Raw genomic sequence first — 57,671 nt, forward strand, 5'->3', positions numbered from 1 at the left:
ATCACGAAGCCCTTCTTCGGCTTCTTGATGCCGTCGAGGGCGCCGCCGGGCAGTTTCAGCTCCTCCAGAATGGTGATCTTGCTGCCGGGCAGCTGTCCGTCGCGGATGAGGAAGGCCGCTCCGGACAGCGAGGCGAGGCCGGACCCGACGAACCAGGCCGTCTTCTGGTCCACCCCAGCGGGTTTGCGGGGCCGTGCGAAGGCTTCGTAGTTGCCATTGCTGTAGTACATATGACTCCTATTCCTGAAGCGGATTCGAACCGGTTGCCGAGCAGCGGTTTACGCGGAGTACTTGTAAAAACCCTCACCACTGGAGATTCCGAGCTTGCCCTTGTCGATGTAGTTGTCCTTCAACCACTTCGCGAGCTGCGCGGCGCCCGGCTCGGTGCTGTTGACGAGAATGTTGTACGGCGTGGTCAGCCCGATGACATCGAGAATCTGGAACGGGCCCAGCGGCGCGCCGGTGGCAATGCGCCAGGTCTTGTCGACGGCCTCCGGTTCGGCGTAACCGCCTGCGCTGAGGGACATTCCGGCATTGAGCAGCGGTACCAGCAGCGAATTGAGAACGTAGCCGGCCTTCTCCTTGTGCAGCTCGATCGGCACCATGCCGATGGCGGAGGCGAAGTCGACCACCGCCTGATACACCTTGGGATCGGTCTCCGGTGTGCCCATGACCTCGGCGGTATTGAACTGCCAGACCTGATTCGCGAAGTGCAGCGCCAGGAAGCGATCCGGGCGGCCGGTGAATTCGGCCATATCACTGGGCAGCAGGGTGGAGGAGTTGGTGGCGAAAATGGTTCGCTCCGGGGCGAATTGGCTCAGCTTGGTATAAGTGTCCTGTTTGATGCTGAGCACCTCGGGCACCGCCTCGATCACCAGGTCGGCATCCGCGACCGCCTGTTCCAGATCGGACCTGAGGGTTATGCCCGCCGCCGCCTTCTCGGCCTTGCCGTCGCCGCCCCCGGCCACCTGGGTCTTGTAGATCTCCGAGAGTTTGACGAACCGTTCGCGGGCGGCGTCGAGGGCCTTGTCGTTGATGTCGTAGGCCGTGACTTCGAATCCGCTGAATGCTGTCTGGAAGGCGATCTGCGAACCCAGGACCCCCGTTCCCAGCACCGTCACCTTGCGGATATCGATGGTCAATGTGTTCTCCTCTCCAGGGCGTCGTCGGACGCGGCCGGGAGGGCAGCGAAGAATCCGGCGACTATTTGGCAGATTTGGGCTCGCAGATCCGCGAGCGGGTCGTACTCCGCATGCGCGCCGGTCGCCGGCCGCGCCAGCGCCAGGTGCAGCACGGCGAAGACGCTGCGGCCCGCCAATCGCGAATGTTCTTCCAGCAGTTCGGAATCGATTCCACGAGCGCGGGCGGCGCCGGTGAGCCGCTCGGCCACCATGGCCTCCAACCGTGCGACCAGGGCCAGGCCCTCGGCCCGGTACTTCTCGGCGGGTGAGCCGAACAGCAGCTCGCGCTGATAGGCGACAGTGTTCTCGGCATTGCGCCCGGCGGCCCGGACGGTCGGGCTGATGATCTCGATGACCGCTTCCGCCGGCTCGGTGTAGTCGCGCAGCCGGCGGTCCGCGAGATCGAGGGCGGCCTGGAAATCGGCGTTGTAGACCATCAGCAGCAGCTCGCCCTTGGAGGAGGCATAGCGGAAGAGTGTCCCGGCGGCGATATCCGCACGGTCGGAGATCTGCTGCGTGGTGACCTGCGCGAACCCGTGTTCGGCAAACAGTGCGGCGGCGGCCTCGAAGATGCGTTCCTGCTTGTCGAGCATGCCCCGGACGCGGCGGCCGACCGGTGTCGCATGCTCTGGCGCAGTCATTCGAGACCTCCGGATTGCCTTCAGTAAATGAGCGAACTCATTTCCGAGCGTACCTCTGGCTATCGAAAGCGCAAGCAGCGATCACCGGTCGTGCGTGAACAGCGGTGTGATCAGTAACGCAGTACCGCGATGGAGGCGGGCGCGACCGAACTCTTGAACAGTCCGGTGAGCTCCTCGGGTTCGAGCATGTAGACCGAACCCTTGTTCTCCAATGTCTTCACCGTTGCGTACTCGGTCAGGTCGATCACCGATGTGCCAGGCTCCGAATGGGTTTCGACGGCATCGGCCATTTCGTCGAAGCGGCCCCACTCCACCGCACCCGCGGTCAGCAGCAGTGCCTCGACCCGGCCCTGGAAGGCCGCCCGCACCACCTCGCCGATGGTGACGGCCACCTTGGTGGGGCCGTCCGCGAGCAATTGCGCGGCCCGTTCGAGGGCGGCGCGCTGCCCGGCCTCGAAGTGCGGCCGCACCACGTCATAGGTGGTGGCGTGCAGCTTGCCGTTGACGAGCGCCGCGGGATTGGTATCGACCGTGCCGACGAGCAACGGGCCCAAGGTGGTTCGCTTCTTGAACTGCCCGGTGAGCTCCGGATCCGCGACCACCACGAGGGGAATCGCACGATCGGCCAGTCGGCGATCGACCGCGGAGGCCACCTTGCCGACCCATTCGTCGAGGGCGGTTTTGCGCCAGTCGGCCGGGGTTTCGCCATAGACCTGCGTGCTCGTGGTGGCTTTGCCGCCGATGTGCGGGCGGGCGGCGGGGCTGGCCAGCACGCGGTTCTGATTGTCGTCGTCGAGATTGTCGGTCGGCCCGACCGGCAGCAGGGCATCGTGCTCCTGCGTCAATGCGAATTTGGAGCCGCCGTAGAAGGCCGCGCCGTCGGCGGTGATGGTGAGCACCGCGTATTCGCCGTCGGCGGCCAGCAGTGGCAGCAGTGGCTTCACGTAGAAGCCCGGTTCGATGTGTACCTGTTCGGCGAAGGTCAGCGGCACCGTGAAGTGATACGACGAGCCGTCGGCTCCGAGGAAGAGCGCCAGCCCCTGATCTTGATACCGCCAGAATCGCTCATCCTCGATGAGTGCGTGCCCCGGAGCCAGCAAACTTTCCGCTTCGGATTTACTGACACCCGCCGCGAGTAACCGGCTGTGCGCATCGGTGAGCAGATTGCGGAGCCGAATCGGGTCCTGCCGCGTTTCCGGGCCGCTGTTGTGCGTGGGCAGATAGATCGAGACGCCACGCCCCGGCGCGGCGGAAATGAGCGTCGACAGGTCGGACTGTTTGAACATCGGCCGTCCTTCAAGTAGAGGTTGGTTGGTCGATTTTCATGCAGGTCCCGATCAGCCTACGCCCCGTTCTCAGCCCGGGGGCCGGTGCTGGGACCAGGGCGCGACGCGCTCGACGGCCGCCGCCAGGCGCAGCACGGCGGCATCGCCGAGGTGTCTGCCGATGATCTGCAAACCCACCGGCAGACCGTTTTCGGTCCATCCGGCGGGGATGCTGGCGGCGGGCTGGCCGGTCAGATTGGCGGGGTAGTTGAAGCCGATCCAGGCGGAGTCGGAGACCGGGCGGCCGTCGATCTCGCTCGGGCCGTGACTGCCGATCGGGAAGGCCGGGACGGCGGAGGTCGGAGTGACCAGCACGTCGATACGGCTCATCAGCCTGGCCATTGCATTAACCAAAGATTTGCGAATAATGTTCGCATCGGTGAAATGCTGTGCGGTCCAGTCTTCGCGCATCCACGCCACCAGATGCGGGGACATGTGCTCGCCGTGCTCGTCGATCATGCGCCGCATTCCGGTGAGATCGGTTTCGGCGACGATCAGGGCGGAGAAGGCCGCGGCCGGATCCGGCCAGCCCGGGACGACCGTTTCGACGTGGCAGCCGAGTTGTTGCTCGAGCACCTCGTGCACGGCCCGGTCGACTACGGCGCGCACCTGCGGATCGACCGCCAGATACCCGAGATCCGGGCTGTATCCGACGCGCAATCCGGCGACGGCCCCATCCCTTTCACCCGTGCGGGCCGCGCCGATCCAGTCGATATCCCCGCACGGAATGGAGTGCCGATCACGCGGATCGGGTCCGGCGAGCACCGACAGCAGCAGCGCCGCATCGCCCACGGTCCGGGTGAGGGGACCGATGTGTTCCAAACTCTCCCAACCGGATACGCCGGGCAGCCGTTCGTCCCGGCAGCCCGGATAGACCGGCACCCGGCCCATGGAGGGCTTGAAGCCGACCAGTCCGCAGAGCGCCGCCGGTATCCGCACCGAGCATCCGCCGTCGCTGCCCAGGGCCACCGGGACGATCCCGGCCGCGACCGCCGCCGCCGAGCCGGCGCTGGAACCGCCGGGTGTGAGCGCGGGATTCCATGGATTTCGGGTGATCGGGAACAGATTGTTCTGTCCCGTTGCGCTGTAACCGAATTCAGAGGTATTGGTCTTGCCCACGCAGAGCGCGCCCGCCGCCAGACTGCGCTCGACCACGATATCGTCCTCCTCCGGCACGAAGTCGCGATAGACCCAGGAGCCCGAGGTGGTCCGCACGCCCGCCGTGGACAACAGATCCTTGATGCCCATCGGCACTCCGGCCAGCGGTCCCGGCGCTTCCCCTCGCGCCAGGGCATCGCCCAGCCGAATCGCCTGTGCGCGAGCCAGATCCGGCGTCGGTGTGCAGAAGGCGTGCAGGGTCGGTTCGACCTCCCGCATCCGATCCAGGCCGGCGTCAAGGATTTCTACCGGGGACACCTCACGTCGGCCGATACGGGCAACGATCTCGGTGGCGGGCAGGTAGCAGAGTTCGTTGCGCTCGGAGGTTCGCATCCGCAGTCCCGCTCAGGCCGCGGCGATTTCGACGGCCGGTTCCGCGGACGCGGCCGGAACCGTCCGGGCGAAGGTCAGCCCCGCCTGCACCAGCGCGGCGACCACGAACCCGACCACGGCATCCACCGACCCCGGCAGCTGATAGTGCGCCACGGCGGCGGCCAGCGCGCCGATCGCCCACGCCGCGAACGCGATCGGCTGCACCCCCGCGACCACGAGCGGCCGCACCCGCTTCGACAGCAGCTGCCCCACGATCAATACCGCACCGATCGGCGGCACGATCACGCCCAGCAGCTGCAGCCAGTTCACAATGTGGCTCCAGATGCCGGTCAGCGCCACGAACGAACCCACCGCGCCGAGCAGTACCGCGAGCGTCCGCATACGCAGCGGCGTGAGTCCCGACCAGCCCACCGCCCCGTTGTAGAGGCAGTGTGCGGCAACCGAACCCAGATTCGCCAGTACGAAAAGCACTGCCAGCCCGGTCAGTAACCCGCCGTGCCCGGTGAGCAGGCCGAGGAAGGCGCCGCCGTTCGAGGCCGGATCGTCGGCGCCGCCGATGGCCACCACCAGTCCGCCGATCAGGAAGGCGATGGTGTTCGCGAAGGGGAACGCCGAGGCGGCCGCCACCAGGCCCGAGCGGCCGTCCTTGGCCCAGCGCGTGAAATCCGCTGTCATGGTTCCGGAGTCGGCGAATCCCGCGATCACGATGCCCACGCAGGCCCAGAACCCGAGCCCATTGCCCTGACCCGAGTACGAGAGTGCGTGCGACAGCGACTGTCCGCCCTTGTCGAGGCCGAAATACAGTGCCACCCCGGCCATTACCAGGAAGAGCGGCATCCCGATCATCCCGATCACCGAGAGCGCCCGGATGCCCAGCGCGGTGATCACAATGTAGATCACCGCACCCAGCAGCCCGCCCCACAGCGGATTCCAGCCGAACACGCTCTGCAGGGTCGTGCCGGTCAATCCGACCTGATAGGAGAACCAGCCGATCACCACGGTGGCCAGGAAGCCGACGACCACCGCGCGTCCGCGCCGCCCGAATGCGGCCTCGGCCTGCAGCGAGAAGTTCCGCCCGCTATTGCCCGCGATCCAGCTCAGCGTGCCCACGTAGCCGAACAGCAGCAGGTTGCCCAGCAGGATTGCCCAGAACCCCCGCATCATGCCCTGGTTGTATACGATGAGCCCGCCGAAAACCGCATTGCCCAGGCACATCGGAAATCCGGCCCATACCGCGGACACCGAGAGCAGGCTGCGCCTTGCGGCCGCGGGAACCGGCTCGTGCTCGTATTCTCCCGTCGGAGATTCGCTGATCGACTTGTCCGGAGCGCTCATGGTGCAGTCCCTCGCTAGCGTGAAACACAACATGTTTTGTATACGATCCACGTGTTGCGTTTACCTGCACCAACTTTGACGGGCATGTAACAAACCGCCCCCTTCGAGGAAGGAGGCGGTTCGGTGAGCGGTATCGATCAGTCGTTGGCGGGGGAGGGCGCCGCCGGTGCGGCGAGGAAGTCCCGCAGGTGTGCGGTGAAGGCCGCGGGTGTTTCGACATTGGGGCTGTGGCCTGCGGTGTCGATGAGTTCGAAGCGGGCGCCGGCGGCGGTGTAGCGATCGCGGGTGACGGCCCAGTCGTACATGCCGTCGAGGCGGCCGTGAATGACGAGGGTGGGCAGTGCGAGGCGGCGGATCTGGCGGTCCAGGGGATTGGCCGCCAAGTCCTTCCGTCGATCGGTGCTCACCGCGCGATACGCGCGCCAGGACATGGCCTGATGGTCCAGGAACATCTGGTGGACCGACGGTGTGGCCCGGGTCAGATCGAACTTCGGCGCGAAGCCGGCACGAAGGGCCTGGCGGACAATGGGTTCGGGTGCGAAGCGTTGCAAGACGCGAGCGATGGGCCCGAGGGTGAGCAGCGGCGTGGCGGCCGGGACGTTCAGATAGCTCAGATCCGGGGCCTGATCGAGTACCACGATCTCGCTGATGCGCGGGGAGCGGGCGGCCACGGCCAGGGCGGCGTCCGCACCCCAGGAGTGGCCGACCACCGCGACATTCGCGACGCCCAGTTCGGTGAGCAGCGCGGCCAGCATGCTGCCCTGTCCCTCCTGGTCGAAGCCGTAATCGCCGCCGGTGCAGCCGAATCCGAGCAGGTCCACGCGAATGACCCGATACGTGTCGGCGAGCAGCGGGGTAACCCCGTCCCACCAGTGCACCGACCCCTCGAAGCCGTGCAGCAGCAGCACGGGTTTGCCGTCGGCAGGTCCGTCCTGGCGGACGTGGATGGGACGGCCCTGCACGGTGATGAGTTCACCGATCCGGGCGCGTGACTTCAGTGCAGTTGACGCCATCGTCTTCACCACCGGCTTTCTGTCATACGGTCGAGGGAGATCCTCTCATTTCGGACGGGCTATTCGGTGCCTCCCAGCACGTTTGCCGACCGCCGCGTTGCGGCCTGCGCTCGGCGAGCTGTTCGGCCGGGTGCAGGACCACCGGCTGATCGATGAGGAAGCGGCCGAGCCGCTCGACATCCGGCTATGTCAGGGATTCTCGGCGCCGGTCGGGCAGCACGGGCGGGTGGATCGCGGCCGCGATGGCGAGCAGGGTGACGGCGACTATGACATCGGCCCAGTAGTGGTTGCCGGTGCCGACCACGACCAGGGTGGTGATGAGCGGGTGCAGGAGCAGCAGCCAGCGCCAGGGGGTGCGGGTGGCGGCGATGAGGCCCATGGCCAGCAGTAGCGCCCAGCCGACATGTAGTGACGGCATGGCGGCGTACTGATTGGAGAGGGTGTCGGTATCGGGTGGGCCGTAGACGGATTGGCCGTATTTCGCGGCCAGGTCCACAAATCCGTCGCCGGGCAGCATGCGCGGCGGTGCGAGCGGAACGAGCATGTGCAGGGCCAGCGCCGCGCCGGTCACGACCACCATGAGGTTGCGGGTGACGCGGTAGTACATGGGGCGGAAGGTCCACAGCCACAGCAGTGCGCCGACCGCCACCGCGAAATGTGCGGTGGCGTAATAGAAATTGGCCGGGACCGCGAGGAACCCGTGATGCACAAAAATCGCCTGCACCGCCGTTTCGTGCGGCATCTGCAGGCGATGTTCCCAGTTCAGCAGGCTTCGGGCATTGGCGAGTGCGTGATCCTGCTCATCGGCGGCCATCATGCGGCCGATGCGATAGGTCAGATATCCGACGGTGATCACCGCCAGTTGCACCACGGCTTCGCGTCCGCGTCCGTGCACGGCCGCGCGGGTGCGGTCGAGGACGCCGGTTCCCGCATGTGAAACACCCACTGGTGCATCGAGATCCAGTGCCACCATCGGCACGGCCTCCTTCCGATTCGAGCGGGTGGCCCCGCTACGTTAACCGGAGTAACACCCTCCGGTTAACGTAGCACCACCCGCTCGTTATCAGAAGCGGGGATCCGCACCGATCCCCGAGCGGCTACCCGACCGCCGCCGTTTCGGGCAGCTGATCGGCCATGGCGACCGTCTCGGCGAGCAGATCCGCCGTCGAGACCAGTTGCTGCCACGTGTGTTCCGAGGTCATGAAGAAGCGCAGGCGCTCCTTGCCGACCGGGACCGCCGGGGCCGAAATGGCTCCGGCGTACACCCCGCGCTGCAGCAGTACGCCGGAGACGAACCCGGCCCGAATCTCGCCCGGCACGATCACCGGGAAGATCGGCGTGCCCTGCGACTCGCCCAGGTTGAGTCCGCGCTCCCGCAGCAGCGCATCGAAGAGCCGGGTGTTGTCCCACAGCCGGGCGACCCGCTGCGGTTCCGCCTCCAGCACTTCCAGACCCGCGAGCGCCGCGGCAATGGTCGACGGCGCCGGACCGCCGGTGAGCATCGCCACCCCCGGGGCGGCGGCCTTCATGGCGCCGATGAGATCGGCATCGGCGGCGATGAAGCCGCCGCAGCTGCCCAGCGCCTTGGACAGTGTGCCCATCCAGATATCGACATCCGCGCCGGCCATGCCGTAGTACTCGCGAATCCCGTGGCCGCGCTCGCCGAACACTCCGAAGGAATGGGCCTCGTCCACCATGACCGCGCAGTCGAATTCCCGTGCCACGGCCGCCAATTCGGCGACCCTGCCCACGGTGCCGTCCATGCTGTAGTGGCCCTCGAGCACCACCAGCGCCCGATCGAAGCCGCCGCGCGACATGCGCAGCACCGCGCGCAGCGATTCGGGGTCGTTGTGCCGGAAGTTGATTCGGCGGCAACCGGCCCACTGCGTGCCGGAGACCACGCTGCCGTGAATCAGCGAATCGCAGATGGCCACATCGCCCTCACCGAGCAGGAAGCCGATGACGCCCGCATTGGTGAGGTACCCGCTGGTCGTGACCATGGCATCGCCGACATCGTAGATACCGGCCAGCCGCTGCTCCAGCTCGCCGTAGAGCGGGATCTCCCCGGCCACGATCCGGCTGGCCGAGGCCGAGGCGCCGTACTGGTCCAGGGCATCCTTGGCGGCCTGGATCACCTGCGGATGGTGCGAGAGCCCCAGGTAGTTGTAGGCGCTGAAGTTGACCAGATCGCGGTCATCGGCGTGAATCACCGTGTCGTTCGGCCCGGTTCGGGCCAGGAACAGCGGATTCACCAGCCCCGACTGCGCGCTGATGGCGGTGATGGCCGCCTGTTTGGCCACCGTCGCCGCCACCTCCGGATGGTCGGCGAACTGGCGGCCGGGACCGCGCACCGGACGTGCCGGGGCGCTGGCTGCGGGCCGGGGTGCAGGGTTCTGGATGGTGGCGGTACCGCCACCGGTTCCATTGCCCGCCAATAGTTTCCGTGCTAGATCGCGTGCTGATTCAGTCATACCGTCACCTCCGCCGCTGTGGGCGCCGCGTCGCTGGGTGCGCCGATAAGGATTTCGGCAGCCCGAGTTCCCGCCTGCTGGAGCGTGAAGGTACGCCCCAGTTTCAGCGAGATCAGGTCGATGCCGAGGGTCTTGCCCACCAGTGCGCCGAATTCGACCGCCATGAGCGAATCGAGGCCGAGTTCCGGCACCGGCACGGTCAGATCGATGGAGTCCGCGTCGACCCCCATGACCACCGCCAATTGTTCGGCGAGCATGTGCGCCACCACATCTCCGCGCTTCTGCTCATCGAGCGCGCGCAGTGCGGTGACCAATTGTGATGCGGCCGAATCGTCTTCGGCCGCCGCCGCGATCTGTGCTTCCACCCGGCCGGTCATGGCGAAGAACGGCGCGGTGGCCGAGACCTTGCTCCAGTCCACCGGAATCATGGCGACCTGGTGGTGCAGGCCGAGTTCCAGTGCGCGCTCCAGGAATTCGGTGCCCTCGTCCATATCGACGGAGTCGAATCCGGTATTGCGCAGGTACCGCGCCAGATTCTCCTCGGCCTCGGCCATACCGCCGCCGGACATATGACCCCAGCCGACGGCCAGCACCTTGCCGCCGCCGCGGGCGACCACATCGGCGACGGACTGCAGCGCGAGATTGGCCGCGGTGTACGAGTACTGGCCGACACCACCGAAAATCGCACTGCCGGAAGAGAACAGCACAAACAGGTCCAGTTCGGCCCCGGCCAGCGCGATACCGTTGCGCAGCGCTCGGGCGCCCTCGATCTTGGGCCGGTATACCGAGGCGAGGCTGCCGCGATCCATGACGGTAATGCGCTTGTCGTCCACGACACCCGCGGTGTGGAACACGCCCCGCAGCGGATGCTCGGGGGAGTGGGCGCGGCCGATGACCGCGGCCATGGCCTCGGTATCGGTGACGTCCGCGCGCTCGGTGGTCACCTGCACGCCCTGGTGCTCCCACGCCGCGAGCTGATCGCGGCTCGCATCGGTGGTCGCGCCGCTGCGTCCCAGCAGGGTCAGATGCCGTGCACCGAGCCCGACCAGCCAGCGCCCGATCGCCAGCCCGAACGCACCGAAACCACCGGTGATCAGGTACTGCGCCTCGGGATCGACGGTGACCTTCGGGATCTGCGGACGCACCAGCGGCGCTTCGGAATCCAGGCTGACGGCGATCCGCCCGATCTGGGTGGAGCGCGCGACATCCTCGAAGGCCCGGACCACATCATCGGTGTCGTACAGCGTGAACGGCAGTCGCTTGTACTTCCCCGAGGCCAGTGACGCCTCGACCCGCTTCATCCGCTCCACCGACTCGACCCGGCGCAGCGCGAACATGCGGTCCAGATCGAAGGAGTGGTAGGAGATGTTCTTGTCGAAGAAGCGCAGATCCAGCACGCCGCCGCCGTAGATATCGGCCTTGCCGATCTCCACGATGCGCCCGAACTCGGCCACCGCCTGGAAGTTCCGGCGCAGGATCTCACCGGGCGCGGTGCTGATCACGATATCCGCGCCAGTGCCGTCGGTGAGTGCGAGCACATCCTCGGCGAAATTCAGCGAACGGGAATCGAGTACATGATCGGCGCCCTGTTCGAGGACGTACGCGCGCCGCTCCTCGGTACTGGCGGTGCCGATGACAATCGCATTGTGCAGCTTGGCGATCTGCACCGCCGCCGAGCCGACACCGCCGGCCGCGCCGTGCACCAGTACCACCTCACCGGCCTGCAGATGCGAGAGCCCCAGCAGTGCGTGCTCCGCGGTCGCGAAGGCCGTATCGCTGGTGCAGTATCCGGGCTGATGCTCCTCGGGCACCTGGGTGACGAGGCCGCGATCGGTGGTGTGGAAGCGGCCGAACATGCCCTTGGAGGACATGATGACCTTGTCGCCGACCGCGAGATCGGTGACGTCCGAACCGATTCGGACGATGACGCCGTCACCCTCCATACCCGGAACGAGGCCGAAGGCGGTGCCCGCCAACTCCTCCTCACCGAGTACGCCGAGCACCTTCAGGGGATCCTTGAAGTTGAGGCCGATGGCTCGCAGCCGGACCTCCACATCGTTCGGTCCCGGCGCCCGCCGGTCGCAGCGTCGCCAGCCGAGGCGGGACAGCACCCGCGACTTCGGCAGTTCCAGGGTGAAATTGGCCTCCGGATCCGTCAGCGGCACCGGCTCGTCCAGGCCGTCGATCCGGCCCTGCAGTGAGGCGTCGACCACGGTGACCCAGCGCAAGCCGTTGCGCAGGAACACCTCATCGGAGTGGTCGTAGGTGAAGGCGCCCGGAATGGTCAGCTCCGCCGCGAGTTCCTTTGTCGTGACCTCGGATTCGATGTCGACCAGTCGCCAGCGCAGCCGCGGCTGCTCGTTCAGCAGCACCCGGCGGGCGCCCAGCAGCGCGGCATGCGCCGGATCGGGTGCGGTCTCCTCGTGCGGATGTGCGAAGGCGTGCTCGGTGATGAGGGTGACGTGCATGGAACCGTCGCCCATGATCGGCACCTCCACCCCGCGCTGTGTGACCCAGTCCTCGAAGAATGCCTCGAAGGCGACGGCCACCCGGCGCAGTGTCCACAGATTGTCGAGGTCGTCGTATTCGGTTCCGGCGACCAGCACGACATGCAGGCGCTCCACGCCCTCGTGCGTGATCGCGGCCTCGAGACGTTCGCGGACAAGGGTTTCCAGATCCTCGCGGCTGGGCTCGCCCAGTACGAGGGTTTCGCCCCGGCCCAGTGCGGCGATCTCCGCGGCACGTGCGCTCGGCTGGGTCCCCAGATCGAACACGACCGTGAACGCCGCCTCGGCGCCGGGCAGCCCACTGCGGTCCACCGGCTCGCGCATTTCCCAGCGGTCTTCGTAGAAGAAGTCCGTCATCCGCTGCAGCGCAGCACGACCCGGTGCGATGGAGCCGAAACGCATACCGATGATCTGCAGCACGACCCGCTGCTCGGCATCGAGCAGATCGATATCGGCGACCGGTGCGGCGCTGGTGTCGAGCCGCGCCACCACCGTGACCTGATCGGGAATGATCCCGAAGGCCCGGACCTCGTCCACACCGACCGGGACCATGGCCCCGTCCTCCGTGCCGCCGGTCCCGGCGAGCAGGGCGGCCACGCTCTGCAGCGCCGCATCGACCACGGCCGGATGCGCCAGGTGACCGGAATCGGTGGCTATGGTGCCGTCGAGAGTGGCCAGGACCGTTGATCCGGAGACCCGAATCGAGGTGGTGCGCTGGAAGGCCGGGCCGTATTGCAGTCCGCGCGCGGCCAATCCGGCATAGAACGCGGCCGGGTCGACGTCGTGCATCTCCTCGATATCCGGCAGGGTCACCGCGGGCGGTTCGAAAATGCCCTCGACCAGCCTGCCGGTCGCATTGGTGGTCCACAGCGCATCGGCCTTGGCGCGCGAGCGAATCGTGAAGCGCCGGGTCGTCTCCTCCACGTGCAGCTCGAGTGTCGGAGCCGTGCCGTCGTCGATGATCAGCGGCGCCAGGAAGCGCACCTGCTCGACCGCGACCCGGGTGGATTCGGTGCGCAGCGCCGCCGCGCTCAGCGCCGCATCCAAATACGCGGCACCGGGCAGGATTCGGGCTCCGCCGACCACGTGGTCCGCGAGCCAGGGGTAGGCCCCGACGCTGAGCTGAATGCGCCATGAGGTGGTCGTATTGTTCAGGTCCGGATCACCGAGCATCGTGTACACGCCGGGGGTTCCGTGCTGCAGCTGTTGGAAGGCCGGCAGTTCATGGCGCAGGTGGGTGCGCTGCCAGGGGTAGCGAGGCAGCTCGATGTGCGGGGTGACGAGGTCCCCGAACAGCGCGCCGATATCCAGTACACCCGCGCTGTAGAGCCCGGCGATGGTCTGCCGGATGCTCTCGGCATCGGCCTGCTTGCGATCCAGGGTGGCCACCGTGGTGCCGGTTTCATCGGCGCCGATGAGGATTTCGCGAATATTGGCGCCCAGCACCGGATGCGGGCCGACCTCCAGGAATACCCGGCTGCCGGTGCCGACGAGCGCGGTGATCGCATCGGCGAAGCGCACGGGCTGCCGCACATTCGAGCACCAGTATTCGGCGTCCCAGTCACCCGCGGTGACCGTCTGCCCGGTGACCGTGGACAGCAGCGGCAGCTTCGGGTCCGACAGCTTCACATCGGCCAGCACGGTGCGCAATTCGTCGAGAATCGGCTCCATGAGGTAGCTGTGGTACGGCACCTCGACATGTAGTCGGCGCGCGAAAATGCCCTGCTCGGTGAGGCTTTCGGCAATCGCGTCGAGGCGCTCCGCCGCACCCGCGAGCGTGACGGCGCTCGGGCTGTTGACGGCCGCGATATCGACCAGCGCATCGCCGTCGATCAATTCCTGTGCGGCGGCGCGGGGCAGGCCCACCGCGAGCATGCCGCCGGAACCCGCTGTGGTGGCCTGCAATCGGGCGCGGTGGTAGCTGACCAGCAGCGCGTCGTGCAGCGAGAGCATGCCGGTGACATAGGCCGCGGACACCTCGCCCACGCTGTGCCCGACCACCGCGGCCGGGCGGATGCCCAGCTCCTCGAGCATGGCGAACAGCGCCACCTGTACCAGGAAGTTGGCGGGCTGGGCGATCGCGGTGGTGGTGACCCGCGACTCCTCCTCGGGCCGCCGCAATTCCTCGATGATGGACCAGCCGGAGATCTCCTGGAACTCCGCGTCGATGCGCGCCGCCTCGGCGGCGAAAGTGCCGCCCGCCGCGAGCAATTCGCGCCCCATGCCCCACCACTGCGGGCCCATGCCGGTGAAGACGAAGACCGGTTCGGCGACCTTGCGCGGGATCACCTTGGTCGCGGCGCGGCCGCTGCCATTGGCGAATTCGATGAGTGCGTGCACCAGTTCGGTGTCGTCGGCGAAGGTCAGCCCGGTGCGGAACTGGTGGTGCTGGCGGCGCGTCCACGCCGCTTCGGCCAGCAGGCCCGGGTCCGCGCCGTCGGCGATCAGCTCGGCGAAGCCGCGGGCCAGATCACGCGCGGCCTGATCGGTGCGCGCCGAGAGCGGCAGCACGCCGAAGTGCCTGGGCTGCCGCACCGCCTCGGCGGTGGGCAGGTATTCCTGCAGGATGGCGTGCGCATTGGTGCCGCCGTAGCCGAAACCATTGACCGCGACGGTCATTCGCTCGATCTCGGGGCCGACCGCTTCCGCGTCCAGCTGTAGTTTGATGCCCAGCTCGTCGAACGGAATATCGGGGTTGGGCGTCTCGAGCCAGCCCTGCGGTGCGATGGTGCGCTTGGAAATGGCCAGCGCGGACTTGATGATGCTGGCAATGCCCGAGGCGGCTTCGGTATGGCCGAGCTGCCCCTTCACCGAACCGACGCCGACCGGCTCGGTGCGGCCCTCGACCTGACCGTAAGCCCGTCCGATGGCCCGCAATTCGAGCGGATCGCCGACCGGGGTGCCGGTGCCGTGCGCCTCCACATAGGTGACCTCGTGCGGTGCGATGCCCGCCCGCTCGGACACCTTCCTGGCCAGCGCCTCCTGCAGATCGGCATTGGGCACGGTGATCGCGGTGGTGCGGCCGTCCTGATTGGAGCCGGTCGCCTTGATGACCGCGTATACCCGATCCCCGTCGCGCTCAGCGTCTTCCAGCTTCTTGAGCACGACCATGCCGGAGCCCTCACCGCGCCCGTAACCGTCCGCCGCCGCGTCGAAGGGTTTGCTGCGGCCGTCGGTCGCGAGGAAGCCGCCCTTGCACATGGTGACGAAGGCTTCCGGCTGCAGCAGCATGGTGACGCCACCCGCCATGGCGACCGAACAGTCCCCGTTCTGCAGCGCCTGACAGGCGAGGTGCAGTGCGACCAGCGAGGACGAGCACGCCGTGTCCACCGTCAGCGCGGGGCCGACCAGATTGAGCGCGAACGCGATTCGGTTCGACAGCATGGTGTACGACGCACCCGCCGCGGTGTGCATATCCACGTACGGCAGCGCCTCGGTGGTATTGGAGACCGCGAGTTGATCGAGGGTGAACGCACCGATGTAGACGCCGATCGACGTCCCGGCAATGTGGCCCGCGATGCCCGCATCATCGAGCGCCTCCCAGGCGACCTCCAGAATGAGCCGCTGCTGCGGATCCATGGCTGCCGCCTCACGCGGCGAGATCCCGAAGAAGTCGGGATCGAAAGCCCAAGGGTCGCCGGTCATGAAGGCGCCCCGCTTGGTGTACATGCGACCGGGCGTACGCCGGTCCGGGTCGTAGTAGCGGCGGTAGTCCCAGCGCGTGGCCGGAATGTCGACGACGCCGTCGCCCTTGTTGATGATGAAGTCCCAGAAGGATTCCGGTGAATCGATACCACCCGCGTATCGGCACCCGATTCCGACAATGGCAATGTCAGACACTACGACTCCTCGGCAAAAGATTGATGTGGTGATTCCCCCCGAGAAGGGCTTCGCGGGTCCGGCGCGCTCAGGGCGTCGCTGGAACCGGCTGCCGCAGCATGAAATTCATCGCCGGTCCGGTACTCCCGATACGGACCTGGCGATCGACGTTGTAGCCGAATGCGTTGTAGTACGCGATATTGCCGTCCTTGCAAATCCCGCCGACGGTCTCCGACCGCTCATCGGCCAGGGCGTCGAGCCAATTGACCAGCGAGCGGCCCACTCCGGCGCGCTGCAGCGCCGGATCCGCGCCGAGATACACCATGAAGTGGTGCCCCTCGGTGGGTCTGACCTCGGCAATGGCCTCGTCCACATGCATGCCCCGGGTGGTCCCCGCACCCATGGCCCACAGCAGCATCGGCCCCGAAATCGCTTCCCGCCAGAGCGATTTCCGATATCCCGCCGGATACCAGAGCAGTGCGCCCACGACCTTGCCGTCGACCGTGGCGACCGCTGCGCCGTCGGCGGGCAGGAAGCGGTACCGGATCATGATGCGCAACATGCGCGGTGATCTGCGGTGCCGATCCGTTTCGTCGGGGAAGACGTACTCCTCGATCGGGTCATCGGTCGCGAACGCCCTGCAGATGATTCGCGCGATGTCGTCGATGTCGTGCTCGGTGGCTCGGCGGATTACCGGTACAACCGACTGATCCAAGACTATCCCTCTACCTTGTGCTACCCGATGCCCGGCCACGCTGACGGTCATTCCTGCATGCCCATACCCAGGGCGGTAGCACTTAGGCTACTGACCAGTAGGTTACATTGGCTAGTCCGAGCTGTGGCTGATACAAGTTGTGGCATAGAACAATTCGCTGAACCATTGCCAATGTGTCGCAGATCGCTTAAGGTGCGGCGCTTAAATCAACTGTCGCACAATGCAATTGACCCAGACAGCTTTCCCGGAATTCTTGTCATCGCAACAGAATGTGCGATCAGAGCAAAGGCTGGGCGGTGGTGTAGGCAAGCAGGGTTGCACCGAGTCCCGCGATCACGCTGACGCTGACATTCAGTGCGGCATAGAGATACGCCCGCTGTTCGGCCAGCCGGACCGTCTCGTAACTGAAGGTGCTGTAGGTCGTCAGCGCACCGCAGAAGCCGGTGCCGATGAGCGCGAAGACCGGTGATGACACCGCGGCCCCCGTGATTCCGCCGAGCACCAGGCAGCCGATCAGATTGACCGTGAAGGTGCCCCACGGGAAAAGACTGTCGTGCCGAGTCTGGACCGCACGATCGGTGAGATAGCGCAGGGGCGCACCGGCCATCGCGCCGAGCACCACGAGTAGAGCGGTCACCGGGCGACCTCCTGCCCGCGACGCAGTGCGGCCGCGTGCACACCGCGGGTGAGGCGCATGGCAGCCAGCGCTGCCAGTAGCGCACACAGCAGAGTGGCCGCCAGGTAGGTGAAGGCGAGCGCGACCGTGCCCGGCTGTATCAGGGCTCGCGTCTCATTGGCATAGGTCGAGAAGGTGGTGAAACCGCCGAGAATGCCCACGCCCAGGAATGGGCGGGTCAGCGGATGGGCCTTGCGAATATCGGTGATCACCACCATGAGCACGCCGATCAGGAAGCAGCCGGCCACATTGGTGACGAAGGTGGCCCACGGAAACCCGCCGGCGTGGGTCGGCCACACCTGCGCCAGCCCGTACCTGGCCAGTGCTCCGAGCGCGCCGCCCGCCGCGATCACGGCCAGCACCAGGCCGTGTGTCGCGGAGAGTTCCTGCCGCTGCCCTGAGGTGTGGAGATCGACATCCGAATCGATTGGTGAGAAAGGAGTTCCGTCCTTCTCGTTCCGCTCACTGGTCACACATATCTCCTACCTCAGCCACCCGCAGGTGTTTCATGGGTAGGGACTGTTGGCGGCCAGTGCGCCGCGGTTGTTCCGAATCGCCGGATCCATTCCGAATCGATCGGAGCGGCGAGCCCCACCGCCGCATCGTTGACCAGGATAGCCAACCGCTGTCCGATCGCGCGGATGGAGGCCCGGGGAGATGCGGGCGACTCGCATCACAGTCCTTGACTGAAAAATTGGTCAGGACTAGGTTCGGGTGTCGAAGGAGGTGCTGTGATGCGACGACGCCAGTTCGTGCGGACAAGCGTGGTGACCATGGGCGGACTGCTGGCCGCCGCCTGCGACGGGCCGATCTCGTCCTGGTTCGGGGATTCCCCGACCACTGCCGAGGACGGCCGTTCCTGGGTGATGCCCGACGAGGGTGAGCCGCACAAGCGCACCTGGATGGCGTTCGGGGCCAGTGAAAGGATCTGGGGCGCAAAGCTTTTGCCGCAGGTGCGGGCGGACCTGGCCACCATTGCCACGACCATCGCCCGCTTCGAGCCGGTGTCGATGCTGGTGCGCCCGGGTGAGCTGGATCTGGCGCGGGGCATGGTCGGCCCGAATGTCGAGCTGATCGCGACCGAGATCGACGATCTGTGGATGCGCGATACCGGTCCGGTGTTCGTCAAGGGCAATGGCACCAGGGCCGGGGTGGACTTCAATTTCAACGGGTGGGGCGGCAAGCAGGAACATCGGAAGGATGCCAAGGTCGCGACGTTCGTCACCGGCCGCGCCGGGGTCGAAACCGTGCACACCGAGCTGGTGCTCGAAGGCGGCGGTCTCGAGGTCGACGGGGAGGGCACCGCGCTCATCACCGAATCGTGCGTGCTCAACAACAATCGCAATCGCGGCTGGAAGAAGTCCGATGTCGAGGCCGAGTTGGACCACCTGCTGGGCATCAAGAAGGTGGTCTGGCTGCCGGGCATTGCCGGGCACGACATCACCGACGGTCATACCGATTTCTATGCCCGGTTCGCCGGGCCGGGTGTCGTTGTCGCGGGCCTGGATACCGATCCGGATTCCTTCGACTACGACGTCACTCGCCGCCATCTCGACATTCTGCATTCGGCCACCGATGCGGCGGGTCGCTCGCTGCGGGTCGAAACTCTCGAAGCGCCTACGGAACTGCGGGCTCGCGGGGCCGGCGACGACTTCGCGGCGGGGTACATCAATTTCTATGTGTGCAATGGTGCGGTGATCGCCCCCGAATTCGGGGATGCGGACACCGATTCGGCTGCCGAGGCGACGCTGACGAGGTTGTTCCCGGATCGGCAGGTTGTGCAGATCAATATCGATGGCATTGCGGAGGGCGGTGGCGGCATTCACTGCACCACCCAGCAGGAACCTGCCGACTAGTGGTGCTCGGGCGTCGACTGGTGCTCAGGCGTCGCGCGTCGGGTCCGCTACCGAGCAGGAGTGGCGAGCAGCCGGGTGGCGCGCAGAGCCAGATAGAGCTCTGCGGTCTGCTTGGGATCGGTGTAATCGCGCCCGGTGAGTTCCTGGATGCGGCGCAGTCGATGGTGAATGGTGTTGCGGTGGTAGTGCAGGCGGGTCGCGACGGCGGTGCTGGAACCATTGCATTCGAACCACATGTCCAGGGTGTCGAGCAGGGTGGCTCGTTCCTGCGGATCGGGCAGATCCAGGATGGGCCCCAGAATGTGCTGGGCCAGTTCCTGTCCGGCATTCGGCGCGTGCGCGATGAACAGCGGAATGGCCGTATCGCCGTAGGTGGTGACCGCGACGGTGCCGGGTTCGGCGCAGTGGCAGGCCAATTCGGCTTCGCGGAGCGCGGCGACGGCCTCGGCGGGCGTCGTGAAGGGGCGGCTCAGCCCGATGCGACCGGTGGCGGACGCACGCAGCACGGTGGGCAGCGCCGCGACCGAGCGGGCGGCGGTGAGGCTGAGCAGGCCGATCTGGGTGTCCAGCTCGGTGAGCCAGATGGAATTGATATACCTTGCGGCCAAATGTGTTTCGATGCCCTCGAGGGCGGAGACACCGCGGGTCGCGAGCTCGGCGCTGACCACCACGAAGGTTCCGGACTGCGGAAGTTGCAGGTGGCGCGCGACTTCCCAGAGTGCGTTGCTGTCGATATTGCCGTCCAGCAGGGAGCGCAGCATCAGCCGCCGCTCCTCGCGATCGCGGCGTGCCCGGTCGGCGACATGCCCGCTGTAGGCTTCGGCGGCCGCGCTCGAGTACTCGTCGATGATCTTCCACACCTCGGAGGCCAGGTGCGGCAACGATTCTCGCGACCCTTCGCCCACTTCGTCGAGTAGTCGATCCCAGATGAGTCGCCCGCACAGCCGATAGGCGTGCAGCAGCGCGGCCAGCGGCACGCCCTGTTCGGCCTTGAGCCGTCCGGCCGCCGCGGCGGCGGTCAGCGAGACGTGCCCGGATCCGGCCAGCTGGGTGAGTACGGAGGCGACATTGTCACGCACCGAATTCGTGAGTTGGGCGTCGGTGAGCTGGGTGGCTTCGGCGTAGGCGTGATCCCCGGCGCGAATGTGCACCACCAGGTCGGCGGTGAGCTCCTCCAGCCGGGCGAGCAGGCGCTGCGCGAGCACAGTCGAATGGTCAAGTTCAGGGCGAATCGCGACCGACATGGACTGATTTTAGTTGCCGGGTGGTCGATTCGGGTTGTGCTCGAGCACAGTCGCACACCCGGCTATTGGAAACTCGCGCCCATGGTGGCGGGCGGTCCCGGAGCGGCACCATCGAATTCGGTAGTGACCCAGGCCACAGTGTCGCCGGGGGCATCGGAGCGAGGAAAGAAGTTCGAGCATGTACGACTACGTTGTCGTCGGCGCCGGATCCGCCGGGTCGGTGCTGGCCGCGAGATTGTCCGAGAACCCCGATGTCACCGTGGCGCTGATCGAGGCGGGCGGCGCCGACACCGCCGACGAGATCCATATTCCCGCCGCCTTCGGCGCGCTGTTCAAGAGCCGCTGGGACTGGGATCTGGATACCGAACCGGAGCCGGGACTGCTCGGCCGGCGTGCGTATCTGCCGCGCGGCAAGATGCTCGGCGGCTCCAGCTCGATGAACGCCATGATCTACATTCGCGGCAATCGGGTCGACTACGACGAGTGGGCCGCGGGCGGTGCGCAGGGCTGGGGGTACCAGGATGTGCTGCCGTATTTCCAAGTGGCCGAGGACAATGAGCGCGGCAAGGACGCCTATCACGGTGTCGGCGGACCGCTGACGGTGGCGGAGGGGCGTTCGCTCAATCCGCTCGGCGACGCTTTCCTGGAGGCCGCCGAGCAGGCGGGGTATCAGCGCAATGACGATTTCAACGGCGCCACTCAGCTGGGTGTCGGGCGCTACCAGGTGACGCAGCGGAACGGCATGCGGTGCAGCGCCGCCGTGGCCTATCTGCATCCCGCCGCCACCCGTCCCAATCTCACGATCATCACGGATGCGCTGGCGCACAAGGTGATTCTCGACGGCGGCCGGGCGGTCGGCGTGCAGATCAGCCGTGGTGCGGAGCTCGAGGAGGTTCGCGCCGAACGTGAGGTGGTGCTGGCGGCCGGCGCGTACGGGACACCTCAGCTGTTGCTGCTGTCGGGTGTCGGACCCGCGGATCAATTGCTGCCCTTGCAGATCGAGGTGCAGCACGAGCTTCCGGTGGGCGAGGGGTTGCAGGACCATCTCATGGTCATGCTGAACTACCTCACCGAGCAGGAATCGCTGATGACCGCGCTGACGCCGGAGAATCTGGCGCTGCTGCAGAGTGAGGGGCGGGGGCCGCTGACCTCCAATGTCGGTGAGGCGGGCGGATTCTTCGAAACCAGAACCGGTCTCGCGGGCCCGGATGTGCAGTTCCATCAGGCGCCGGTGCTGTTCTACGAGGAGGGTCTCGGGGCGGCGGTCGCGCACGGGTTCGCCGTCGGCTCCTGTGTGCTGAAGCCGACCAGTCGCGGCCGGGTGACGCTGCGTTCGGCCGCGCCGGATACCGCACCGCGCATTCTGCACAACTACCTCGCCACCGAGGCGGATCGGGCCAGCCTGCTGGCGGGGCTGCGGATCGGTCTCGATATCGCGAGCCAACCGGCGCTGCAGGCCGTGTGCACCGGGGATTTCACTGTGCCGGAGGGTGATTCGGATGCGGAGCTGCTGAACTACGCCCAGCGCACCGCGCAGACGCTCTACCACCCGACCTCCTCGTGCGCCATCGGGTCGGTGGTGGACAGTCGGCTGCGGGTGCTCGGCATCGACGGCCTGCGGATCGCCGACGCCTCGGTCATGCCCAGCGTGACCCGGGGCAATACCAATGCGCCCACCATCATGATCGCGGAGAAGGCCGCCGCGATGATCCTCGAAGACGCCGATTCGACTGTAGGAGTGCAGGAATGAGTGCAACAGCGGACACCATCGAAGCGGCGGTCAAGGCACTGCGCACGGGTGAGGACGAATGGGCCCGCACGCCGCTGTCCGGACGCCGTGCGCTGCTCGATCAGATCCACGCGCTGACCGAGGCGAATGCCGAGGAGTGGGTGCGGATCGCGGCGGGCATCAAGGGGCTGCCCGCCGATTCGCCGCTGCTCGGCGAGGAATGGGTGAGCGGGCCGTATCCGCTGCTGACCGCCACCACCGCACTGGCGGGCAGCCTGGCCGCGCTGGAGGCGGGCCGCAGTCCGGTCGGCGGGTACACCATCACCGATGCGCCCGAAAACCGTTCGGCGATCAAGGTATTGCCGCACGGTATCTTCGACTGGCTGCTGCTCAACGGCTTCACCGCGGAGGTGTGGACCAAGCCCGGTGTGGATGCTGGTACCGTGCGTGCCAAAGCCGGACTGGCACAGCGTGATCCGCAGCAGACCCATGGCATCGGCGTGGTGCTGGGCGCGGGCAATATCTTCTCTATCGCGCCGCTGGATGTGCTGTATCAGCTGTTCGCCTACAACCGGGTGGCGGTGCTGAAGCTGAATCCGGTGACCGATCCGCTGCTGCCGGTCCTCGAGAAGATCTTCGCCCCGGCCATCGAGCGTGGTTTCGTGCGCATACTGACCGGGGGAGCGGAGGTCGGGAAGGAGCTGGTCGACCATCCCGATATCGCCGCCGTGCACATGACAGGCAGCTCGATCACGCACGACGCCATCGTGTTCGGCACCGGGGCGGAGGGTGCGCGGCGTAAGGCCGCCGGCACTCCGCTCATCGACAAGCCGATCACCAGTGAACTCGGCGGCATCTCGCCGACCATTGTGGTGCCGGGCAAGTGGTCGAAGGCCGATCTGAAGTTCCAGGCCGAGCATCTGGCCACGCAGCGACTGCACAATAACGGCTACAACTGTGTGGCCTCGCAGGTCGCGGTCATCAGTTCGGACTGGGAACAGAAGGCCGAATTCCTGGCCGCGGTCCGAGAAGCGTTCCAGCGGGCCCCTGTTCGCACCGACTATTACCCGGGCTCGGCAGCCAGGGTGAGCGCGGCGCGCACCGCGTACCCCGATGCGGAGGCCGTCGGCGGCGATGGCGCGCGAACCCTGATCTTCGGCCTGCAAGCCGATGAGGCGGAGGACGCGCTGCGCGTCGAGTACTTCGCACCGGTCTTCGGTGTCATCGAATTGCCCGGCGCCGGACGCGATTTCCTGCGGCAGGCAGTGCGGGCCGCCAATGAGAAGTTCGAGGGCACGCTCGGCGCGAACATCATCGCCCACCCCGCCACCATCAAGTCGCTCGGCGCGGAATTCGACTCGGCGGTCACCGATCTGCGGTACGGCACGATCGGCATCAATGCCTGGACGGCGGTCGGCTACCTCACCGCGCTGGCCAGCTGGGGCGCTTTCCCGGGGCACACGCTCGACAATGTGCAGAGCGGAATCGGCGTGGTGCACAACGCCTTACTGATCGACGATCCGGAACGCACCGTTGTCCGCGGCCCGTTCCGCCCGTCCCCGCGATCGCTCGTGAACGGTGAACTGTCGCTCGCCCCGGTGCCGCCGTGGTTTGTCACCAACCGCACGGGCGTCACCACCGGTCGCCGCCTGACGTACTTCGCGGCCAGCCCGAGCTGGGCCAAGATCCCGGGCATCTTCGCCTCGGCGCTACGCGGCTGAGGACCTGAACGGAGCGGCATGCGGGTTGGTACCGCCGCCGGCCCGCTCCACTTCGCCCGCAGCCTCCGGACTGACCGGTCGGCTGTATACGCTCGGAGGGCGAGGCGAAGGAGTGATCATGCCGAATGACAATGCCGACCTGGTGATTCGTGCGGGAGCAGTGCACACGCTGGTTCCGGGTCAACCCGTGCAGCGGGCGATCGCGATCATGGGCGACCGGATCGTGGCGGTCTCCCCGGACCCGCACGGACTCGGCGACTGGATCGGCCCCGAGACCGTGGTGATCGACAGGCCCGAGGCGACAGTGCTGCCGACCTTCGACGACACCCACACCCACCTGATCATCGCCGGCAACAGCGCCCACGATGTGCCCGTCCACCTGGCAAACGATATTCCGCAGCTGCTCGGCATGATTCGGGAGCGCGCCCAGCAGACCCCGCCCGGTCAGTGGATTCGCACCACCGCCAACTGGCAGGAGATCAATCTGCCGGAGCGGCGCTTCCCCACCGCCGATGAGCTGGACACGGCCACCGATAAGCACCCGGTGTTCCTCATGCGCGGCGGTCACAATGTCGTGGTCAACAATCTCGCGCTGCAGCTGGCCGGAATCACGGCGGAGACCCCCGATCCGGCGGGCGGTCACCTCGGACGTGCCGCCGACGGCCGTCTCACCGGACTGGTGCAGGACAATGCCATTCCACTGGTAGCGCGACTGCTCCCCGCGGCCACCGCCGAACAGCGGGTCGAGGGCCTGCGCGCGGCCAGCCTCGACTACGCCGCCAAAGGCATCGGCCTGGTGCGTGATGCCATGGTTCCGGTAGACGATCTGGCCATCCTGCGCACGGCCATGGAGACGGGCAACCTCAATGTGCGAGTCCGGGCCATGGCCTCGGCCCTGGGCTTTTCGACCGTCGAAAGCGTCGACGAACTCCTGGACCGGCTCGAGCCGTGGCGCGACCGCTCCGACCCGTGGCTGTCGGTATGGGGTGTGAAATTCGGCCTCGACGGCGGTATCGAAGCCGGAGCCACCCGCGAGCCCTACGCCTGCGACCACAGCTTCTTCGGCTACCTGACCTGGGAGCCCGAGGTCCTCATCGCCGCCATGGACCGAGTTCTCCAGCGGGGCTGGAAGATCGGCACACACGCCTACGGCGACCGCGCCATAGAAACCCTGCTGGATGTGTACACCGAACTGCAGCGCCGCTACCCGGATCTGCCCACCGGATCACTCGTCATGGAACACGGTGGCCTGGCCGACACCGAACTACGCTCGCGCGCAGTACAAATGGGAATCACCGTAACCATCCAACAGCCACTCCTGCACGACGTCGCCCGCATCGAAGACACCTACTGGGGCCCAGAACGAGTCAACGCCCTCTTCCCCGCCCGTGGCTGGCTGGACCAGGGAGCCCTGGTCACAGGAGGATCGGACTACCCCGTAGGCCGCTACGGCGCCATGCGCTCGGTCTGGGGCATGGTCACCCGCCAAACGGTAACCGGAATACGAGGCCCGGAACACGCCATCACCACCGCCGAAGCCATCGCCCTCCACACCACCAACCCCGTTGCCTTCCTGGCTGATTCGGATTCCCGAGGCTCCCTAACCCCAGGCCGCCTAGCCGACCTGACGATCTGGAACCTAGACCCCACCACCGCCACCCCAGAGCAACTACAAGACCTGAACCCCACCCACACCATCATCGGCGGCCGCCTGATCCACCAGCCAACCTGACCCTGCCCGCCCATCCCTCTCGATCCACCAAAGTCCAACCAAGTCTTCGTCTTTCGTGTCTTGTTCTCGAGAACGCAACCACAGCCGGTCGCCCCCGCCGGTACCGCACAGCCCCTCCCAACTCCGGAAGGTCAACCGGGTACCCCTCCCCAAGTGCCCAGCACGGCCATCTCGGGCTTTGCCCGCACCCTCCTGCTGATCAACCCTGTCCGGGAAGCAAGAAACCCAGGTGCACCGACCGTTTCGGCATAGAGACCGTCTGCTGCCGGGGGATGGAGGATTCGAGGCCGAGACGGTCGGTGCACCTGGGTTGTTTCCATCGAAGGGTGGTGTTGGATCCCTGGGTGCGGGCAAAGCCCGAGATGGCCGTGCTGGTGGCGTCGGGTGGGGTACCCGATCTACCTTCCGCAGTTGGGAGGGAACCTGCGGTACCAGCCGGAAGGCTGGTTGTGGTCCGGTTTCAGAGACAAACCCGAAAAGACAAAGACCAGAAAGACCAAGGGCGCCTGGAGACAAGGGATCGAAGACCAAGAACATGAAAAGCCCAGGCTGGCGGCGCTCGTGGTGCTCGGGGGATCGGCGCTGATGGTGGTGGCGGGGTAGTGCGAGGTTTCGGGGGATCGGTGGGCGATGGCACGGGGGTGCAGGGTGATTCGGCCCGACTGTCGCATCGGCATGATCAGCCTGATGGTGTTTGTGGTGTGAAGCCTGCTGCGCGGGTGGGGTTCCGGGTCCCGGGTGGACTCATGGGCAGCGAGCTACGCCTGCTGCTGCTTGTCCATCCGGTGCGGGTTCCGCTGCGCTCGTTCACGTCGGCGGTCGGCGGGTGTGGAAACAATGGTTGGGCAGTATCTTTCGCATCGCTGGTGTGCGCTGCTGCGGTCTGCGGGCGTCAAGTCGGTGGGTGTCAGTGGGGAGAGTGAGGATCGGCCTGGGCTGCCGCTGTTGTCGCCGGTTCCGGTTCTGGATGATTGGGGTCGGCGGCCGTGAAACCTTGGTGGGCAACGCTTTGTCGTAGCACCGTCAGGATCGACTTGACGATGTCTGCGCCGGTGGCCAGGCTTTCAAAGAGCGCTGACAGGGTTCCGCTATTCGCGGGTGGGATGGGTTGTGGGCATCGCGTCCCCGGCTGCCGTCCCGGCCTACTGCTGCTGCCTGCCGCTCCGCTCGGCACGGGTTCCGCTGTGCTCGTTCACCTCTCGACGACCACTGCCCGTGGAACACTGCCCGTGCAACCTTGGTGGGCAACAGCTTGTAGCACCGTCAGGATCAACCTGACGGTGTCCACAAGGGGCGAGTCCACTTATTCGCGGGTGGGGGTGGTTTTGCGGGCATCGAGCCATGCTCGGCGTCGCTCGTGCTGCAACCGTTCCCGAGCCCGGATCTGGTTCAGGGCACCGGCCATCAGCTCACCGGTGTGGTGCAGGTGATTGACCTGCGGGGTGCCGGTGGGGTCGATGTGGGGTGGGGCGATCCACCCGGTCCGGCCCGGAAAATCCGTATCCTCGCCCATGACAATGGTTTTCCAACCACCGGGCCCGTCGTGGATCATGGCGTGGCACCCATCGCACGCGAGGGTCAGGTTGTCGATGTCGGTGGGTCCGCCTTCGGCCCACCCGGTGACGTGATGAGCGGCCGAGATCGAGGCGGGGGCGCTGCAGCCGGGTCGGGTGCAACCCTTGTCGGAGGCGATGAGCGCCAGTCGTTGTGCGGGCGTGGCCAATCGGTCTCGCCCGCGCCCCAAATACAGGGGCAGTCCGGCCTTGTTCAACACCACCAGCAAGGGTCGGGTTCCGGCGGCCAGTTCGAGGGCTTGGGGGATGGTCAGGGTGCCCCCGGTCGCGGTGGTCGCGATCCCGGCACCCCGCTCGAGGTCTTCCAAACGCATGACGATGATCGCTTCGACGGGCAGGCCGCGGTGGGAGCCGAGCTTGGGGCGGTCGAGCTGAAACCGCAGCACCGCCAGCAACGCATCATGGTTGCGTTGCGCCGCCGAGCGGGTATCACGCTCGGCCGCAGCCTTGAGCTTGGTGCGGTCGAGGGTGCGGTCGGCGACCTTCGGGCTGTCCGGATCGGCCGGGTTGCACATGCCGGGGCGGGCGAATTTGGCCAGCAACGGTTCCAGGACTTCCCGCAAGGGCTCGGTGATCTCCCCGATCAACGGGGACATTCCGTCGGCGCGTTTACGACCGAGGGTGAGCCCGCGCATGCGTTCGCGGTCTTTGTCCTGGGTGAGGGTGCCGTCGGGGTCGATGTTCGCCAGGATGACCTCACCCAGATCGAGCAGCTTGTCGGGGCTGCCGGTGCGGGCGTAGGTGGTCAGAACGTCTTGGGCGAGGTCTTTCTGGCCGGGGTCGGCGGCGCACGGGATGCGCTTGAGGATCTGCGCGATCCGGCGTACGTGATCGACGGAGATGTCTCCGGCGCGTTGGGCTTGGGCGACGTAGGCCAGTTCTGGTTCCAGGTCCCCGCCGAGCGCTGGTTGCGGGCTCAGTTGTTTGGCGGCGTTGACCCGCGAGGCCGCGTCGGCGTGGCTCAATCGCAGGGTTTGTTCGAGGAATTTGATCGGGGATGCTGATCCGGCGCGGGCCGCGAGGGAGCGGGTGCAGGTTTCGGTGACGAACCGGTGCTTGACGGCTTCGAGTTTGCGCATGCTGGTCTCGACCTCACGCATCACTGCGATGAATTCCTCATCCAGCAAGGGTGTGAGGGAGGCATCCAGGAGGTTTTCCACGGCGGTATCGAGTGCGTGTGCACTCGATACGATGGTGGATTCTCCCCCCGGATTCATACCTCTATTCTACCGCCGCAGATGAACCCGGGAAAGGCGAATTATGTTGTGATATAAGGATATTCAGACTGGCGGACCGTCCAGCCTCTTTCGCTTCCCTGTTCTTTCTCTTCTTCTTGTCCAGGCGTCTTTGGTCTTTTGTTCTTTGCTAGCCTTGGTCCCGAACACTTCAACGGCAACGGGAGGTCCACAACCATGCAGCTATCACAGGAACAACTTGTGGACCTGATCGGTGAAAAGGCATCTGCGGCAGCGGCGTTCGGTGAGCCTGTCACCGCCGATGGCGTCACTGTCATTCCGGTTGCCCGTGCATCCATCGGATTCGGTGGTGCGTCCGGCAGCATCAGCGGGGGTACCGAAGTGCGGCCGCTCGGCTACATCGAAATCCGCGACGGGGTAGTCCGTTACCGGCCGATTCGCGATGCTCGCACGCGTATCGTGCTGCCGCTCATCGCAATTGCTGCCGGATTCGCCGCACCGTGGCTGATCCGCTCCGTAAATATGCTTCGCGGCATCGGGATTCGTCGCCGGTCGGGCGTCGAATAGCTACTTGGTGCTTTCGGCCAGGTCGAGCAATCGCGCTCGCACCAGTTCCGGCCGTTCGTCGACGATGAAATGGCCGCAGCCGCTGACGCCTTCGAAGGTGTAGTCGTCGGCGCGTGCGGTGGCGGGGTCGGCGAGTGAAAAGTGAACGGCCGCATCGTTGATTCCGAAGAGGGCTCGGATCGGGATGGTTCCGCGCCGGCGCTCGGGGGTGCGGGCGGTGGCGGGGATTTCTTTGAGCCAGAAGGTGCGGTAGGTGTCGGTGGCGGCTCGGGCGCATACCGGATCGCGGAAGCGGTCGGCGAAGATCTGGACTATTTCGGGGCTTACGGCATTGCGGTCGCTCATGGCGGAGCGGATCAGCCATGGCAGGAAGCCGGTTCGCTGTTGCACGGGGACACCGGCAATGGCGATCAGGGGCTGATAGGTCAGGAATCGCCACAGCTGTCGCGAGACGACGCGGGTCGGCACCCAGGGGTGCGCCATATTCATCGCGAGGTAGCCGGAGAATCGGTCCGGCTCGCGCAGCACCATGCGGTATCCGATGAAGGCGCCCCAGTCGTGGCCGCCGAGCAGCACCCGCTCCAGACCCAGCTCGTCGAGCAGTGCGAACAGGTCCGAGGCCACATCCTCCTTGGCCCAGGGGTGCGGCGCGGGGCCGGACCAGCCGTAGCCGGGCAGGTCGGGCGCGATGATGCGCAGGCCCGCAGGCGGATCCGCGAGCAGATCCCGGTACGCGTAGTGGTGCTGCGGCCATCCGTGCAGTAGCAGGACGGGGCGTCCGCCGGGGTCGCCGCTCTCGGTCACATGGAATCGGACGCCACGCGCTTCGACGAACGACCTCCGGACTCCGGGTAGGGCAGGCGGCTCGGAAAGGACGACACCGGTGGATTCAGCCATACGGTCACGGTAGCCGGGCGTGTGGTGTGCCGGAATGCGTATATGGCGGCGATCTTGCACGTAACCTTGCAAAGAGAGTCTCCGGTCCGGCAGGCCGCTGATCCGAAAGGCCGTGTGTGGATCGACGACTAGTGCTCGAGTTGATCACCATTCCGCTGTTCACCGGCGTTATCGGGTACATCACCAACTGGACCGGCATTCTGATGTTGTTCGAGCCCATCCGGTTTCACGGCTTCCGGCTGCCGGGGCTGCGATGGGTTTATCCGTATCTGCCGCGCCGGATTCAGGTGCTGCCGCTGCTGTCCCACGACGGGCGGATCGGCTGGCAGGGGATTGTGCCGTCGCGGGCCGAGAAAATGGCCAGTATCGCCGTCGACAAGGGACTGTCCAAGCTCGGCAATATGTCGGACTTCTATCGGGAGCTGGACCCGGACAGCATTGCCGATCAGCTTGTCCAGCTGACCCGGCCGCAGATTCCGGCCATGGTGGCTCGCGTGATGGAGCGCCGCAATCCGCAATTGTGGTTCAACCTCCCCGAACCCGCGCAGGAGCTGGTGTATCGCCGCGTCGCGGATCAGCTCCCCGAGAGCGCCCACACCATCACCACGACGATCGGCGAACATATCGAGGAGCTGATCGACCCCAAGTGGATGACGATCCGCCACCTCACCGAACATCCCCGGCTGATCAACCGCATCTTCCGTGAGATCGCGGCCGCCGAACTGCGGTTCATGAAGAATTTCGGCTTCTACTTCGGCTATCCGATGGGCTTCGTCCTCGTCGCGATCCTGCACTACTGGCCGTACTGGTGGATTCTGCCGCTGGGCGGCGTGATCATCGGCTATGTCGTGAACTGGGTCGGCATCACCATGATCTACGAACCGCTGCACCCGAAGTGGTGGGTGCCGTGGCGGCAGGGGCTACTGCTCAAGCGCCGCAACGAGATCGCGGACGGCTATGCCGAAATCATTGCGGGCGAGGTCATGACGCCGCGCAATCTGGCCCGCGAACTGCTCACCGGACCCCGATCGGACCGCACCGCGGCCATGCTCGAATCGGTGCTCGGCGCCTCCATCGACAAGGCGGCGGGGCAGGCCAAGCCGGCGGTTCGCTTCTCGCTGGGCCGCTCCGGCTACGACCAGATCAAATCCGATGCGGCCCCGGAGCTCATGAGCCTGGCCAAGGTGGCCTTCGCCGACCCCAGCTTTCTGTCCACCCAGACCGTCCGCATCCGCGACTTCGTGGCTACGCAGATGCGCACGCTCGACCGCCGCGATTTTGTCGACCTGCTGCGCTCGGCCACCCGCCAGGACGAATGGCTGCTGTTCGTGCACGGCGCCGCCCTCGGTGTGGTCGGCGGGCTGATCCACCTGGCGATCTTCCCGGTGTGAACCGTCAGGGCCGCGGGGTGATCAGCTCGCGGGTGAGCGCATCGAGCGTGCGGGCCGCCGTGGGGTCGAATGCCCGTCCGGCCACATTGATTCGCCTGCCCTCGATGACCGCGGTGAGCGGATCGGCGGGCGGACTGTCGACCAGTTCGAAGATGGGCGCGGCGGCAACAGGAATCGGTTTGCCGTAGCGGCGCAGGTTTTCCACCATCAGCTGGGTGGCCCGGTCGTAGTCGCCGGTCTGCGCGGTGGCCGTGACACCGGGATGGACCAGCACATAGCGGGTCTTGCCGGTGGGGTACTGCTGCGCGTAGGCGACACCCAGCAGATCGTTGAGCTTGCCGCCCTGACCGAGCGCACCGCCGCCGGTGTAGTGCTGGGTGAGCTGAATATCGTTCCAGGACACCGCGGAGAGATCGCCACCCGGCCCCGCCACATTGACGATGACCGGCCGGGCGGCGCGCTCCAGATTCTCGTGGAGTTCGTGGCCGAACAGGAAGCGGCTGAGATAGAAATGCGCGAAGGTCGCTTCGATCCCGTCCTCGGTCTCGACGCGGTTCGAGCGAAAGAATCTGGCGCACAACACCAGTGCGTCGATGACGGGATAGCCGGCCCGAAGCTCGTCCAGGACCGCCCGGTTCTGTTCGAGTGAGCCGAGGTCGGCGGGCAGGAACACCCCGTGGCCGCCTGCTCGCTCCAGGAAAGCCTTGCCCTTCTCGGCATTTCGGCCGATCACCACCACCCGGTCACCCCGCTCGGCATACGCCTGAGCGAGGTAGCGGCCGATTCCATCGGTGCCGCCGGTGATCACGATCGTCCTCATCGCCGGCATGCCTCGAGTGTAGTCCTGCGCGCGAGTGCCGACTCCGCTATACGGGCACGATGGTGGCGACGATGGTTTTGATCGAATCGTCCGGAATGACGAAGGTTTCGGTGATGTCCACCGTCGCCAACCGCACCCCGAGGATGCCGGAGTCGAGCAGATAGCGGGTGGTCACCAGATCCCCGTCCTGCGACATCCGAAGATCGTGGATGCCCTGAATCACCGAATACTGCACGCCGTGGTTGAGATCCTCCGTCAATTGCGGTCCGGAGTAACCGGTTTGCAGTCCGGCCTCGACGCGCGTGGCATCGGGCGTGAATTTCACGGCGCCGGCATCGTGTGAAACCAGGGCGTCGATATAGGCGCGCGCCATCGCCTCTTTCGGGGTGATCGCGTAATCCGCCTCTGCCGCAGCGATTCCCGACCCGGCGACGAGCGCCGCCGCCACCGTTGTCGACAAAACTGCAACTCGTTTCAGTTCCATCCGCTCATCCTGGCGTAAACACCGCAACCCCGCAGCGGATCCGGCCACGCCACCGCGGCGAAACGGCCGAACAACGTGCGAACAGCGGATAAGCCGCGATTGCCGGGGCGCCGGGATTCATAATCTGAGCTATGCCGAAGCCGTGCCTACTCCTGCAGTTGCGGCCCGAGACGGCGGCCGCGGACGACGAGTACCGGGCCATTCTCCGCATTGCCGGACTGGACGCCGACGAGGTGGTGCGGGTCCAGATGGATCGCGGCTTTCCCGAGATCGCGCTCGATGAATTCGCTGCGGTCATCGTGGGCGGCGGGCCGAGCAATGTCGGCAGCCCGGAGGAACGTAAGTACGACTACCAGCGCAGGTTCGAGCCCAAACTCCGCAAGCTGCTCAGCGAGGTGGTCGAGCGGGACTTCCCCTATCTGGGCGCCTGCTACGGATTGAGCATTCTGGCGGACGTTCTGGGCGGGCGGGTCAGCGATGAGCGGTACGGGGAGAAGACCGGTGCGCAGACCATCGAATTGACCGATCTGGCGCGTGCGGATCCGCTCGTGCGCGATCTCCCGCGGACCTTCCGGGCCTTTGCCGGACACAAGGAAGCCTGCCAGGGCACCCCGCCGGGAGCGGTGCTGCTGGCGCGTTCGGCGAACTGCCCGGTGCAGATGATCCGGGTCGGCGAGCACGTGTACGCGACGCAGTTCCATCCCGAGCTGGACGGTGACGGGCTCGCGGTGCGCATCGAAATCTACCGGCACGCAGGCTATTTCGATCCCGAGGAGGCTCATGCCCTCACCGAGCTCGGTCATCGGGAGTCGGTGCCGGTCCCGGGTGAGATCCTGCGCAGATTCACCGCCCGCTACCTCCGCTAGCGTTTCACCACCCGGGGCGATCGCCGTGCTTGAGGCGGTAGGTGTTCTCCACGATCGCGCGGGTGAGGGCCCGCTCGGGCGGGGTCTGAGCGCGGCGCGGTGAGTGGATGAGGATGAACTCGATACTGGACGGTCGCGGTTCGGGCAGTCCCGATACCGGGTACAGATCCGGCGGCAGCAGGCTTTCGCTGTGCACGACGAACCCGAGTCCGGCCAGGACGGCCGCGCGAAGTCCCAACTGGCCCTTGGTGGTACACGTGATCCGGTAGTCCAGGCCCGCGTGTTCCAGCGCCGCGAGCGCGGATTCCCGGGACAGCCCGGGCGGGGGATAGGTGACGATCGGCACCGGCCGGGTGAGATCGGGGACGACATCGGCCGGACCCGCCCAGACGAAACGGTCCTCGAAGACGAGTTGCCCGTGCCGGGTGCCGGGCCGGCGTTTGACGAAGGCCAGATCGAGGCGGTCGGCACGCAGTTCGGCGTGCACCTCGTCGCTGAGCCCGATATTCAGTTCCAGATCCACCTGCGGATACGCGCGGCGGAATTCCAGCAGGATGGACGGCAGGGCCTGGGAGACCAGATCTTCCGAGACGCCGAAGCGAATCCGGCCGCTCAATTGCTCACCGTCGAAGAAGCGCACCGCCTCGTCGTGCGCGTCCACAATGGTGCGCGCGAAGCGCACCAGGGCCGCGCCGTCGGTGCTGAGGGTGACCGAATGGGTATCGCGGACGAACAGTTCGCGGCCGAGTGCGGATTCGAGCTTCTTCACATGCCCGCTGACCGTCGGCTGGCGCAGGCCCAGCTGGCGGGCCGCCTGGCTGAAGCTGCGGTAGTGCTCGACGGCGAGGAAGCTGCGCAGCAGTACGGGATCGAGCATGACGGGTCCGCCTATCGCGATACGTGATAGCGAATATAGCTCATATCGCGTTCCGCAATGCCCTGCCGATCCGTAGCGTCGCGGTTTGTGAAGGTGCTGAGCAAGTTCCACATCGACGGATTCATTCTCGGTCTGCTGAGCATGGTGGTCCTGGGTGCGGTACTGCCCGCCTCCGGCGCGGCCGCCGACGTCCTGGGCTGGGTCACCAAGGTCGCCATCGCCCTGCTGTTCCTGCTCTACGGCACCCGGCTCTCACCCGCTGAGGCGTGGGCCGGGCTGCGGCACTGGCGACTGCATCTGACGGTGCTCACCGTGACCTTCGTGATCTTCCCGGTGCTCGGCTTCGGACTGTGGCTGCTGGGCCGCGGCTTCCTGCCCTCCGATCTGCGCACCGGCGTGCTGTTCCTGTGCCTGGTGCCGTCCACCGTGCAGAGTTCGATCGCCTTCACCTCCATCGCGCGCGGCAATGTGGCCGCCGCCATGGTCAGTGCCTCGGCCTCGAATGTGCTCGGCGTCGCGCTTACCCCGCTGCTCGTCGTGCTGCTCATGACCACCAGCGGTGAGGTGCACATCGGCGCGGGCGCGATCATCGCGATCCTGACCCAGCTGCTGGTGCCGTTCCTGGTGGGGCAATTGCTGCGCCCGCTGGTCGGGCCATGGCTCGCGCGGCATCAGCCGATCGTGAAGAACGTCGACCGCGGCTCGGTGCTGCTCGTCGTCTACACCGCCTTCAGCGCGGGCACAGTGGAGGGCATCTGGCAGGCGGTGCCGCCCTGGCGCATTGCCGAGGTCGCGGTGATCTGCGCCGTTCTGCTGGCAGCCGTGCTGACCATTACCGGTGGCCTGGGCAAACTGCTGGGCTTCGCACTGGCGGACCGGATCGTGGTGACCTTCGCCGGTTCGAAGAAGAGCCTCGCCTCCGGGCTCCCGATGGCGGCGGTGCTGTTCGGTGGTCAGTCGACCGCGCTGATCGTGCTGCCGCTCATGATCTTCCACCAGATTCAGCTGATCGTCTGCGCCTTCCTCGCACCGCGATTCGCCCGCAAGGCTGAGATTGATACCGAGGTGGTGACGCCTGAACTGGCCGTGGCGGCCGGACAGTAGCGACACGATCTTCGTTATTGTCGAACTCTCCTGTCGGCCAACATTTTTCGGCCGATCCTCGATAATCACCCGCGGTGCGTACCCCTGCGGCAGGATAGTCGGGGAATTCGAGCGAGAGTTGGTGCGCGGTGCTGAAGCGGGTCCCGGCCGGTAGGCGTTGGCGCCTGCTGGTTCTCGTCGCAGTGGTGGTGGTTGTTGTCGGTGGTATCGCCGGTTTCCTGCGCGCGGGGCCCGGGCCCTCGCATGCCGCGGCGCAGCCGCTCGCGCTGGAAGTGACTGCGCCGGAGACGGTGCCGTCCTATCACGCGCCGATCACGCTGCGCGGCAAGGCGACCGGCGCGAAGAGCGTCGCGGTCGGGGGACAGTCGATCACACCGGGCCCCGACGGTTCGTTCGAGGTCACGCTGCCGCAACTGCCGGTCGGTGCCGCGGTGGTCGCGACGGATGCCGACGGTAGGACGACGACCCAGCCCGTCACCACGCGCGCCGAGGTGCCCCGGATTCGGGCGGTGCATGTGACCGCGTACGCGTGGGCCTACCAACCCATGCGCGACGATGTGCTGACTATGGCGCGGGAGGGGCGGATCGATACCGTCCAGCTCGATATCAAGGATGAGGACGGCGTGGTCGGCTACGACTCGCAGGTGCCGCTCGCCCGGCAGTCCGGGGCGGCGGCGGGCATCTATGACGCCGGGTCCGCGCTGAAGACCCTGCACGATATGGGTATTCGGGTGGTGGGCCGAATCGTCGCCTTCCGCGATCGCACCATGGCGGAGTGGGCCTGGCACGCCGGGCATCCGGACTGGGTCATCCAGAACCCTTCCGGGCAGCCGTATTCCAGCGGTTACGGGTCCATTGCCTTCACCAATTTCGCCAGCCCCGAAATGCGCCGGTACAACATCGATCTCGCGGCCGAGGGCGCGCGGCTGGGGTTCGACGACATCATGTACGACTACATTCGCCGCCCCGACGGGCCGCTGTCGAATATGGTCTTCCCCGGCCTCACGGTGCCGCCGAGTGTCTCCATCGCCGACTTCCTGCACGAGAGCCGCGATCCGGTCCGGGCCGCGGGCGCTTTCCAGAGCGCGGCGGTCTTCGGCATCGCGGCGACGCGGCCGGACGAGATCGCCCAGGACATTCCGCTCATGGCGCCCAATCTCGATTACGTCGCGCCCATGCTCTACCCCTCGCACTGGAATGCCGGTGAATACGAGGTGGTGAATCCCAATGCGCAGCCGTACGACATCATCTTCCGCTGTCTGCAGGATTTTCAGCGCCAGGTGCAGGGCACCGGAGCCAAAGTCGTGCCGTGGCTGCAGGACTTCAGCCTGGGGGTGACCTACGGCGATGCCCAGGTCCGCGCGCAGATCGCCGCGGCCGCGGCCCAGGGCATCCCGAGCTTCTTCCTGTGGAATGCGGCGGTGAGCTACCATTCCGGCGCGCTGGACCCGGCCTGATCGGCTTTCGGCGGGCTGCGGGGGATAGTAGCGGGTAGATAACCGACCGGTCGGAACCCGCAAGGAGTGATCATGAGCAGCCCTGAAAAGCAGTCCATCCTCGCCCGCGTCTCGCCCACTCAGTGGGTGGCACTGGCACTGACCGTGCTGGCCGTCATCTTCGTCGCCGAGAATCGCACCAAGGTCTCGATCGAATTCCTGCTGCTCACCATCAGCTCACCGATGTGGCTGGTGCTGTTGGTGCTGTTCGCGGTCGGCTGGGTCGCGGGCCTGCTGACCGCCCGCCAGCGCCGCCGGTCTCGCTAGCCGTCCGGTAGACCCTGCGGTTCCCGGGTGCTCAGCCGCGGCTCATCAGTTCAGTGAGGGTGGCGGTGTCGGTGGTGCGGGAGCCGCCCGCGAAAGCCAGTGTGGCGTAGGCGCGTTCGGCTGCCTCGAGGTGGCCGGTGCCGCAGGCGTCGGTGACCAGCATGGGGAGGTAGCCGAGGTCGGTGGCGTGGCGGACGGTGGGTTCGATGCCCACCTCCAGGGCAATCCCGGCGATGGCGAAGCTGTCGATTCCCAAGTCGCGCAGGGCGATATCCAGCGGGGTGGCGGTGAAGGCCGACATGGTGATCTTGTCGAAGACGATCTCGTTCGGGCCGGGGGTGAGCTCGGGCGCCAGCTGGTACTGCGGTGAGCCCTGCGGGAACGCGGCATGCACCTCGTTGACGCTGTCCACGTGCTGCCACTCCATGGCGGTGCGCAGCTGGGCGACGCCCGCCGCTGCCACCGGGATCGACATATGCCGGGTGTAGAAGATTCGGAAACCGTTCTCCCGCGCGGTATCTCGCAGTCTGCGGCAGGACTCGACAATGCGGTCGCCGTCGGGAAGCTGGCGGACGATTCCGACCTGCATGTCATAGATCAGCAGCGCCATGCGCGCCGGATCGCAGGCATCCTCGACGGTCTGCGGAATGGTCAGGCCGTAGGCGTATTGCACGTCGGCCTCACTTGGTCCGGTCGTAGGGCTCGGCCACATCGACGGCCGGATCCATCAGCGCCTCGAGCGGCAGCGGGGCCATCACCGGGACATAGGTCCACTCCAGGAACCCCTTTTTGGAGAGCGGGAAGTCGTCGATATACCGCTTGGCCTCCTCGACGCTGTCCACCTCGAACACGATCACCACCCCGGGTTCGTCGGCGCGCGCGTAGTTCTCGCGCACAATGCCGGCCTTCCAGAGCCGCCACACATTGGCGACCTCCTCGGGGAGGAACGGGGTGATGGTCTCGAGGGTGACGCCGGGCTTGAATCGGTCGAAAGTAATGACCTTCATGGGTTGTGAACTCCGTGTCCGCGAATCGTGCTGCGGCCGTGCGCCGCAGTCCAGAGTCCATGGAAGCCCGATGATTACAGTGTTACAAGAACGCACTTTTCGGTAAGTACCGGAGGCCAGACATGCCCGTGAAGCGCTACTACTGCCCGGTCGAGGTGACCGTCGATCTGATCGGCGGCAAATGGAAGCCGGTGATTCTGGCGCACCTGAAAGAGGGGGTGCGGCGCTACGGGGAGTTGCGCCGGCTGATGCCGAGCACCAGCGAGAAGATGTTGATCCAGCAGTTGCGCGAACTGGAGGCGGCCGGGCTGGTACGCCGCACCGTCTTCGGTACCGTCCCGCCTCAGGTCGAGTACGACCTGACCGAGGAGGGCTGGAGTCTGGTGCCGGTGCTGACCGCCCTCTACGAGTGGGGCGAGAAGCGGTGTGAGCGAACCGGCATCACGGTCGAACTGCCACGGTGACGATCTGGCCGTAGCATTCGGACCTGTCGCGCCCTCGCAGGAGAGTCAACGTGGAGTCGAAAATGCCATCCGCACCGTTGTTCACCCGCTTCGTCGCACTGGGGGACAGTCAGACCGAGGGGATCGGCGATCCCGACGGCAATGGCGGGCACCGCGGCTGGGCGGATCGGCTGGCGGGCACCCTCGCCACCGTGAGTCCCGGTCTGCGCTATGCCAATCTGGCCGTGCGCGGCCGCCGGGCCGCGCAGATCCGGGCGGAACAGCTCGGTCCCGCGCTGGCGCTGCGACCGGACCTCGCCGCGGTGGTGGCGGGCATGAACGATGTCATTCGGCCGCGCTTCGATCAGGCCGCGGTGCTCGCCGATATCGAGGCGATGTTCGCCGCCCTCACCGGTGTCGGGGCCCGGGTCATCACCTTCACCTTCCCGGATATCGGCAGTGTCGCTCCAGTGGTGCGGCCGCTCTCGGGCCGGGTGCGGGCCTTGAACGAGCGCCTGCGCGCCCTGGCCGCCCGGCACGAGGTGACGCTGATCGATTTCGAGCCGGTTCCGGCCACCGCGCATCGGGACGCGTGGGCGGAGGATCGGCTGCATCTGAGTCCGCTCGGCCATACGCTCGTGGCCCGCGCGGTCGCGGACACGCTCGCGCTGCCCGGATCCGATGCCGAGTGGCGGCAGCCGCTGCCGCCGCTCGAACGCAGCCTGCCCGCCGCGCTCACCGATGAACTGCGCTGGGCCTCCCGGCATCTGGTGCCCTGGGTGGGACGCCGCCTGCGCGGCGAATCCTCCGGTGATGGTGTGGTTCCGAAGCGACCGGAGATGACGCCCGTCTGAGCCCTCACTTCCGGTCGCTTCGGAACCGCACAGCAGTTTCCGCCAAATTTTCATGCTTCATCTGACGGGTTGGACAGTCTGCGGACCATCTGAAAAGATCTCTTACCAATAAGGGTAGGAGGGCGGAATCATGAACGTGCGCAAAGGTGGGCGCGTCTTGGTCGTGGCTGTCATGGCGATAGCGGGAGCGTGGACCGGTTTCGGTTCGACGGCGGCGACGCCGGAGGTGCAACCGGCCGATATTCGAATTGAACCGGCGCCCGCGCTCACGCTGCCACCGGAATTGGACGACTTCTATCGACCGGCGGCGGGCGTGGTCGCGGCGGCGCAACCCGGCGAAATTCTGCGGGTGCGGTCGATCAATCCGGCGTTCTTCGGTGTATTGCAGCTGAATATCGATGCGTGGCAACTGCTTTACCGGACCACCGATAGCCATGGTGAGCCCATTTCCACGGTCACCATGATTCTGCGACCGCGCGGTTCCGCACCGGAGGGCGGGCGCAAACTGCTGTCCTATCAGATCGCCGAGGACAGCGCGGCGCAGTATTGCGCGCCGTCGTATGTGATCCAATCCGGTGCGATTCCGGCCGATTACGTCAATGCCGCCGAGACCCTCATCCCCATTGCCGCGGGTGTCGGCCAGGGCTGGACCGTCGCACTGCCGGACTACGAGGGTCCGAATTCGGCCTACGGCGCATCCCGGATGAACGCGCAGGCCACCCTCAACGGCATTCGCGCCGCGGAGAATTTCGAACCCGCGCAGCTGAGCGGTCCGAGCACTCCGGCCGCGCTGTGGGGATACTCCGGCGGCACCATTCCCAGCTCGTTCGTCCCGGAGATCAAGGACAGCTACGCGCCGGAGTTGAATATCGTCGGCGCGGCTTCCGGCGGCGTGGCCCCGGCCGACTTCGCAACAGTGGTGCGGCACAATAACAATGGCGTCTACGCGGGCCTCATCTCGGCCGCCTTCGCAGGGATCGCCACCGAATATCCGGATATGCAGCGGGTGCTGACCGAACGCGTCGATCTGCTCGGCCAGTTCGTGCTGGCGTCGAAGAAGGTGCTGTGCCATCCGGAGGGTGCGGCCCTGTTCCCCGGATTCAACTACCTGGGCACGTTCCAGGGCGCGGATCCCTTGCAACTGCCCGAGATCCGGGAGGCGATCGCGGACAATACGCTGGGACAGCGCACTCCGACGGTGCCGATCTACTTCTATCACGCGCAGAACGACGAGCTGATTCCCATCGGCGGCACCGACGCGATCATCGACAAGTACTGCGCCGAAGGCGCTCCCAGCGTCACCTACGTGCGGGAATTCGCCGCCGAGCACATCTCCGGTGTGCTCACGCACCTGCCGGGGGCGTTCGATTGGCTGCGGGATCGGCTCAATGGTGTTGCCGCGCCCGCGGGCTGTTCGATCACCAGTCCGACCACCACGGTGACGGATCCGCAGTTCGCGCAGGCGCTCTCGGAGATCCTGCCGCCCATGGCGCAGGCGTTGGCCGGGCAGGCCATCGGGCGCACCGGTTAGGTCGGCTCTCGGGAATCCCCTCGTCATCCCAGTCAAAGCAGGCCGAGATGACGGGGTGGGTGATGTCAATGCCTGGGTAGGATCAGCCAATGGCGCGACAGCGGGACGACGCGGGTACTCGCCGCAGTTATGGTGGCCTGTCCAGCGAGGAGCGGGCGGCGCAGCGGCGGGAACGACTGCTCGAGGCAGCGCTGGAATTATTCGGCACCCAGGGTTATGCGGCGTCCCCGATCGAGCGGTTGTGCACCGAAGGCGGTATTTCCACCCGCAGCTTCTACGAGGAAATGGGAAGTCGCGAAGCACTATTGATCGCACTGGTCGATCAGATCACTTCGCGAGCGGTCCAGCGGGCATTGGAAGTGCTGGCGAATGTGCGTGATCAACCGCTGACGGTTCAGGTCGCGGAATGCGTTCGCGCCTACCTCGAGGTCACCTGTCACGACCGGCGCTCGGCGAAGGTCTGCTATGTCGAAGTGATCGGAGTCAGCTCCGCGGTGGAGGATTGGCGGCGGGAAAAGCGCCTGCTCATCTCCGGAATGCTGGCGCGGGAGGCCGAGCAGTCGGCCGCGCGCGGTGAGATATCCGCGCGGCGGTTCGACCTGTTCGCGCTGGCCATTATCGGTGCGGTCAATTCACTGGCCCAGGAGCTGGTGCAGACGACTGATCCGGGCGCCGAGATCACTCTCGACGAAATCTGTGATGAGATCGCGTATCTCGTGAATTACGGACTGTCCGCAAGCTGAAAACAGCGATCCAGCCGGCCTGGTTCGATCGGTGGCTGAAGAACGACCACAACGCAGTTGGTGTCCGACCGGCCGCAGGACGCGGAGGGTTCGGATCGACTGAACTTCAGCCCCTTCAGCACCGGCACGATCTGCAATGCGTCGTTCTCGCGCAACTTCTCCCTGCTCGGCGGTGTGTACGACGTGCAGCGCAACGGCGGGGCGGCATCTTTCCTGAGGGCGCCGCCGGCGGGGGTCTCGACGATGCAGGGCTGAGTGCGGGTTCAGCTTGCTGCCGTATTCTCGGCGGAAGCTCGCCACGCCGGGGTTGTCCTGCACCCGGCGTGGCGAATACCCGTGATCGCCGCAGTCGAAATAGGTGCCTTGTCGAATCGTTGGACGGATCCGGTGCGCACGACCGTTGATGAAGCGCGGGTCGGCGTGCACGCGCGCATTCAGAAGTACCTGAACTCCGATTACGGTTCCGGTCCGGTGCCGCCCTCGCTTGAGCCGGGCCACGGACTGTGGCGATCGGTCGCCGACGAGGTGCGGTGGTCGTTCACCGGTTCGCGGCACTGGCTCGAAGGTCTTGCCGCCAATATCGTGCTGTCGCTGCTGTATCTGCTCATTTCACCGCTGGCGGGCAGCACCACGCACCGGCACGGGATGGTGATCCTGGTCGGCACCTACTTCGCCACCTTCATCCTGGCCGATGTCACCACCACCAATGTGCTCGGCGTCGATGCGCACCGGGTGCAGCTGAGCACCGCGCAGGGGACACCGCTGCGCCGGATTCTGCTGATCAAGAATTTGGCGCTGCTGGTCATCGTGGGCCTGCCGACGCTGGCCCTGACCGCGATCTTCACCATCGCCGACCAGCGGCCGAAATCGCTGGAGTTGACGCTGCCGGAGGTGGCGCTACCGATCCTGGCGTGGCTCGGCATCGGCAATATCGTGTCGGTCCTGCTGGCGGTGCCACCCCTGACACTGGCCCAGCGCTGGCGGGAACGGTTCTCCTGGCGCACGGCCGGCTGGATTCTGCACCTGGCCCTGCCGTACGGCCTGTACTACCTGGTGGCCCCGATCGACGGGACCCAGCGCGAGGTGCTGTTCCACCTCGGGCATCACGTAAGTCCTTGGCTGCGTGCCGATCTGCACGCACTCGTCGGGCTCGCCGTCTGGGTGCTCGGCACCGTGATCGCGCTGTACATCGTGCGCCGACGCGGGCTGCGGGTGTACTGAGTTCGATGCCGACGCGACGGGCGGTGTGCCGCCCGCCGCCGCACGAATCAATGAGAGTTAGGAGTTGCGGCCTAGCCGGGCACGGGGGTGGTGGCCGGAGTCGACGGATTGGTGCGCGTGCGCGCCGCGGCGATATGGGTGGCGGTGATGGTGTCGCCGGAGACCTGCCCCTCGATCATGACTTGATCGCCGACCGCGAACTGCTGCTGGGTCTCGGGCTTCATCTTATTGCCGAATACCGTGGTGGGGGTGATGGTGACGGTCTCGGTGCCGCCGTCGCGCTTGGTCACCGTCCAGGTGCTCGCATTCTCGGTGGCGATGGCGCCGGCGATGCCGTCGCCGCGATGCCCGCCCGGCGTCTTGGTCGAGCTGGTGGACGAGGACGGGGCGGGTGCGGCGCTATTGCTGCCGGACGAGCCGCAGGCGGTCAGGGTCACCGCGCCGATGATCGCCAGGCCGGCGCCGCCGACGATGAGGGTCTTGCGGCGGCCGTTGCGCGGCTGGTTGACCGGTTCGGCGGGGCTCCCCGAGGGGGTCGAGTGTGTCATGAGCGCAACGCTATCCAGCGCCGGTGGGAGGTTGCTGAACGCCGACTGCCAGCTTGCTCCGCACTCACCGTGAGAACCCTGGCAGGGTGGGTCCTACAGCTCGTCCGTACTGATCAGTCCGTCACGAATGGCCCGGGCGACCAGCGCGGCCTTCGTCGGCGCGGACCGACCCACCGCGGCGTACTTGGCGCGAATGCGTTCCAGATAGGTGTTGACCGTACCCGGGGTAATGAAAAGCTGTTGGGCGACAAGAGCTTTGGATTCGGTCTGGAACCAGGCCAGCAGTACTTCGCGTTCCCGCTGTGAGAGCTTCGGCCGGTCGTCGCCATCGGTGCTCATGGCGCGGGCCATGGTCGGGCTCAGATACGGCCGCACCTCGGCCGCCGCATGCAGGGCAGTGATGAGGTGTTCGCGGCCTTCGGTTTTCGACAGATAGGTGACTGCGCCGAGATCGAGGCAGTCCCGGACCAGATGCGGTTCGGTGTGCTGGGAGTAGACCACGACCCGGTGGCCGCGTTCGCAGATCGCCCCCAGCGCACCGAGATCCGGTGCGCGCTGGTCGAATTGGAGATCGAGGACAACGGCGTCCAGCTCGCCGCGATCCGGCCCGGTGGCCGTCAGAAATGCGGCGGGCTGCGGATAATCGTCGGCCACCGCGATCGGCGGCTCCGCCGCGGCGCACCAGCCCCGCACGCCGTCGCAGATCAGCGGATGGTCATCGATGATGGCGATCCGGATCATCGGGCGGCTCCTTCGGTGTCGAAACGGTGATGCATTCGCGCCCAGAGCAGTTCACCGGTGGTGACCAGCTGGGTGTCCACCGCGGTCGCGGACATGCCACTGAGGCGGTGGAGTGTTTCCGGCGGGCAGTCGCCGAGCGTGCTGACGGTGCAGCCGGCGGCATCGGCGGTCACCACCACACGTGCGCGGGATCGACTGGCATCCAACATCATTCGGGTGGCAGCGACCAGGTGGCCGCGGACCTCGTCGGGCAGCTCCCGATCCGCCGGTGCGGATTCCACGGTCACCGCCACCCCGCGCCGCTCGGCATCGTCGATACCGGAGCGCAGATCCGCGAGCAGGGGATGGCCGACGCCGTCGCCCTGGGTGAACAAGCGGCGCAGCCGGGCGTATTCGGTGCGTGCGGTGGCGCGCACGGCCGGATCGTCCGGCGCCAGGGTGCCGTCCGCGAGGCCGCGCAGCAGCGGCGTGAGCTCGCTCAGCAACTGTTCGTAGCGGCGGCGGCATTCCAGTTCGGTCATGCGCGCGACCGCCTCGACGCTGCGATCGCGCAGGCGCTCCCGGTGCAGTCCGGCCGCCGAGCGCGCCACCCGATTCAGGGTGGCGGCGAACCAGGCGACAAAAATCTGCAGGAAGAAGATGGCCGCGGTGTGATATCCCAGCACGGTGGCGGTACTCCACCCGGGAAGCCGTGCCAGCACCAGCCCGCACACCAGCACCCACCAGATGCTCAGTGCCGACAGCGAAATCAGCGGCCGCAACCGGAAGCCGAGCGCGACCACCGCCCAGCCGGAGGCGCCGATGGACCAGTTCGCACCGGCCAGCACATCACCCGCGGGCAGCAGCGCGGTGAGTGCGAGCGATCCCGCGACCGCGGCGGTCATCAGCGCCAAGGTGGTGCGCTCCCGTCGCCGCGGCGCCAGGGCGGCCAGTGCGCACGCGACATTCACGGCGACCAGCAGTGCGTTGATCGCGGCGGGCGGGGCCGGAGCCGCCTCGGTCAGCACCGATTGCAGCAGCGTATCGGCGACGGCGATGCCTACGATTCCGTAGCCGAAGCTGCGGCCGAGCCGGTCGACACCCGCCGAGGCGGCCGGCTCGTCGAACGAATCATCTGCGGTGGCAACGGGTTCGGTGGCAGGCCAGCTGAGCCTGATTTCGGTGCCCCGCCCGACGGCACTGGTGACCTCGGCGGCGCCGCCGGTGGCGCGCAGTCGCGCGACGATCGAATTGCGGATGCCGTAGTGCTCGTTCCCGGGCCGATGGTCGAATCCGATGCCGTCGTCGGTGATGACTATGTGCCCCGGTTCGGCCGTGATGACAACGGCTTTCGCCCGGGCGTGCCGGTCGATATTGGTGAGCGCCTCCCGTGCGGCGGCGGTGACGGTCCAGGCCGGCGTGCTCGGAGTGGGCAGCGGGCCGCCGCACCGGAGCGTGACCGGTGTCGCGCATTCGGCGGTCAGCTTGCGCAGCAGTTCGGCGAGATCGACGCTGGAATCATCACCGGGCGTGGGTATTCCGGCCTCCAGGACGGTGAGGTCGCGCGCCGCCTGCCGGGCGATGCGCTCCGGATCGGCGGCCGCGCCCTGGCCGACCATCAGCAGGGTGGCGGCAGCGGTGTCGTGCATGACCGCCCACTGTTCGCGTTCGTAGCGGCGGCGGGCCGCGGCGACATCGCTCGCGATGCGCGAATCGGCTGCGGCCGTGACGGTGTGATCGTGCACGGTGGCGGCATGCAGCATCAGCCGGCGCTGCCCGATCGCGAGCAGCCACTCCACCAGCAGATAGGCGACCGCCAGATCGGTGAGGAAGCTGATCGGCGTCAGACCGGGCGTGAAACGGTTGGCATGGTAGAGCAGCAGCAGGATCAGCGCGGTCACCGCCGCCGATACCCGCACCCGCTCCGCCATGCCGACCGAGATCACCGTTGCCGCCACAACTTTCACGTCGATGAGGTTGTCGGTGGCCACACCGGAGGCCGCGACGCTGACCGTGCCGAGCAGGTAGATCGACACCACCGCGACATCGGCCGCGGTCCACCAGGGTCCGATGCGATGGCCCCACAGCCGCATCGCGGACCACACCGCCAGCAGCACCGTCACCGCGGTACCCGGCTGTGTGCTCGGCGCTCCGCTCGCCAGGTGCACCACCGTGAGAAGCAGACAGCAGACGTGCCGGAAGCGGATGGCGAGCCACATGGCCTCCTGCGCGACGCCTGCGCGGGTCGGATCGGCGTCGCGTAACACCCGGTCAAGGTACCGGACCTGCCGGGAACGAGCATGGCACGGCCGCTCGCCCGCCGCTGTCCGTCGAACGTCCGACAGACTCGCCGCGCCCGATGGGGAATCGTGCAGGGTGCAGGAGGGCGCCGGTCCGGCCGGTGCCCACACCGCAATCGCGGCCGTTGGCGGGCGGGGAGCCAACGGCCGCAGACATCCCCGGGACGTCAACAGCGTAGGTCTACACTCGTTCAAGTCGGAGATTCCGATGGGGAACGGAGGACCTTCCGCATGGCTGACCGCGATAGTTCACGATCCGCTCGCGGCGAAAGTCCGATCACTCGGGCCGTGGTGCTGGCCGCCGCACTCGAGATCGTCGATCGCGACGGGGTCGACGGCCTGTCGATGCGCCGGCTGGCCGAGGCGGTGGGCCGCGATCCCATGGTGATCTATCGGCATGTGCCGAACAAGGCAGCGGTGCTGGACGGTGTTGCCGAGATCGTATTCGCACAACTGACCGTCGATGCCACCGACACCGACTGGGCCGCTCGACTACGCGTGGTGGCCCGCGACTTCCGGCAACTGGCGCTGGCTCATCCGCGGGTGGTCCCGGTGCTGGTGACCCGGCCGCTGGCCACGCCGCTGGGATTGCGGCCCAAGGCCGTGGTGCGTCCGCTCGAAGACATTCTCGACCTGCTCACCAACGCCGGGTTCTCCGGTGCGGAGGCGCTGCACATCTATCGTGCGCTCTTCGGCTTCCTCTACGGCCATGTGCTCAACGAGCTCCAGGAAGTCGTGGAGCGTCCGGAGGAGACCGACGAGGTATTGCGGCTCGGCCTCTACCGGCTGCCGATCGAGGAGTTCCCGCTGGTGCGGGAACTGGCCCCGGTGCTGGCGGCCTACGACGGTGAGGCCGAGCTCGAGCGCGGTCTCGATATCCTGCTGACCGGACTCAGCGCGACACTGTCCGGTCCGCAGCGCTGACTCGCGCCACCGCTCCGCCTTCGGAATCCCAGCGATGCTGTGCCGCAATGGTTTCGGCGTCGAGTGCGGGCCGCGGCGGGTGCGCCGGCGCTGCCTGCCGATTCGCTCCGGTGATCGGGTCCTGGGCCATGATCGATGCTCCTTCCTCGGAAACTGACATGGTGGTGGTGAGGCCGGCGAGCAGAATGTCGAGCCCGCGTTCGAGTTCCGTCGCGCCGTCGTAGTTCGCCAGCTCAGAAGCGAGGCCGCGCAGCAGCGGGAACTCGCCGATGGGCAGGCGCTGCAGGCCCAATCGCAACAGGTCGGTGGCTTCCTCGGGGCGTTCGACGATTTCCTGGAGTTCGGTGAGGATGTGGCCGTGCAGGAATCCGAACAGGGCGCGGTAGATGGCCAGGGCGTCCGCACTGCTGAAGTCGGCGCTGGTGAGCAGTTCGAGGATGTGTTCCACCGGTCGCAGGGTGCCCAGCGGCCGTAGTGCGAATGGGGTCGCGAGGGGGTGAGTCACCAAGAGCGGCACCGTATTCGGGTGGGCGACGGCGAGTCTGCGGAAGTCGCGCGCGATCCTGCGCAATTGCCGACGCCAGTCGGGGTCGGTGGTGTCGACCGTGAGCTGCTCGAGCACGAGCTCGACGACCCCGTCCAACAGCGCCGCCTTGTTCGCGGCGTGCCGGTAGAGCACCATCGGATCCCGGTCGAGAGCCTGGCCGAGGCGTCGCATCGACAGGCGGTCGATGCTGTCGCGGTCGATGATCTCCAGCGCGGCCGTCAGCATCACGGTCCGGGTCAGCGGTTTGATCCCGGCCCTCTCGCGGTCGGGGCGAGCTGCCGCAGGGTCCGGAGGACCGGGCGGTCCGGCTCTGATCCGGTTCATCGTGAGCGCCCTCCCGATTGGAGAAAAAACCTCTGCCTACGACGTAACTCTACGCTGTAGACACGCATTGTAGATTAGGGTTACGCTGGGGTGACGCTGGCATCGCCGCCGGATTGTCGATCTGTCCGAGGCGAGCTCAGGAATTCGAGGATACGACGAATGGCAATCACGCAGGTCGCTGTTTACGCGCATTTGAGCCCGGAGGACGTCGAGGCGTTCGGGCTGGAGCTCGATGCGATTCGTCGTGATATCGAGGAGCGGCGCGGTACGAAAGACGCCGCCTACATCCGGCGCACGATCGGCTTTCAGCGCATTCTCGATCTGACGGCCCGCCTGGTCATCGCCTGCAGCAGTACCAAGCGCGGCTGGCTGCTGGGGACTGCAGCGCTGGCGACGGCCAAGAGCATCGAGAACATGGAGATCGGGCACAATGTCTGCCACGGCCAATGGGATTGGATGAATGATCCCGAAATCCATTCCAGCACTTGGGAATGGGATATGGCCGGCGTCTCCGCGCAGTGGCGCTATTCGCACAACTATCGCCATCACGTGTTCACGAACGTCATCGGCATCGACGACGATATCGGTTTCGGCGTCATCCGGATCACCCGCGATCAGCAGTGGCATCCGCGGTCGCTGCTGCAGCCGCTGCAAAACCTGTTGCTGGCGGCCACATTCGAGTGGGGTATCGCCCTGCACGGTCTGTACTCCGAACACGAGCGCGCGGCCGACGACGCCGAGAAGTCCGCTCAGACCAAGGCTTTCCTCGGCAAGATCGTGCGGCAGGCCGGTAAGGACTATCTGCTCTTCCCGGTGCTGAGCGGGCGGCACTGGCGGCGCACCCTCACCGCCGATATCTCCGCCAATGTATTGCGCAACCTATGGGCCTATGTGGTCATCTTCTGCGGCCACTTCCCCGATGGCGCAGAGAAATTCACGCCCGAGGCGATCGAGGACGAGACCAAGCCGGAGTGGTATCTGCGGCAGATGCTCGGCACCGCGAACTTCGACGCGGGCCCGGTGCTCGGGTTCATGAGCGGACACCTGTCGCATCAGATCGAACACCACCTGTTCCCCGACCTGCCCAGCAATCGCTACGCCGAGATCGCCGTCCGAGTGCGGGCCCTGTGCGACAAATACGACCTGCCCTACACCACCGGCTCACTACCCCGGCAGTACCTGCTGACCCTGCGCACCATCCACAAACTGGCGCTGCCCGACAGCATGCTTCTCGCCACCTCCGACGACGCCCCCGAGACCTCCTCCGAACGCAAGTTCGGCCCGCACCCGGCAACCGCCGTCGATGCGCCCGCGGGCCGTCGCGGCCTGCGCACCGCACTCGCGGAACGGGCCGGGCACCGGCGGATTCGCCGCGCGAAGGCGGTCGAGAGCTAGCTTGTTGCCGCTGAGCTGGGCGTTCGGCGGATGTTCAGTGGACGTTGAGTCGTGGCCGGAGGGTTCTCCACATGACCAATGCTCATGAACTGCCGAATGTCCTCCTCGTCCACGGTGCCTGGGCCGATGGCTCCAGCTGGCGCAAGGTGATCGAGATCCTGCAGGCCGACGGATTCGGCAAGGTGGTGGCCAGCCAGCTGGCGCTGCGCAGTTTCGCCGACGATGTGGCTACCGTTGTGCGCGATCTCCACCTGCTGGACGGCCCGACGATTCTGGTCGGACACTCCTACGGCGGTGCGGTGATCAGCCAGGCCGCCTCTGGACAGGCGCAGGCTGCCGGGCTCGTCTATGTTGCCGCCTATGCGCCCGAGGCCGGGCAGTCCGCCTTCGCGATCAATCAAGAGTTCGGAGTCGAACTGCCCAGCGGCGCCGATCTGATCAATATCGGTGCAGCCGAGACCCCCGACTTCCTCGTCGACCGGTCCCGATTCCACCAGGACTTCTGCGCCGATCTCACCGCTGAGGAAGGCGCGGTGCTGGCCGCGGTGCAGAAGCCGACTTCGGTGCTGGCGCTGGCGGGTTCGGGCGATCAGGTGCCGGCGTGGGAACAGTTGCGTGCCAACACCTGGTACCAGGTGTCGAGCAACGATGCGATGATCCACCCCGATCTGGAACGGCAGCTGGCCGGTCGGATCACCGATGACGAGCGGATCATCACGCTGCCGGCCGGGCACGCCTCCATGCTGAGCAAGCCCGGAGAGATCGCCGACCTCATCGAGAAGGCTGCCCGGAACCGCTGATCAGTCCGATCCGCCGCGCCCGGTGGGTACGCTGCCGGGCGCCGGGTCGAGACTGGTCAGGAGATCTTCGATCGGGACGAGATATCCTGCGGCGCCGATGGATTCGGTGCGCATGCGGGCCTCCCGCAGCAGCTGTCGCGCCCGCTCGGGCGCGCCGCAGGCCTGCGCGAGATCCAGTAGCGCGGGAATCAGTTCGAGGGGCGATTCGGCCCTGCGGAGCAGGTCGACGGCGCGTTCGAGCAGCGGCACGTCCGTACCGCCCGGCGCTGTCAGAGCCATTGCGCGCATGGATCTTCCGAGCGTGCTCGGGGCATTCCAGCGCTGTGCGAGCGCGTATTCGGCGGCGGCCAGTTCCCGTGCCCGGTCGCGGTCGCCGGAGCGCACCAGTTCCAGGGCCGCCGAACTGCGCCAGGGAATATGGGCCGGATTGCTGATTCCTACTGCGGCAGTGCGGCGTCCGCAATCGAGGAAGTGCGCGACCGCCTCGCGCGTGGCTCCGCGTGCGGCGCTCAGCTTCGCCCGGATATGGGTGATCACCGTCCACTCCCAGGTCTCGGGATTGGCGCGGGTGGTGCGGCGGTCGAGCCACTGTGCGGCTTCCTCGACACGGCCCAGACCCAGCAGTGCGTGTGCGTACTGTGCCACCAGTGTTGCCGGGGGAGCGATCAATTCGTCGTCGATGGCACCGATCACGGGGCCGATCTCGCGCAGGACCTGCTGGTACGCACCCGCACGGATCAGGATTTCCGAGCGGACGATGACACGATAGGTGTCGATCGCGCCGAAATGCTGGTCATTGCGCTGCTCGGTGAGGTGCAGGGCGGTCGTGAGGTCGCCGGCCCACATGGTCAGATGGGTGAACAATCCGAGCAGGGGTTTGGGTAGCGTCTCGGCGTCGAGGTCGAGCGGCTCCGGAGACAGCCGGTGCAGCGCTGTGCGCGCACCGATCCGGGTGCTGAAGCAATCGTCCAGGGTGAGTACCGCGGCGGTGATTCGATCGTCGCTGTGCGCGGCGCGCAGATCGGCGATGTAGTCCCGCCAGGTCGCGGGAGTCAATGCCGCAACCATCCACTGAGAGCTGCGAACAGCGCTGGCGGCCAAGGGATCACGAGCCTGGGTCGCGGTGATCACCTCCGACATGAGGGCCATTGCCGCCGCTGCCTCACGTCGCCCGGCCATGGTCCAGGCCAGCGGGATCAGTGCCGTCGGTGCGGTGCTACGGGCGCGCTGGCCGGCGAGCGCTTCCTCCAGGTGGGCGCGGGCGGCGGCCGGATTGGTCCACAGCTCCAATTGCCCGAGCCGGACCAGCAGATCGTCGCGAGCGTCCGGTGTGCAGATGCGCAGCGCCGCCTCCAGCCAGTGCGTGGCCTCGGGAATCATAGTGTGGCCCAGGCATTCTTCGGCGGCATCGGTCAGGACGACGGTCCACTGCGCGTACTGGGCACCGGTCAGCTCTGCGAGGTAGGCGGCCACCTGCCGAGCCGGATATCCGGCCACCCGAGCTCGCGCCGCGGCGGCTGTGCGGAAGACTGCCGCGTCCTCCGCGGGGCACAGCCACCGAATCGTATTGGCGATCAAGGGATGCCGGAACTCCGGGGGATCCACCACCGCCAGCAGGCCGAGCGCTGCGAGCAATTCGCAGCGGTGCCGCATTGCCGCGACCGGCTCATCGCAGGCGGCCGCGAGAATCTCGACGGTCGGGTGGAATTCCTGCAGAACCGCGAGAGCACGCAGTGTGCGCACCCCTTCCGCCGAGTACCGGCTCAGTTGGCGCTGAATGGCGCGGGAGTAGCACCCCTCCGGCAGCCGATCGGGGACCCGTGTCGTGATGCGGAGCGTGGCCAGATCGGTGATCAATGCGCCGGCCACCAAAGGGATTTCGCCCGAGGCGTGCAAGATGTCCGTGGCGAACTCGGGCGGGCACGGCAGGCCGACCCGGCGCTCGTACAGTCCGGCGATTCCGGCGGCGCTCAGCCCGCCCGGTCGCAGCACCGCCGCCGCGAGCGGCTCCAGCCGGCCGTGCAGGTCCAGAGACTGCTTGTCCCAGGATCTTTCGTCGAGGGTGAGGACGATCAGCACCGCCAGGTCGTGCAGCCGCGGTGCGACCGACACCATGACCCGAGCCGAGCGGTCGTCCATCCGGGTGGCGTCGTCGATCAGTATCAGCAGTGGCCGGGCGGCCGACTTCCGGGCGAGAGCCCGGTACAGCCGAGCTGCCAGTGCCTTGTCATCGTCGGCCCCGTCATGGTCATCGAGCCGTTCCAGCAGCCGGCCTGTCAGATCCTCCTTGCCCGCCGCCGCGGTGAGACCCATCCGCAGTGCCGAAGGATGCTGTCGCGCAACCTCGTTCAGCAGCTGTGTCTTGCCGTGGCCCGGACGGCCCGTTATCACCACCAGGGCGCCCACCCCGGCTGCGGCGCGGCGCACGCAGGCGGCGATCCGGGCCAGTTCGCGCTCGCGATCGAAGACCAGTGGTAGCGCCGAATCATCCTCCGGCGCTGGTTCTTTCATATCCTTGACCGTCACGGTCCGCCGCGGCCGGTCGACGGGCTCGGCTCCGGTCAGAATCTGTTCGTGCAGCCGGCGCAGCTCCGCGCCCGGTTCGACACCGAGCTGATCGACGAGCACCCGCCGGGTGTCGCGGTACACGTCCAGGGCTTCGGATCGACGGCCACGCTCCGACAGCGCCCGCATCAGTACCGCGCGCGGCCGTTCCCGCAGGGGGTGCTGTGCGGTCAGCCCCCGCAGCGAATCGATGGCATCGTCGAACCGGCCGCACAGCACGGCGAGATCGAGACTGTCCTCGAGGACCGCGAGCCGGCGCTCCGACAGCGCCACGCGCTGCATCTCGGCGAAAGGTCCCGGCACGCCGGCCAGTGGCTCACCCGAATACAACGCCAGGGCCTCGGAGTAAAACCGTTCGGCGCGTTCCCATTCAGCGCTGCGCCGGGCCTGCGCCGCATCGGCGACCAGGCGGTCGAATACTCCGACATCGATCTGCTCGTCATCGATCCGCAGTTGATAGCCGCCGTGCCCGGACAGCAGCAGGGCCGGCGGTGTCCGCGGCGCACGCTCCGGTTCGAGAACACGGCGCAGTGCGGAGATGTACGTCTGAATCACGCCGATGCCACTGGCGGGCGGCGCCTCGTCATAGAGGCTGTCCAGCAACCGCGCCGGCGAGACCCAGTGCCTGCGCTGCAGGGCCAGCGCACACAGCACCGCGCGTCGCTGCGGCGGACCCAGGGGTAACGACTGCCCGGCCCGACGCACCTCGACGCCGTTCAGCAGCGTCACCTGTATCGCGCCCGCCTGATCCACCCGTTCTCCAGTCCCGCTCGCCGTTGCGCAGGCCAGCGTAAACAGCTGCCCTGCCCAGGAGAATTCGGACATACGCGACGTTCATCGGTGGGTGCCGCTGGCCGGTCGGCTCGACCATTGCTCGCCCATGCTCTCAGCTGGGCCGATGGCAATTTTCGGGCAAACGTGAGCGCTGCTCGGTGGGTGATCGAAGTCGCATGGTCACGCCAGCGGACAGCCCGAGGCATGGGGTCGGCGTTCCGACTGCCTGGTCGACTTCCGTTCCAGCGGTCGGCAGGCTTCGTAACCGAGGTCGGAATCGGTCACTCGGAGCTGGGTCGTTCGGTGAGTCGGTCGGCCAGGCGGGGTTTGAGAGTGGGCCATTCGGTGGCGGTGATGCTGAAAAGCACCGAATCGCGGATCCAGCCGTCGCGCATCACCATGTGGCTGCGCAGGATTCCCTCCTGGGTGGCTCCCAGGCGGGCGATTGCGGCTCGTGAGGTTTCGTTGCGCGCGTCGGTGAGGAATTCGATGCGGTTCAGGGCTTCGACGTCGAAGGCGTGGGTGAGCATCAGGAGTTTGGCTTCGGTATTGACGGGTGTGCGCTGCCAGGACTTGCCGATGAAGGTGGCCCCGATCTCCGCTCGCCGGTGGGGGAGAACGATATTCATGAACCGGGTGGTTCCGGCGACCTTGCCGGAGGCGAGGTCGATGGTCGCGAATGGCAGTTGGGTTCCGGCTTCCCTTGCGGCCAGGGCATCTTCGATGAAAGCGCCGACGCCCTCGGGCTGCGGAACCAGTGTCACCGCCAGTTCCCAGAGCTTGCCGTCGCTGAAGGCCGCACACAGGCCGTCGTGGTGCTCGGGACCCAGCGGCTCGAGGCGGACGTGCTTGCCCTCCAGCACCGTCGGGCGCAGGCGGGCGGGGCTGTCGGTGGACGGTTCGCGGGTCGGCTGATGCGGCGGCATGGTTGTCATCATGCCGAGTCGGGAACCGTGCCACCCGGGATGGGCGTGGTTCCGGTCGAGACCTGTTGGGCTGCTTGGGAGATGATGGGTGCGTGTTGAGCATCTTCGATGAGGAATTCGCGCGCGAACCCTGGCCGGTGCTGCGGTCGCTGCGGGACGGCGGCGGTGTGCATCGAGTGGCGACACCGGACGGGCCGCCCGCATGGCTGGTGACGCGCTATGCGGATGTGCGGGACGGGTTGCTCGACGAGCGGTTGTCCACGAATATGCGATACAGCCGGGGCGGCGACTATCGCGGGTTCGCGGTTCCGCCGCCGCTGGATGTGTTCCAGCGCAGCGAGCCGGAGGAGTGGGGGCGACTGCGCAGCCGGGTCGTCGGTGAGCTGCGGCTGTCCGGGGAGTGGACCGAGCGGGCGGCGCTGCTGGTCGGCAAGACCCTGGCCGAGCTCGACGGTGTGCATGAATTCGATTTTGTCGAGCGCGTGGCGCTGCCGCTGCCCGCGGTGATTGTCGCGGAACTGCTGGGGTTGCCCGATGCCGAGCGGGATGCGCTGGCGGCGTGGGCAAATGCCACACTGCGCCCGGATTCCGTGCCACGGGCCCGGGATACGCTGGCGACGATGCAGCAGATCATTACCGCTGTCATCGCGCAGGGCCTGCGGGACGGCGGGGATACGATGCTCGGCCGGCTGGTGCGCGCCGAGATCGGCAGTGGGGGAGCCGATTCCGGTGATCTTGCCGGGTTGCTGTTCTATCTGCTTTTCGTCTTCTACGAGGTGCTGATGGATGTGCTCGCCGGGGCGGTGCTCGTCTTCTCTGGCAGGCCCGAGCAGCTCGCGGAGATGATGTCGGCCCCCGAGCGACCCGGTCCGGTCGATGAATTGCTGCGCTTCCTGTCGCCGCAGGTGCTGGCCGGCCCGCGGTTCGCGGTCACCGATCTGGAGATCGGCGGTCAGCTGATCGAGGCGGGGCAGACGGTCCTGCTGTGCCTGGCCTCGGCGAATCACGATCCAGAGCGGTTCGCCGAGCCGGCGGAATTGGATGTGTGGCGCGGTCCCAATCCGCATGTGGCGCTCGGTCACGGCGCGCACGCGTGTGTCGGCGCCGGATTGCTGCGGCCGGTGCTCGCGTCCGTTCTCACGCAGATCTACACCCGGTGGCCGAAATTGCATGCGACCATTGATGATCGGGATGTGCCCTGGCGATCGGGCTTCCGCCATCGCGGGCCGCTCACCCTGCCGGTGCGAGCGGAGGTGAGCTAGCGGAGGTGAGCTATTGAATGGGGCGAGCGGCTTTGGTCGCCCCATCCTGGACTTCGCACCTGAACGCTTTCCGGTACCGCTGCCCTCCCCTTCGGGGACAGCGATATCGGCGATCGATAACGAAGTAGGCACGAGTATATGATCGAGCTCACCTCGACTGTCAACTGCAGGAGACAAGATTAGAATGGTTGCCGCACAAGAGCATCCGTTCACCAGTGCGCTCAACAGTCTGATCGGCGGCATGCATCCGCCCGTGACCAGGGACGGCCGCGAGGTGGAGATCACGCACCGGGCGCTGGCCGAGGATATTCACAGCAGTACGGGCGTAAGCCTTTCGGCGAACTATCTGTGGAAGCTGCGGACCGGGCAGACGGTGAACCCGTCGTTCGAGACGCTGGAGGCGCTGCGCGTGTACTTCGGCCTGGGCAGTCTCGATCCGCTCACCAATCCCGAACTCGCCGTCGCGCGCGGCCGCGAGTTGGCATTGGTCAACGCGCTCAAGGGAAAAGCCGAAGGCGCGGCGCTGGAACTGGTGCTGCGCGACGGACTGGCGCACGGTACGGTGCGGGCCGACACCATCGCGGCCATGCTCGATGTGCTGCGGCGCATCGAGTCGGAGAACTACGGGGAAGACTTGTGAGCCATGCGGATCGCGGTCTGGGAGGGCTCGGAGAATGAGCATCCGATGATGGATCATCGCCGGCTGCGGCGCGAGCTGCGCGGGCTCGGACTGCCCGGCCGATTCACGGTGACCGAATTGGCGGAGACCCTGGCCAGGCGGCGCGGGCGGCCCCTGCGGCTGCGCCCGGAACCGTTCCCGGTGGCCGGACTCTCCGGAGGTCTGCTGGTGACGCGGGATATCGATTTCCTCGCCTACCAGAGCAATACCAGTGAGCTGCACCAGGATCACATCGTCTGCCACGAGTTCGGGCATCTGCTGGCCGGGCACGAGCCGGTCACGGTGACCGGGCAGGACGCGCTGCGGCTGCTCGCCCCGAATATCGATCCCGCCGTGGTGCGCCGCATGCTGGGCCGCACCTGCTCCTCGGAGCGTGAGGAGCAGGAGGCCGAGCGCATCGCCGATCTGCTCATGGCACACCACATCACGCGCTGGACGCCGCGCGCGGAATGGGTGCTGCCCGATAACGCGCCCGCCGATATTCGCAGTCTGCTCGATACCTTCGGCCCCGGAATCGACTGACGGCAGTGCAATTCGCTCTTGTCTACGGAAGTGTCGGTGCGCTGGCCGCCGGGGTGTGCCTGTGGCGGCTGATACTGGCCGCCCGCAATCCGCAAGCCACCGCCCGCTGGGCCGTTGTGGTCGCCATCGCCTGTACCGCAGTAGGTTTCGAGGCCGCCGTGCCGCAGACCTACGAGTCGATCGGCCGGATCAGCGGGATACCCAATCTGGCGACGCTGATCGTCTACTCGGCCATCACCACGGCGGTCATGGCGCAGATCGTCTGGACGACGTATCTGATCGTCCCGGAAACGCCCGTCGAAACCAGCCCACATATCAACAGCCGCAACGTGATACTGATGAATCTGGCTGTGGTGGCGACAATGGCGGTGCTGTTCTTCGCGGCGCCGGTCCACGGCGAAAGCCACGCGACCGACTTCGACTATCACTACGCGACCACACCGATGGTGGATGCTTTCCTCGCGATCTACCTGTGCGCGTACACACTCGCGCTGCTGCGCATCATCATGCTGTGCCGCAGCTGGCTGCCTCATGCGCGGGAACAGCCGTGGTTGCGCCGTGGCCTGCGCCTGCTGGCCGGGGGCTCCGTCA

General features: G+C 66.7%; 49 protein-coding genes and 1 pseudogene (2 of these 50 cut by a window edge). 23 read left to right on the forward strand and 27 right to left on the reverse strand.

Going from position 1 to position 57,671, the window contains the following annotated elements:
* From ABZX86_RS12295 to ABZX86_RS12355, 13 genes are all read right to left on the reverse strand, one after another.
* Positions 1 to 230, reverse strand: the start of a protein-coding gene (locus ABZX86_RS12295; RefSeq protein ID WP_355122822.1) for an oleate hydratase. It extends 1,531 nt beyond the left edge of the window; only the first 230 of its 1,761 coding nucleotides appear in the window; the start codon lies at positions 228 to 230; the stop codon falls past the left edge of the window.
* Between the two features lie 48 nt (positions 231 to 278).
* Positions 279 to 1,142 (reverse strand): 3-hydroxyacyl-CoA dehydrogenase, encoded by an 864-nt coding sequence (locus tag ABZX86_RS12300; protein ID WP_355122824.1) that lies wholly within the window; start codon positions 1,140 to 1,142, stop codon positions 279 to 281.
* Positions 1,139 to 1,822: a helix-turn-helix domain-containing protein gene (locus ABZX86_RS12305; RefSeq protein ID WP_355122826.1), complete on the reverse strand. Its 684-nt coding sequence runs from the start codon at positions 1,820 to 1,822 to the stop codon at positions 1,139 to 1,141. Before ABZX86_RS12305 ends, ABZX86_RS12300 begins: the two co-directional genes overlap by 4 nt.
* A gap of 110 nt (positions 1,823 to 1,932) precedes the next feature.
* On the reverse strand, positions 1,933 to 3,108 hold the full coding sequence (locus ABZX86_RS12310; protein WP_355122828.1) for a hypothetical protein: 1,176 nt from the start codon (positions 3,106 to 3,108) through the stop codon (positions 1,933 to 1,935).
* Between the two features lie 69 nt (positions 3,109 to 3,177).
* Positions 3,178 to 4,638 carry an amidase family protein gene (locus ABZX86_RS12315; protein ID WP_355122830.1) on the reverse strand — a complete coding sequence of 487 codons (1,461 nt, stop codon included), beginning with the start codon at positions 4,636 to 4,638 and terminating at the stop codon, positions 3,178 to 3,180.
* Positions 4,639 to 4,650: 12 nt separating this feature from the next.
* Positions 4,651 to 5,973: a cytosine permease gene (locus ABZX86_RS12320; protein ID WP_355122832.1), complete on the reverse strand. Its 1,323-nt coding sequence runs from the start codon at positions 5,971 to 5,973 to the stop codon at positions 4,651 to 4,653.
* Positions 5,974 to 6,110: 137 nt separating this feature from the next.
* Positions 6,111 to 6,986: an alpha/beta hydrolase gene (locus tag ABZX86_RS12325; protein WP_355122834.1), complete on the reverse strand. Its 876-nt coding sequence runs from the start codon at positions 6,984 to 6,986 to the stop codon at positions 6,111 to 6,113.
* Between the two features lie 184 nt (positions 6,987 to 7,170).
* Positions 7,171 to 7,959, reverse strand: coding sequence for a phosphatase PAP2 family protein (locus ABZX86_RS12330; RefSeq protein WP_355122836.1), 789 nt, complete (start codon positions 7,957 to 7,959; stop codon positions 7,171 to 7,173).
* Positions 7,960 to 8,083: 124 nt separating this feature from the next.
* On the reverse strand, positions 8,084 to 9,457 hold the full coding sequence (locus ABZX86_RS12335) for an aminotransferase class I/II-fold pyridoxal phosphate-dependent enzyme (protein WP_355122838.1): 1,374 nt from the start codon (positions 9,455 to 9,457) through the stop codon (positions 8,084 to 8,086).
* Positions 9,454 to 15,804 (reverse strand): beta-ketoacyl synthase N-terminal-like domain-containing protein, encoded by a 6,351-nt coding sequence (locus ABZX86_RS12340; RefSeq protein ID WP_355122840.1) that lies wholly within the window; start codon positions 15,802 to 15,804, stop codon positions 9,454 to 9,456. The genes ABZX86_RS12335 and ABZX86_RS12340 overlap by 4 nt, the downstream gene beginning before the upstream one ends.
* Before the next feature lie 67 nt (positions 15,805 to 15,871).
* Positions 15,872 to 16,498 carry a GNAT family N-acetyltransferase gene (locus tag ABZX86_RS12345; RefSeq protein ID WP_355122842.1) on the reverse strand — a complete coding sequence of 209 codons (627 nt, stop codon included), beginning with the start codon at positions 16,496 to 16,498 and terminating at the stop codon, positions 15,872 to 15,874.
* A 277-nt stretch (positions 16,499 to 16,775) separates the two neighbouring features.
* Positions 16,776 to 17,135: a fluoride efflux transporter CrcB gene (crcB, locus tag ABZX86_RS12350; RefSeq protein WP_355122844.1), complete on the reverse strand. Its 360-nt coding sequence runs from the start codon at positions 17,133 to 17,135 to the stop codon at positions 16,776 to 16,778.
* Positions 17,132 to 17,647 (reverse strand): CrcB family protein, encoded by a 516-nt coding sequence (locus tag ABZX86_RS12355; RefSeq protein WP_355122846.1) that lies wholly within the window; start codon positions 17,645 to 17,647, stop codon positions 17,132 to 17,134. Before ABZX86_RS12355 ends, crcB begins: the two co-directional genes overlap by 4 nt.
* A 261-nt stretch (positions 17,648 to 17,908) precedes the next feature.
* Here ABZX86_RS12355 and ABZX86_RS12360 point away from each other — a divergent pair, with 261 nt between their 5' ends.
* On the forward strand, positions 17,909 to 19,030 hold the full coding sequence (locus ABZX86_RS12360; protein ID WP_355122848.1) for an agmatine deiminase family protein: 1,122 nt from the start codon (positions 17,909 to 17,911) through the stop codon (positions 19,028 to 19,030).
* Positions 19,031 to 19,077: 47 nt separating this feature from the next.
* Here ABZX86_RS12360 and ABZX86_RS12365 read toward each other — a convergent pair whose 3' ends face one another.
* Positions 19,078 to 20,274 (reverse strand): helix-turn-helix domain-containing protein, encoded by a 1,197-nt coding sequence (locus ABZX86_RS12365; RefSeq protein WP_355122850.1) that lies wholly within the window; start codon positions 20,272 to 20,274, stop codon positions 19,078 to 19,080.
* 178 nt (positions 20,275 to 20,452) lie between these two features.
* Between ABZX86_RS12365 and ABZX86_RS12370 the strand changes: the two genes are divergently transcribed.
* The 3 genes from ABZX86_RS12370 (at position 20,453) to ABZX86_RS12380 (ending at position 25,456) form a co-directional block, all read left to right on the forward strand.
* Positions 20,453 to 22,024 (forward strand): GMC family oxidoreductase N-terminal domain-containing protein, encoded by a 1,572-nt coding sequence (locus tag ABZX86_RS12370; RefSeq protein WP_355122852.1) that lies wholly within the window; start codon positions 20,453 to 20,455, stop codon positions 22,022 to 22,024.
* Positions 22,021 to 23,724 carry an aldehyde dehydrogenase family protein gene (locus tag ABZX86_RS12375; RefSeq protein WP_355122854.1) on the forward strand — a complete coding sequence of 568 codons (1,704 nt, stop codon included), beginning with the start codon at positions 22,021 to 22,023 and terminating at the stop codon, positions 23,722 to 23,724. The genes ABZX86_RS12370 and ABZX86_RS12375 overlap by 4 nt, the downstream gene beginning before the upstream one ends.
* Positions 23,725 to 23,842: 118 nt before the next feature.
* Positions 23,843 to 25,456, forward strand: coding sequence for an amidohydrolase (locus ABZX86_RS12380; protein ID WP_355122856.1), 1,614 nt, complete (start codon positions 23,843 to 23,845; stop codon positions 25,454 to 25,456).
* Between the two features lie 1,303 nt (positions 25,457 to 26,759).
* Here the strand turns inward: ABZX86_RS12380 and ABZX86_RS12385 are convergent.
* Positions 26,760 to 28,247 (reverse strand): DUF222 domain-containing protein, encoded by a 1,488-nt coding sequence (locus tag ABZX86_RS12385; protein WP_355122858.1) that lies wholly within the window; start codon positions 28,245 to 28,247, stop codon positions 26,760 to 26,762.
* Between the two features lie 195 nt (positions 28,248 to 28,442).
* Between ABZX86_RS12385 and ABZX86_RS12390 the strand changes: the two genes are divergently transcribed.
* A complete protein-coding gene (locus ABZX86_RS12390) occupies positions 28,443 to 28,793 on the forward strand; it encodes a hypothetical protein (protein ID WP_355122860.1) in 351 nt (116 codons plus the stop codon).
* Here the strand turns inward: ABZX86_RS12390 and ABZX86_RS12395 are convergent, their stop codons facing one another.
* Positions 28,794 to 29,690: an alpha/beta hydrolase gene (locus ABZX86_RS12395; RefSeq protein WP_355122862.1), complete on the reverse strand. Its 897-nt coding sequence runs from the start codon at positions 29,688 to 29,690 to the stop codon at positions 28,794 to 28,796.
* 116 nt (positions 29,691 to 29,806) lie between these two features.
* Here ABZX86_RS12395 and ABZX86_RS12400 point away from each other — a divergent pair, with 116 nt between their 5' ends.
* Positions 29,807 to 31,081: a hypothetical protein gene (locus ABZX86_RS12400; protein ID WP_355122864.1), complete on the forward strand. Its 1,275-nt coding sequence runs from the start codon at positions 29,807 to 29,809 to the stop codon at positions 31,079 to 31,081.
* A gap of 4 nt (positions 31,082 to 31,085) precedes the next feature.
* Here the strand turns inward: ABZX86_RS12400 and ABZX86_RS12405 are convergent, their stop codons facing one another.
* The gene (locus tag ABZX86_RS12405; protein ID WP_355122866.1) at positions 31,086 to 31,910 is read right to left on the reverse strand and encodes an SDR family NAD(P)-dependent oxidoreductase; all 825 of its coding nucleotides are present in this window, start codon (positions 31,908 to 31,910) and stop codon (positions 31,086 to 31,088) included.
* A 37-nt stretch (positions 31,911 to 31,947) separates the two neighbouring features.
* On the reverse strand, positions 31,948 to 32,361 hold the full coding sequence (locus ABZX86_RS12410; RefSeq protein WP_355122868.1) for a hypothetical protein: 414 nt from the start codon (positions 32,359 to 32,361) through the stop codon (positions 31,948 to 31,950).
* Between the two features lie 155 nt (positions 32,362 to 32,516).
* Between ABZX86_RS12410 and ABZX86_RS12415 the strand changes: the two genes are divergently transcribed.
* Positions 32,517 to 33,251, forward strand: a complete 735-nt coding sequence (locus ABZX86_RS12415) for a glutamine amidotransferase (protein ID WP_355122870.1) — start codon at positions 32,517 to 32,519, stop codon at positions 33,249 to 33,251.
* A gap of 4 nt (positions 33,252 to 33,255) precedes the next feature.
* On the opposite strand, the gene ABZX86_RS12420 is transcribed toward ABZX86_RS12415, so the two are convergent.
* Positions 33,256 to 34,128, reverse strand: coding sequence for a LysR family transcriptional regulator (locus tag ABZX86_RS12420; protein WP_355122872.1), 873 nt, complete (start codon positions 34,126 to 34,128; stop codon positions 33,256 to 33,258).
* A gap of 87 nt (positions 34,129 to 34,215) precedes the next feature.
* On the opposite strand from ABZX86_RS12420, the gene ABZX86_RS12425 reads away from it, so the two are divergent.
* The 3 genes from ABZX86_RS12425 (at position 34,216) to ABZX86_RS12435 (ending at position 36,995) form a co-directional block, all read left to right on the forward strand.
* A complete protein-coding gene (locus tag ABZX86_RS12425) occupies positions 34,216 to 35,232 on the forward strand; it encodes a bile acid:sodium symporter family protein (protein ID WP_355122874.1) in 1,017 nt (338 codons plus the stop codon).
* A 128-nt stretch (positions 35,233 to 35,360) separates the two neighbouring features.
* The gene (locus tag ABZX86_RS12430) at positions 35,361 to 36,689 is read left to right on the forward strand and encodes a putative glycoside hydrolase (RefSeq protein ID WP_355122876.1); all 1,329 of its coding nucleotides are present in this window, start codon (positions 35,361 to 35,363) and stop codon (positions 36,687 to 36,689) included.
* 72 nt (positions 36,690 to 36,761) lie between these two features.
* Positions 36,762 to 36,995 carry a hypothetical protein gene (locus ABZX86_RS12435; protein WP_355122878.1) on the forward strand — a complete coding sequence of 78 codons (234 nt, stop codon included), beginning with the start codon at positions 36,762 to 36,764 and terminating at the stop codon, positions 36,993 to 36,995.
* Positions 36,996 to 37,026: 31 nt separating this feature from the next.
* Here ABZX86_RS12435 and ABZX86_RS12440 read toward each other — a convergent pair whose 3' ends face one another.
* Positions 37,027 to 37,668 (reverse strand): cysteine hydrolase, encoded by a 642-nt coding sequence (locus tag ABZX86_RS12440; protein WP_355122880.1) that lies wholly within the window; start codon positions 37,666 to 37,668, stop codon positions 37,027 to 37,029.
* A 7-nt stretch (positions 37,669 to 37,675) separates the two neighbouring features.
* Positions 37,676 to 38,002 carry a hypothetical protein gene (locus ABZX86_RS12445; protein WP_355122882.1) on the reverse strand — a complete coding sequence of 109 codons (327 nt, stop codon included), beginning with the start codon at positions 38,000 to 38,002 and terminating at the stop codon, positions 37,676 to 37,678.
* 122 nt (positions 38,003 to 38,124) lie between these two features.
* Between ABZX86_RS12445 and ABZX86_RS12450 the strand changes: the two genes are divergently transcribed.
* From ABZX86_RS12450 to ABZX86_RS12475, 6 genes are all read left to right on the forward strand, one after another.
* Positions 38,125 to 38,466: a helix-turn-helix domain-containing protein gene (locus ABZX86_RS12450; RefSeq protein WP_355122884.1), complete on the forward strand. Its 342-nt coding sequence runs from the start codon at positions 38,125 to 38,127 to the stop codon at positions 38,464 to 38,466.
* A gap of 62 nt (positions 38,467 to 38,528) precedes the next feature.
* Positions 38,529 to 39,299 carry an SGNH/GDSL hydrolase family protein gene (locus ABZX86_RS12455; RefSeq protein WP_355122886.1) on the forward strand — a complete coding sequence of 257 codons (771 nt, stop codon included), beginning with the start codon at positions 38,529 to 38,531 and terminating at the stop codon, positions 39,297 to 39,299.
* A gap of 130 nt (positions 39,300 to 39,429) precedes the next feature.
* The gene (locus ABZX86_RS12460) at positions 39,430 to 40,830 is read left to right on the forward strand and encodes a lipase family protein (protein WP_355122888.1); all 1,401 of its coding nucleotides are present in this window, start codon (positions 39,430 to 39,432) and stop codon (positions 40,828 to 40,830) included.
* Positions 40,831 to 40,919: 89 nt separating this feature from the next.
* Positions 40,920 to 41,573 carry a TetR/AcrR family transcriptional regulator gene (locus ABZX86_RS12465; protein ID WP_355122890.1) on the forward strand — a complete coding sequence of 218 codons (654 nt, stop codon included), beginning with the start codon at positions 40,920 to 40,922 and terminating at the stop codon, positions 41,571 to 41,573.
* Between the two features lie 60 nt (positions 41,574 to 41,633).
* Positions 41,634 to 41,828: a hypothetical protein gene (locus ABZX86_RS12470; RefSeq protein WP_355122892.1), complete on the forward strand. Its 195-nt coding sequence runs from the start codon at positions 41,634 to 41,636 to the stop codon at positions 41,826 to 41,828.
* A 132-nt stretch (positions 41,829 to 41,960) separates the two neighbouring features.
* Entirely contained in the window at positions 41,961 to 42,794 is an 834-nt protein-coding gene (locus ABZX86_RS12475) for a hypothetical protein (RefSeq protein WP_355122894.1), read from the forward strand.
* A 71-nt stretch (positions 42,795 to 42,865) separates the two neighbouring features.
* On the opposite strand, the gene ABZX86_RS12480 is transcribed toward ABZX86_RS12475, so the two are convergent.
* From ABZX86_RS12480 to ABZX86_RS12490, 3 genes are all read right to left on the reverse strand, one after another.
* The gene (locus ABZX86_RS12480) at positions 42,866 to 43,342 is read right to left on the reverse strand and encodes a DUF5666 domain-containing protein (RefSeq protein WP_355122896.1); all 477 of its coding nucleotides are present in this window, start codon (positions 43,340 to 43,342) and stop codon (positions 42,866 to 42,868) included.
* Positions 43,343 to 43,435: 93 nt separating this feature from the next.
* Positions 43,436 to 44,083 carry a response regulator transcription factor gene (locus ABZX86_RS12485; RefSeq protein WP_355122898.1) on the reverse strand — a complete coding sequence of 216 codons (648 nt, stop codon included), beginning with the start codon at positions 44,081 to 44,083 and terminating at the stop codon, positions 43,436 to 43,438.
* Positions 44,080 to 46,329, reverse strand: coding sequence for a hypothetical protein (locus ABZX86_RS12490; protein ID WP_355122900.1), 2,250 nt, complete (start codon positions 46,327 to 46,329; stop codon positions 44,080 to 44,082). The genes ABZX86_RS12485 and ABZX86_RS12490 overlap by 4 nt, the downstream gene beginning before the upstream one ends.
* 264 nt (positions 46,330 to 46,593) lie before the next feature.
* Between ABZX86_RS12490 and ABZX86_RS12495 the strand changes: the two genes are divergently transcribed.
* Positions 46,594 to 47,286, forward strand: coding sequence for a TetR/AcrR family transcriptional regulator C-terminal domain-containing protein (locus ABZX86_RS12495; protein ID WP_355122902.1), 693 nt, complete (start codon positions 46,594 to 46,596; stop codon positions 47,284 to 47,286).
* A 154-nt stretch (positions 47,287 to 47,440) separates the two neighbouring features.
* Here the strand turns inward: ABZX86_RS12495 and ABZX86_RS12500 are convergent.
* Positions 47,441 to 48,058, reverse strand: a pseudogene (locus ABZX86_RS12500) (TetR/AcrR family transcriptional regulator C-terminal domain-containing protein); the annotation flags it as partial.
* 258 nt (positions 48,059 to 48,316) lie between these two features.
* Here ABZX86_RS12500 and ABZX86_RS12505 point away from each other — a divergent pair.
* Both ABZX86_RS12505 and ABZX86_RS12510 read left to right on the forward strand, forming a co-directional pair.
* Positions 48,317 to 49,552 carry an acyl-CoA desaturase gene (locus tag ABZX86_RS12505; protein ID WP_355122904.1) on the forward strand — a complete coding sequence of 412 codons (1,236 nt, stop codon included), beginning with the start codon at positions 48,317 to 48,319 and terminating at the stop codon, positions 49,550 to 49,552.
* Positions 49,553 to 49,623: 71 nt separating this feature from the next.
* Entirely contained in the window at positions 49,624 to 50,352 is a 729-nt protein-coding gene (locus tag ABZX86_RS12510; RefSeq protein WP_355122905.1) for an alpha/beta hydrolase, read from the forward strand.
* Here the strand turns inward: ABZX86_RS12510 and ABZX86_RS12515 are convergent, their stop codons facing one another.
* Both ABZX86_RS12515 and ABZX86_RS12520 read right to left on the reverse strand, forming a co-directional pair.
* On the reverse strand, positions 50,353 to 53,670 hold the full coding sequence (locus ABZX86_RS12515; protein ID WP_355122907.1) for a BTAD domain-containing putative transcriptional regulator: 3,318 nt from the start codon (positions 53,668 to 53,670) through the stop codon (positions 50,353 to 50,355).
* Positions 53,671 to 53,972: 302 nt separating this feature from the next.
* A complete protein-coding gene (locus ABZX86_RS12520) occupies positions 53,973 to 54,629 on the reverse strand; it encodes a GNAT family protein (protein ID WP_355122909.1) in 657 nt (218 codons plus the stop codon).
* An 80-nt stretch (positions 54,630 to 54,709) separates the two neighbouring features.
* Here ABZX86_RS12520 and ABZX86_RS12525 point away from each other — a divergent pair, with 80 nt between their 5' ends.
* From ABZX86_RS12525 to ABZX86_RS12540, 4 genes are all read left to right on the forward strand, one after another.
* A complete protein-coding gene (locus ABZX86_RS12525) occupies positions 54,710 to 55,879 on the forward strand; it encodes a cytochrome P450 (RefSeq protein ID WP_355122911.1) in 1,170 nt (389 codons plus the stop codon).
* Positions 55,880 to 56,063: 184 nt separating this feature from the next.
* On the forward strand, positions 56,064 to 56,519 hold the full coding sequence (locus ABZX86_RS12530; protein ID WP_355122913.1) for a hypothetical protein: 456 nt from the start codon (positions 56,064 to 56,066) through the stop codon (positions 56,517 to 56,519).
* A 45-nt stretch (positions 56,520 to 56,564) separates the two neighbouring features.
* Entirely contained in the window at positions 56,565 to 57,080 is a 516-nt protein-coding gene (locus ABZX86_RS12535) for a hypothetical protein (protein ID WP_355122915.1), read from the forward strand.
* A gap of 5 nt (positions 57,081 to 57,085) precedes the next feature.
* Positions 57,086 to 57,671, forward strand: the beginning of a protein-coding gene (locus ABZX86_RS12540; RefSeq protein WP_355122917.1) for an MAB_1171c family putative transporter. The gene runs 611 nt beyond the window's last position; only the first 586 of its 1,197 coding nucleotides appear in the window; it begins with the start codon at positions 57,086 to 57,088; its stop codon lies beyond the right edge, outside the window.

The sequence above is a fragment of the Nocardia sp. NPDC006630 genome (genome assembly GCF_040611495.1).
In the GTDB taxonomy this organism is placed as follows: domain Bacteria; phylum Actinomycetota; class Actinomycetes; order Mycobacteriales; family Mycobacteriaceae; genus Nocardia.

Coding starts and splice junctions, on each gene's coding strand:
- ABZX86_RS12305 (WP_355122826.1), bottom strand. CDS start 1,822: ATGACTGCGCCAGAGCATGCGACACCGGTCGGCCGCCGCGTCCGGGGC.
- ABZX86_RS12310 (WP_355122828.1), bottom strand. CDS start 3,108: ATGTTCAAACAGTCCGACCTGTCGACGCTCATTTCCGCCGCGCCGGGG.
- ABZX86_RS12315 (WP_355122830.1), bottom strand. CDS start 4,638: ATGCGAACCTCCGAGCGCAACGAACTCTGCTACCTGCCCGCCACCGAG.
- ABZX86_RS12320 (WP_355122832.1), bottom strand. CDS start 5,973: ATGAGCGCTCCGGACAAGTCGATCAGCGAATCTCCGACGGGAGAATAC.
- ABZX86_RS12325 (WP_355122834.1), bottom strand. CDS start 6,986: ATGGCGTCAACTGCACTGAAGTCACGCGCCCGGATCGGTGAACTCATC.
- ABZX86_RS12330 (WP_355122836.1), bottom strand. CDS start 7,959: ATGGTGGCACTGGATCTCGATGCACCAGTGGGTGTTTCACATGCGGGA.
- ABZX86_RS12335 (WP_355122838.1), bottom strand. CDS start 9,457: ATGACTGAATCAGCACGCGATCTAGCACGGAAACTATTGGCGGGCAAT.
- ABZX86_RS12360 (WP_355122848.1), top strand. CDS start 17,909: ATGCGACGACGCCAGTTCGTGCGGACAAGCGTGGTGACCATGGGCGGA.
- ABZX86_RS12365 (WP_355122850.1), bottom strand. CDS start 20,274: ATGTCGGTCGCGATTCGCCCTGAACTTGACCATTCGACTGTGCTCGCG.
- ABZX86_RS12370 (WP_355122852.1), top strand. CDS start 20,453: ATGTACGACTACGTTGTCGTCGGCGCCGGATCCGCCGGGTCGGTGCTG.
- ABZX86_RS12375 (WP_355122854.1), top strand. CDS start 22,021: ATGAGTGCAACAGCGGACACCATCGAAGCGGCGGTCAAGGCACTGCGC.
- ABZX86_RS12380 (WP_355122856.1), top strand. CDS start 23,843: ATGCCGAATGACAATGCCGACCTGGTGATTCGTGCGGGAGCAGTGCAC.
- ABZX86_RS12385 (WP_355122858.1), bottom strand. CDS start 28,247: ATGAATCCGGGGGGAGAATCCACCATCGTATCGAGTGCACACGCACTC.
- ABZX86_RS12390 (WP_355122860.1), top strand. CDS start 28,443: ATGCAGCTATCACAGGAACAACTTGTGGACCTGATCGGTGAAAAGGCA.
- ABZX86_RS12395 (WP_355122862.1), bottom strand. CDS start 29,690: ATGGCTGAATCCACCGGTGTCGTCCTTTCCGAGCCGCCTGCCCTACCC.
- ABZX86_RS12405 (WP_355122866.1), bottom strand. CDS start 31,910: ATGCCGGCGATGAGGACGATCGTGATCACCGGCGGCACCGATGGAATC.
- ABZX86_RS12415 (WP_355122870.1), top strand. CDS start 32,517: ATGCCGAAGCCGTGCCTACTCCTGCAGTTGCGGCCCGAGACGGCGGCC.
- ABZX86_RS12420 (WP_355122872.1), bottom strand. CDS start 34,128: ATGCTCGATCCCGTACTGCTGCGCAGCTTCCTCGCCGTCGAGCACTAC.
- ABZX86_RS12435 (WP_355122878.1), top strand. CDS start 36,762: ATGAGCAGCCCTGAAAAGCAGTCCATCCTCGCCCGCGTCTCGCCCACT.
- ABZX86_RS12445 (WP_355122882.1), bottom strand. CDS start 38,002: ATGAAGGTCATTACTTTCGACCGATTCAAGCCCGGCGTCACCCTCGAG.
- ABZX86_RS12450 (WP_355122884.1), top strand. CDS start 38,125: ATGCCCGTGAAGCGCTACTACTGCCCGGTCGAGGTGACCGTCGATCTG.
- ABZX86_RS12455 (WP_355122886.1), top strand. CDS start 38,529: ATGCCATCCGCACCGTTGTTCACCCGCTTCGTCGCACTGGGGGACAGT.
- ABZX86_RS12460 (WP_355122888.1), top strand. CDS start 39,430: ATGAACGTGCGCAAAGGTGGGCGCGTCTTGGTCGTGGCTGTCATGGCG.
- ABZX86_RS12465 (WP_355122890.1), top strand. CDS start 40,920: ATGGCGCGACAGCGGGACGACGCGGGTACTCGCCGCAGTTATGGTGGC.
- ABZX86_RS12480 (WP_355122896.1), bottom strand. CDS start 43,342: ATGACACACTCGACCCCCTCGGGGAGCCCCGCCGAACCGGTCAACCAG.
- ABZX86_RS12485 (WP_355122898.1), bottom strand. CDS start 44,083: ATGATCCGGATCGCCATCATCGATGACCATCCGCTGATCTGCGACGGC.
- ABZX86_RS12495 (WP_355122902.1), top strand. CDS start 46,594: ATGGCTGACCGCGATAGTTCACGATCCGCTCGCGGCGAAAGTCCGATC.
- ABZX86_RS12505 (WP_355122904.1), top strand. CDS start 48,317: ATGGCAATCACGCAGGTCGCTGTTTACGCGCATTTGAGCCCGGAGGAC.
- ABZX86_RS12510 (WP_355122905.1), top strand. CDS start 49,624: ATGACCAATGCTCATGAACTGCCGAATGTCCTCCTCGTCCACGGTGCC.
- ABZX86_RS12520 (WP_355122909.1), bottom strand. CDS start 54,629: ATGATGACAACCATGCCGCCGCATCAGCCGACCCGCGAACCGTCCACC.
- ABZX86_RS12530 (WP_355122913.1), top strand. CDS start 56,064: ATGGTTGCCGCACAAGAGCATCCGTTCACCAGTGCGCTCAACAGTCTG.
- ABZX86_RS12535 (WP_355122915.1), top strand. CDS start 56,565: ATGATGGATCATCGCCGGCTGCGGCGCGAGCTGCGCGGGCTCGGACTG.